This window comes from Agarivorans sp. MS3-6 (genome assembly GCF_054112545.1).
On the sequence record NZ_CM134202.1, the window covers coordinates 1 to 55,200 of the forward strand.

At 42.7% G+C, this 55,200-nt stretch carries 64 protein-coding genes and 2 tRNA genes (1 of these 66 only partly in view); 30 read left to right on the plus strand and 36 right to left on the minus strand.

Annotated elements, in window-relative coordinates:
* Positions 1-521 precede the first annotated feature (521 nt).
* Genes ACVFI8_RS00005 through ACVFI8_RS00025 form a run of 5 tightly spaced genes read right to left on the minus strand, consistent with a single transcriptional unit; the run spans position 522 to position 2,658 of the window.
* A complete protein-coding gene (locus ACVFI8_RS00005; RefSeq protein ID WP_457872667.1) occupies positions 522-734 on the minus strand; it encodes a hypothetical protein in 213 nt (70 codons plus the stop codon).
* A gap of 9 nt (positions 735-743) precedes the next feature.
* Positions 744-992 (minus strand): hypothetical protein, encoded by a 249-nt coding sequence (locus ACVFI8_RS00010; protein ID WP_457872668.1) that lies wholly within the window; start codon positions 990-992, stop codon positions 744-746.
* The gene (locus ACVFI8_RS00015) at positions 989-1,201 is read right to left on the minus strand and encodes a hypothetical protein (protein WP_457872670.1); all 213 of its coding nucleotides are present in this window, start codon (positions 1,199-1,201) and stop codon (positions 989-991) included. Before ACVFI8_RS00015 ends, ACVFI8_RS00010 begins: the two co-directional genes overlap by 4 nt.
* A complete protein-coding gene (locus ACVFI8_RS00020) occupies positions 1,198-1,536 on the minus strand; it encodes a single-stranded DNA-binding protein (protein WP_457872672.1) in 339 nt (112 codons plus the stop codon). Before ACVFI8_RS00020 ends, ACVFI8_RS00015 begins: the two co-directional genes overlap by 4 nt.
* 9 nt (positions 1,537-1,545) lie before the next feature.
* Positions 1,546-2,658, minus strand: a complete 1,113-nt coding sequence (locus ACVFI8_RS00025; protein WP_457872673.1) for a phage/plasmid replication protein, II/X family — start codon at positions 2,656-2,658, stop codon at positions 1,546-1,548.
* Positions 2,659-2,770: 112 nt separating this feature from the next.
* On the opposite strand from ACVFI8_RS00025, the gene ACVFI8_RS00030 reads away from it, so the two are divergent.
* A complete protein-coding gene (locus ACVFI8_RS00030; RefSeq protein WP_457872674.1) occupies positions 2,771-3,262 on the plus strand; it encodes a helix-turn-helix domain-containing protein in 492 nt (163 codons plus the stop codon).
* Between the two features lie 99 nt (positions 3,263-3,361).
* A complete protein-coding gene (locus ACVFI8_RS00035; RefSeq protein WP_457872676.1) occupies positions 3,362-4,126 on the plus strand; it encodes a hypothetical protein in 765 nt (254 codons plus the stop codon).
* A gap of 645 nt (positions 4,127-4,771) precedes the next feature.
* On the opposite strand, the gene ACVFI8_RS00040 is transcribed toward ACVFI8_RS00035, so the two are convergent.
* The 5 genes from ACVFI8_RS00040 to ACVFI8_RS00060 are packed head-to-tail and all read right to left on the minus strand — an operon-like array spanning position 4,772 to position 6,908.
* Positions 4,772-4,984: a hypothetical protein gene (locus ACVFI8_RS00040; RefSeq protein WP_457872667.1), complete on the minus strand. Its 213-nt coding sequence runs from the start codon at positions 4,982-4,984 to the stop codon at positions 4,772-4,774.
* Positions 4,985-4,993: 9 nt separating this feature from the next.
* Entirely contained in the window at positions 4,994-5,242 is a 249-nt protein-coding gene (locus ACVFI8_RS00045) for a hypothetical protein (protein ID WP_457872668.1), read from the minus strand.
* Complete coding sequence (locus ACVFI8_RS00050) at positions 5,239-5,451, minus strand: hypothetical protein (protein WP_457872670.1); 213 nt, start codon at positions 5,449-5,451, stop codon at positions 5,239-5,241. The genes ACVFI8_RS00045 and ACVFI8_RS00050 overlap by 4 nt, the downstream gene beginning before the upstream one ends.
* The gene (locus ACVFI8_RS00055) at positions 5,448-5,786 is read right to left on the minus strand and encodes a single-stranded DNA-binding protein (protein ID WP_457872672.1); all 339 of its coding nucleotides are present in this window, start codon (positions 5,784-5,786) and stop codon (positions 5,448-5,450) included. The genes ACVFI8_RS00050 and ACVFI8_RS00055 overlap by 4 nt, the downstream gene beginning before the upstream one ends.
* Before the next feature lie 9 nt (positions 5,787-5,795).
* On the minus strand, positions 5,796-6,908 hold the full coding sequence (locus ACVFI8_RS00060) for a phage/plasmid replication protein, II/X family (protein WP_457872673.1): 1,113 nt from the start codon (positions 6,906-6,908) through the stop codon (positions 5,796-5,798).
* A gap of 112 nt (positions 6,909-7,020) precedes the next feature.
* Here ACVFI8_RS00060 and ACVFI8_RS00065 point away from each other — a divergent pair, with 112 nt between their 5' ends.
* Together ACVFI8_RS00065 and ACVFI8_RS00070 are read left to right on the plus strand one after the other, a co-directional pair.
* Positions 7,021-7,512 carry a helix-turn-helix domain-containing protein gene (locus ACVFI8_RS00065; protein ID WP_457872674.1) on the plus strand — a complete coding sequence of 164 codons (492 nt, stop codon included), beginning with the start codon at positions 7,021-7,023 and terminating at the stop codon, positions 7,510-7,512.
* A 99-nt stretch (positions 7,513-7,611) separates the two neighbouring features.
* On the plus strand, positions 7,612-8,376 hold the full coding sequence (locus ACVFI8_RS00070) for a hypothetical protein (RefSeq protein WP_457872676.1): 765 nt from the start codon (positions 7,612-7,614) through the stop codon (positions 8,374-8,376).
* Positions 8,377-8,568: 192 nt separating this feature from the next.
* Here ACVFI8_RS00070 and ACVFI8_RS00075 read toward each other — a convergent pair whose 3' ends face one another.
* A complete protein-coding gene (locus tag ACVFI8_RS00075; protein WP_457872677.1) occupies positions 8,569-9,858 on the minus strand; it encodes a tyrosine-type recombinase/integrase in 1,290 nt (429 codons plus the stop codon).
* A gap of 221 nt (positions 9,859-10,079) precedes the next feature.
* On the opposite strand from ACVFI8_RS00075, the gene ACVFI8_RS00080 reads away from it, so the two are divergent.
* Positions 10,080-10,436: a YibL family ribosome-associated protein gene (locus tag ACVFI8_RS00080; protein ID WP_248715460.1), complete on the plus strand. Its 357-nt coding sequence runs from the start codon at positions 10,080-10,082 to the stop codon at positions 10,434-10,436.
* Positions 10,437-10,484: 48 nt separating this feature from the next.
* Here ACVFI8_RS00080 and ACVFI8_RS00085 read toward each other — a convergent pair whose 3' ends face one another.
* The 4 genes from ACVFI8_RS00085 to ACVFI8_RS00100 form a co-directional block, all read right to left on the minus strand.
* Positions 10,485-12,104: an FG-GAP repeat domain-containing protein gene (locus ACVFI8_RS00085; protein ID WP_457872679.1), complete on the minus strand. Its 1,620-nt coding sequence runs from the start codon at positions 12,102-12,104 to the stop codon at positions 10,485-10,487.
* A gap of 63 nt (positions 12,105-12,167) precedes the next feature.
* Positions 12,168-12,719: a lipid-binding SYLF domain-containing protein gene (locus ACVFI8_RS00090; RefSeq protein WP_248715458.1), complete on the minus strand. Its 552-nt coding sequence runs from the start codon at positions 12,717-12,719 to the stop codon at positions 12,168-12,170.
* A gap of 10 nt (positions 12,720-12,729) precedes the next feature.
* Complete coding sequence (locus ACVFI8_RS00095; protein ID WP_248715457.1) at positions 12,730-14,331, minus strand: ATP-binding response regulator; 1,602 nt, start codon at positions 14,329-14,331, stop codon at positions 12,730-12,732.
* Positions 14,332-14,362: 31 nt separating this feature from the next.
* The gene (locus ACVFI8_RS00100) at positions 14,363-15,394 is read right to left on the minus strand and encodes an HD-GYP domain-containing protein (RefSeq protein WP_248715456.1); all 1,032 of its coding nucleotides are present in this window, start codon (positions 15,392-15,394) and stop codon (positions 14,363-14,365) included.
* Positions 15,395-15,884: 490 nt separating this feature from the next.
* On the opposite strand from ACVFI8_RS00100, the gene ccoN reads away from it, so the two are divergent.
* The 11 genes from ccoN (at position 15,885) to ttcA (ending at position 25,714) form a co-directional block, all read left to right on the plus strand.
* Positions 15,885-17,309: a cytochrome-c oxidase, cbb3-type subunit I gene (gene ccoN / locus ACVFI8_RS00105; RefSeq protein WP_248715455.1), complete on the plus strand. Its 1,425-nt coding sequence runs from the start codon at positions 15,885-15,887 to the stop codon at positions 17,307-17,309.
* Between the two features lie 10 nt (positions 17,310-17,319).
* Positions 17,320-17,922 carry a cytochrome-c oxidase, cbb3-type subunit II gene (gene ccoO, locus ACVFI8_RS00110; protein WP_248715454.1) on the plus strand — a complete coding sequence of 201 codons (603 nt, stop codon included), beginning with the start codon at positions 17,320-17,322 and terminating at the stop codon, positions 17,920-17,922.
* Between the two features lie 10 nt (positions 17,923-17,932).
* The gene (locus ACVFI8_RS00115; RefSeq protein WP_248715453.1) at positions 17,933-18,115 is read left to right on the plus strand and encodes a cbb3-type cytochrome oxidase subunit 3; all 183 of its coding nucleotides are present in this window, start codon (positions 17,933-17,935) and stop codon (positions 18,113-18,115) included.
* Entirely contained in the window at positions 18,112-19,080 is a 969-nt protein-coding gene (gene ccoP, locus ACVFI8_RS00120; RefSeq protein WP_457872680.1) for a cytochrome-c oxidase, cbb3-type subunit III, read from the plus strand. Before ACVFI8_RS00115 ends, ccoP begins: the two co-directional genes overlap by 4 nt.
* An 85-nt stretch (positions 19,081-19,165) precedes the next feature.
* Positions 19,166-19,648, plus strand: a complete 483-nt coding sequence (locus ACVFI8_RS00125; RefSeq protein WP_248715451.1) for a FixH family protein — start codon at positions 19,166-19,168, stop codon at positions 19,646-19,648.
* Positions 19,638-22,025 (plus strand): heavy metal translocating P-type ATPase, encoded by a 2,388-nt coding sequence (locus ACVFI8_RS00130; RefSeq protein ID WP_457872681.1) that lies wholly within the window; start codon positions 19,638-19,640, stop codon positions 22,023-22,025. The genes ACVFI8_RS00125 and ACVFI8_RS00130 overlap by 11 nt, the downstream gene beginning before the upstream one ends.
* Positions 22,022-22,204 carry a cbb3-type cytochrome oxidase assembly protein CcoS gene (gene ccoS, locus ACVFI8_RS00135; protein ID WP_457872682.1) on the plus strand — a complete coding sequence of 61 codons (183 nt, stop codon included), beginning with the start codon at positions 22,022-22,024 and terminating at the stop codon, positions 22,202-22,204. Before ACVFI8_RS00130 ends, ccoS begins: the two co-directional genes overlap by 4 nt.
* On the plus strand, positions 22,191-22,853 hold the full coding sequence (locus ACVFI8_RS00140) for a sulfite exporter TauE/SafE family protein (protein ID WP_248715448.1): 663 nt from the start codon (positions 22,191-22,193) through the stop codon (positions 22,851-22,853). The genes ccoS and ACVFI8_RS00140 overlap by 14 nt, the downstream gene beginning before the upstream one ends.
* Positions 22,854-22,921: 68 nt before the next feature.
* Entirely contained in the window at positions 22,922-23,668 is a 747-nt protein-coding gene (locus ACVFI8_RS00145; RefSeq protein WP_248715447.1) for an FNR family transcription factor, read from the plus strand.
* A gap of 135 nt (positions 23,669-23,803) precedes the next feature.
* Positions 23,804-24,736: a universal stress protein UspE gene (gene uspE, locus ACVFI8_RS00150; protein ID WP_457872683.1), complete on the plus strand. Its 933-nt coding sequence runs from the start codon at positions 23,804-23,806 to the stop codon at positions 24,734-24,736.
* A gap of 81 nt (positions 24,737-24,817) precedes the next feature.
* Positions 24,818-25,714: a tRNA 2-thiocytidine(32) synthetase TtcA gene (ttcA, locus tag ACVFI8_RS00155; protein WP_457872684.1), complete on the plus strand. Its 897-nt coding sequence runs from the start codon at positions 24,818-24,820 to the stop codon at positions 25,712-25,714.
* A gap of 2 nt (positions 25,715-25,716) precedes the next feature.
* On the opposite strand, the gene ACVFI8_RS00160 is transcribed toward ttcA, so the two are convergent.
* Both ACVFI8_RS00160 and cobB read right to left on the minus strand, forming a co-directional pair.
* A complete protein-coding gene (locus ACVFI8_RS00160) occupies positions 25,717-26,481 on the minus strand; it encodes a glucosaminidase domain-containing protein (RefSeq protein WP_457872685.1) in 765 nt (254 codons plus the stop codon).
* A complete protein-coding gene (gene cobB / locus ACVFI8_RS00165) occupies positions 26,478-27,206 on the minus strand; it encodes a Sir2 family NAD+-dependent deacetylase (protein WP_248715443.1) in 729 nt (242 codons plus the stop codon). Before cobB ends, ACVFI8_RS00160 begins: the two co-directional genes overlap by 4 nt.
* 507 nt (positions 27,207-27,713) lie before the next feature.
* Here cobB and ACVFI8_RS00170 point away from each other — a divergent pair.
* The 4 genes from ACVFI8_RS00170 (at position 27,714) to ACVFI8_RS00185 (ending at position 31,871) form a co-directional block, all read left to right on the plus strand.
* A complete protein-coding gene (locus ACVFI8_RS00170) occupies positions 27,714-28,739 on the plus strand; it encodes an amino acid ABC transporter substrate-binding protein (protein WP_457872686.1) in 1,026 nt (341 codons plus the stop codon).
* A 72-nt stretch (positions 28,740-28,811) separates the two neighbouring features.
* Positions 28,812-30,008: an amino acid ABC transporter permease gene (locus tag ACVFI8_RS00175; protein ID WP_457872687.1), complete on the plus strand. Its 1,197-nt coding sequence runs from the start codon at positions 28,812-28,814 to the stop codon at positions 30,006-30,008.
* A gap of 1 nt (position 30,009) precedes the next feature.
* Complete coding sequence (locus tag ACVFI8_RS00180) at positions 30,010-31,101, plus strand: amino acid ABC transporter permease (protein WP_248715440.1); 1,092 nt, start codon at positions 30,010-30,012, stop codon at positions 31,099-31,101.
* 14 nt (positions 31,102-31,115) lie between these two features.
* Complete coding sequence (locus ACVFI8_RS00185) at positions 31,116-31,871, plus strand: amino acid ABC transporter ATP-binding protein (protein WP_455905858.1); 756 nt, start codon at positions 31,116-31,118, stop codon at positions 31,869-31,871.
* A 60-nt stretch (positions 31,872-31,931) separates the two neighbouring features.
* On the opposite strand, the gene ihfA is transcribed toward ACVFI8_RS00185, so the two are convergent.
* From ihfA to thrS, 7 genes are all read right to left on the minus strand, one after another.
* Complete coding sequence (ihfA, locus tag ACVFI8_RS00190; protein ID WP_016401503.1) at positions 31,932-32,225, minus strand: integration host factor subunit alpha; 294 nt, start codon at positions 32,223-32,225, stop codon at positions 31,932-31,934.
* 2 nt (positions 32,226-32,227) lie between these two features.
* Positions 32,228-34,615 carry a phenylalanine--tRNA ligase subunit beta gene (gene pheT, locus ACVFI8_RS00195; RefSeq protein WP_457872688.1) on the minus strand — a complete coding sequence of 796 codons (2,388 nt, stop codon included), beginning with the start codon at positions 34,613-34,615 and terminating at the stop codon, positions 32,228-32,230.
* Between the two features lie 12 nt (positions 34,616-34,627).
* Positions 34,628-35,608, minus strand: coding sequence for a phenylalanine--tRNA ligase subunit alpha (gene pheS / locus ACVFI8_RS00200; RefSeq protein WP_248715438.1), 981 nt, complete (start codon positions 35,606-35,608; stop codon positions 34,628-34,630).
* A 177-nt stretch (positions 35,609-35,785) separates the two neighbouring features.
* Positions 35,786-36,139, minus strand: coding sequence for a 50S ribosomal protein L20 (rplT, locus tag ACVFI8_RS00205; RefSeq protein ID WP_016401506.1), 354 nt, complete (start codon positions 36,137-36,139; stop codon positions 35,786-35,788).
* Positions 36,140-36,157: 18 nt separating this feature from the next.
* Positions 36,158-36,355: a 50S ribosomal protein L35 gene (rpmI, locus tag ACVFI8_RS00210; RefSeq protein ID WP_248715437.1), complete on the minus strand. Its 198-nt coding sequence runs from the start codon at positions 36,353-36,355 to the stop codon at positions 36,158-36,160.
* A gap of 100 nt (positions 36,356-36,455) precedes the next feature.
* On the minus strand, positions 36,456-36,998 hold the full coding sequence (gene infC / locus ACVFI8_RS00215; RefSeq protein WP_248715624.1) for a translation initiation factor IF-3: 543 nt from the start codon (positions 36,996-36,998) through the stop codon (positions 36,456-36,458).
* A gap of 3 nt (positions 36,999-37,001) precedes the next feature.
* Positions 37,002-38,927 (minus strand): threonine--tRNA ligase, encoded by a 1,926-nt coding sequence (gene thrS / locus ACVFI8_RS00220; protein WP_457872689.1) that lies wholly within the window; start codon positions 38,925-38,927, stop codon positions 37,002-37,004.
* A gap of 206 nt (positions 38,928-39,133) precedes the next feature.
* On the opposite strand from thrS, the gene ACVFI8_RS00225 reads away from it, so the two are divergent.
* Positions 39,134-39,337, plus strand: coding sequence for a CPXCG motif-containing cysteine-rich protein (locus ACVFI8_RS00225; protein ID WP_248715435.1), 204 nt, complete (start codon positions 39,134-39,136; stop codon positions 39,335-39,337).
* Here the strand turns inward: ACVFI8_RS00225 and ACVFI8_RS00230 are convergent.
* On the minus strand, positions 39,334-39,954 hold the full coding sequence (locus ACVFI8_RS00230; RefSeq protein WP_457872690.1) for a riboflavin synthase subunit alpha: 621 nt from the start codon (positions 39,952-39,954) through the stop codon (positions 39,334-39,336). The genes ACVFI8_RS00225 and ACVFI8_RS00230 overlap by 4 nt on opposite strands.
* On the opposite strand from ACVFI8_RS00230, the gene ACVFI8_RS00235 reads away from it, so the two are divergent.
* The 4 genes from ACVFI8_RS00235 to ACVFI8_RS00250 all read left to right on the plus strand — a co-directional run bounded on the left by ACVFI8_RS00235 (position 39,953) and on the right by ACVFI8_RS00250 (position 42,676).
* The gene (locus ACVFI8_RS00235; RefSeq protein ID WP_457872691.1) at positions 39,953-41,350 is read left to right on the plus strand and encodes an MATE family efflux transporter; all 1,398 of its coding nucleotides are present in this window, start codon (positions 39,953-39,955) and stop codon (positions 41,348-41,350) included. The two genes, ACVFI8_RS00230 and ACVFI8_RS00235, sit on opposite strands and share 2 nt — an antisense overlap.
* Positions 41,347-42,345, plus strand: coding sequence for a DUF3080 family protein (locus ACVFI8_RS00240; protein ID WP_457872693.1), 999 nt, complete (start codon positions 41,347-41,349; stop codon positions 42,343-42,345). Before ACVFI8_RS00235 ends, ACVFI8_RS00240 begins: the two co-directional genes overlap by 4 nt.
* Before the next feature lie 163 nt (positions 42,346-42,508).
* A tRNA-Val gene (locus ACVFI8_RS00245) sits at positions 42,509-42,585 on the plus strand.
* 14 nt (positions 42,586-42,599) lie between these two features.
* Positions 42,600-42,676, plus strand: a tRNA-Val gene (locus tag ACVFI8_RS00250).
* A 386-nt stretch (positions 42,677-43,062) separates the two neighbouring features.
* Here the strand turns inward: ACVFI8_RS00250 and ACVFI8_RS00255 are convergent.
* From ACVFI8_RS00255 to ACVFI8_RS00285, 7 genes are all read right to left on the minus strand, one after another.
* Complete coding sequence (locus tag ACVFI8_RS00255) at positions 43,063-43,764, minus strand: hypothetical protein (RefSeq protein WP_457872694.1); 702 nt, start codon at positions 43,762-43,764, stop codon at positions 43,063-43,065.
* Complete coding sequence (locus ACVFI8_RS00260; RefSeq protein WP_457872695.1) at positions 43,757-44,191, minus strand: hypothetical protein; 435 nt, start codon at positions 44,189-44,191, stop codon at positions 43,757-43,759. Before ACVFI8_RS00260 ends, ACVFI8_RS00255 begins: the two co-directional genes overlap by 8 nt.
* A 3-nt stretch (positions 44,192-44,194) precedes the next feature.
* On the minus strand, positions 44,195-45,052 hold the full coding sequence (locus ACVFI8_RS00265) for a hypothetical protein (RefSeq protein ID WP_457872696.1): 858 nt from the start codon (positions 45,050-45,052) through the stop codon (positions 44,195-44,197).
* 227 nt (positions 45,053-45,279) lie between these two features.
* Complete coding sequence (locus tag ACVFI8_RS00270) at positions 45,280-45,771, minus strand: hypothetical protein (RefSeq protein ID WP_248715428.1); 492 nt, start codon at positions 45,769-45,771, stop codon at positions 45,280-45,282.
* 72 nt (positions 45,772-45,843) lie between these two features.
* Positions 45,844-46,131, minus strand: a complete 288-nt coding sequence (locus tag ACVFI8_RS00275) for a hypothetical protein (protein ID WP_248715427.1) — start codon at positions 46,129-46,131, stop codon at positions 45,844-45,846.
* Between the two features lie 41 nt (positions 46,132-46,172).
* Positions 46,173-46,469, minus strand: a complete 297-nt coding sequence (locus ACVFI8_RS00280; RefSeq protein ID WP_457872697.1) for a Dabb family protein — start codon at positions 46,467-46,469, stop codon at positions 46,173-46,175.
* Between the two features lie 175 nt (positions 46,470-46,644).
* A complete protein-coding gene (locus tag ACVFI8_RS00285) occupies positions 46,645-47,385 on the minus strand; it encodes a siderophore-interacting protein (protein WP_457872698.1) in 741 nt (246 codons plus the stop codon).
* A 101-nt stretch (positions 47,386-47,486) separates the two neighbouring features.
* Between ACVFI8_RS00285 and ACVFI8_RS00290 the strand changes: the two genes are divergently transcribed.
* Positions 47,487-47,927: a MarR family winged helix-turn-helix transcriptional regulator gene (locus ACVFI8_RS00290; RefSeq protein ID WP_457872699.1), complete on the plus strand. Its 441-nt coding sequence runs from the start codon at positions 47,487-47,489 to the stop codon at positions 47,925-47,927.
* 94 nt (positions 47,928-48,021) lie between these two features.
* Positions 48,022-48,354, plus strand: coding sequence for a PBPRA1643 family SWIM/SEC-C metal-binding motif protein (locus tag ACVFI8_RS00295; protein ID WP_457872700.1), 333 nt, complete (start codon positions 48,022-48,024; stop codon positions 48,352-48,354).
* 31 nt (positions 48,355-48,385) lie between these two features.
* On the opposite strand, the gene ACVFI8_RS00300 is transcribed toward ACVFI8_RS00295, so the two are convergent.
* Positions 48,386-48,916 carry a YaeQ family protein gene (locus tag ACVFI8_RS00300; RefSeq protein WP_248715422.1) on the minus strand — a complete coding sequence of 177 codons (531 nt, stop codon included), beginning with the start codon at positions 48,914-48,916 and terminating at the stop codon, positions 48,386-48,388.
* Positions 48,917-49,047: 131 nt separating this feature from the next.
* Complete coding sequence (locus ACVFI8_RS00305; protein WP_248715421.1) at positions 49,048-50,586, minus strand: DUF3369 domain-containing protein; 1,539 nt, start codon at positions 50,584-50,586, stop codon at positions 49,048-49,050.
* A gap of 177 nt (positions 50,587-50,763) precedes the next feature.
* On the opposite strand from ACVFI8_RS00305, the gene ACVFI8_RS00310 reads away from it, so the two are divergent.
* Complete coding sequence (locus ACVFI8_RS00310) at positions 50,764-51,984, plus strand: GGDEF domain-containing protein (RefSeq protein WP_248715420.1); 1,221 nt, start codon at positions 50,764-50,766, stop codon at positions 51,982-51,984.
* Between the two features lie 68 nt (positions 51,985-52,052).
* On the opposite strand, the gene ACVFI8_RS00315 is transcribed toward ACVFI8_RS00310, so the two are convergent.
* The gene (locus ACVFI8_RS00315; protein WP_248715419.1) at positions 52,053-53,243 is read right to left on the minus strand and encodes an amino acid aminotransferase; all 1,191 of its coding nucleotides are present in this window, start codon (positions 53,241-53,243) and stop codon (positions 52,053-52,055) included.
* A gap of 217 nt (positions 53,244-53,460) precedes the next feature.
* Between ACVFI8_RS00315 and ACVFI8_RS00320 the strand changes: the two genes are divergently transcribed.
* Entirely contained in the window at positions 53,461-54,237 is a 777-nt protein-coding gene (locus ACVFI8_RS00320) for a YdcF family protein (RefSeq protein ID WP_248715418.1), read from the plus strand.
* Positions 54,238-54,352: 115 nt separating this feature from the next.
* Positions 54,353-55,105, plus strand: a complete 753-nt coding sequence (gene tpiA / locus ACVFI8_RS00325; protein WP_248715417.1) for a triose-phosphate isomerase — start codon at positions 54,353-54,355, stop codon at positions 55,103-55,105.
* A 47-nt stretch (positions 55,106-55,152) separates the two neighbouring features.
* Here the strand turns inward: tpiA and uvrB are convergent, their stop codons facing one another.
* Positions 55,153-55,200 carry the final stretch of an excinuclease ABC subunit UvrB gene (gene uvrB / locus ACVFI8_RS00330; RefSeq protein WP_457872703.1) on the minus strand. It continues 1,944 nt past the right edge of the window, so the window shows 48 of its 1,992 coding nt (coding positions 1,945-1,992); its start codon lies beyond the right edge, outside the window; the stop codon is at positions 55,153-55,155.

Sequence of the window (55,200 nt, forward strand, 5' to 3'; positions counted from 1 at the left end):
ATGCGCCTTATGGGCTTAACGTTGAATTGTGAGGCGGTTTGGTGGCTCTTGTATGCCGATAATTAGGAATATCGGCAACGGCATTTAAGAGCGTTTAGCAGGAAGGCATTCGTGTGTTTATTGGGCTTGGTGTTTTGACTGACCGCGCGCCATTTGAATTCAGTTTACAATTATCATTGGGTTGGCGCTTGGTGTTTCGCTTCAACACTTCTTAATAGTCGCGGACACGTTGAGTAAATGCCGTTGGTTGATTTTAAGATCAATGAGCAAACGCTTTATGGCTTCGCCATTGTGGTTATTGGTATGTCGCATCATCCATTCCTCTTTCATTCGCTCGCGGCTGAAACGCCGCTCACTCATTCAGCCGCATAGGATTCTTTGTGCGTAAAAAAGACCTGGCGTTAACCAAGTCTTTGCAATCATTTTTGCTTAGCCGGTGCGCCTGGCTAAAGTCGGTTTGCTATCATTTTGTGGCGGTATGTTATTTCACATTATTCACTTAGCTTCCTGTTCGCCCAAGCTCACACGTCAGCCGCGTGAAAATGTTTATCAAGTTCAGATAGTTTTTTATCAAGGGTTCTATAAGTTTTACGGTAAGACTTTTCAGTTTTCTCATGTGGTTCAGCTTGTAAGTAAGCATCATCCAGTAAACCGAAAGCCTCATAAGTGCTAGGTAAATCAGTGGCGTTCTTGGCAATGTTACGAGCTGCTCGTGTAAATATTCCGTGATTCATAATCAGTCCTTAGTTTAACTTGGCCAGTGACAAGCTTGACTCAGCTGGATTGATTCCGTCAGCTTTCATCAATCCACAGATAGATTCAAACATATCTGAGTAATCTTCCTGAATGCGGCTATTCAGTATTTCGGCTAATTGCTTAACGTTATCTTCTTCACTGTCTGGAATTAAATCGACAAACTGTTGCAAGGCATGTAATGAGCCGCCGAGTTTATAAGCAAATTCGAACGCGTTTTTAGTTTGTCCGGTCATCATTTCTCCAAAGGATTTTCAGCAGTAAGTTTTCGAACTGGTTGCCCACAGTTTGGGCATTCCACATGCGCTAACATCGGTGATGTTTGTAAGTCATCATCAAACCACGGCTTGTAACACTTGGTGCATTGATGAGTTGGTTCATCTTCACGCAAGACCATGATAAAACCGCCTTTGTAGGCAATGGTTCGATTGGGTAAATTCCAAGTCATGATGCTTTCTCCAAGCGGCCAACCGCTGGTTTCAACTGCTCAAGATAAGGCGCAATGGCTTCAGATAACGGGATAATTTTTTGCTGATAACCCTTTTTAAGCTCTGGCGTTCCATAGTTTCCAAGCTGATAAGATGAACCATCCAAGGTATACAAACCCGCTTGAAGCATTTCAGTGGAATCTGAATGAGAGATTTTGGCTTCAACCATTGAGCGCCCACCTAATCTAAACAAGGCCGTTTGCTCATACACAGTGCGAGCTTGACGGTCTCCACTGGCAGGAATGGTTCGAACATCGATTGATACATCTTGTGGGGTGACTTCTATGATCAACATGGCTAGCTCCTATGCAGCTTTGAAAGGTAAAACGTTATGATTTGCGACTGGCATTTGATACCAGCTTGGAATAACTAAAGGCTGTAGTTCTATTACTTCTGAGCGCCTTAAGGTTGGACACATTCGACTCACATCAAACTGTTGGCCGATGTCGATACCGAGTGTTTTTAGACGGGCTTTATGCTCATAGAACTGACGTTCTTTAAGGATTTGTCGTAAATCTGTACCATGCTGCCACATAGTGAAATAGCTCATTGTCGCATTGGCTGCTTGGCGACTTTTTACCACGCCAGCATCTAAAAGTTGGTCTGCAATGGTTTTATGTTCATCATGATTTATTTGAATGGTTTGCATGGCGTTCTCGATTTCTAATAGGTGCTTATAAAAGTCTGCTTCGGTTACTTGGCCATAAAACTGCAAGTTATGGCGCTTCAATAATAATTGTCTTAAGCTATGCTCTTCACGAACCACGCCTTGTTGTTCGCAATAGTTGATTAGTTTTTCTATGTAGCTGAGTTGTTCATGTGTGACACCGTCTTTTTTACGGCGATCTTTTTTAAGGTGTTCTGTTAACTCAAAGGCTTTGCAATAGAGTTTGGTCATGTTCCATTTAGATGCTTCACCCCAGTTGCAAGTCATGCCGTTAGGGTAAAGTTTAGGTTTGCGCCCTCGCCCAATTTGCATGGATGACATGCCGCGGATAAACGATTGTTCTTTGCCCTTGCCTACTTGGTGGTTGCGCGTCCAGTCAATAGATGTGATTTCAGCCCCGTCACCCATTAGCTTTGCATGCTTACCGTCTGCACTTTGACGATGTTGTAAACGAGTATTTTTAGTAAAAGGGGGTAAATTTAAGCCTTTTAATACTGAGTTATAAACCGATACAGCGTCATCTAACTGAGTTAAGCCAAAAAGGTTATCTACCCGTTGCCAACGAGAAGGATTACCTTGCACCCTCACCCGCTGACCATCACAACGGACGGTTAACTTTGTACTGTAAGAACCTTCGAGAACTCTTTGATTTACGGAAGGTGGAAGCTTCTCGCCTGTTTCCAGTTCGACCCGCTCAATCACATGCTTACCCACCAGAGGAAGATTTCCCTCTGGGTGATCTTGTTGCATGAAAAGCTGGTCAATGAAGAACAATCCAAAACCCTGTCAATAGACATTTAAGGCTAAATATATTAGCTTTAAATGACCATGTAAACACCTAAGGCTAAAAACAGGGGTTAGAATGAACACAAAAGACCAATTCAGGCTAAAATCGATGGCTATAAGTGATGCTTTAAAAGATATTAGAAAGCGTAAAGGGCTAACTCAAGGGGAGCTAGCAAATCTTGCTGGAGTTGAATTAACTCAGATATCTCGTATTGAAAGAGGCGTATCAGAACCAAAGTTAGAGACAATTAAAAATTTAGCAATCGCGTTAAACTGCTCTACTGATGAACTGATTTTAGAAGATATTAAGGCGCAACCGAACTACATTAATCGCGCTGTAGAAAAGATTTCTAAGCTAACCCCTTTAAGACAGTTTGTCATTCTAGATATGATTAATAGCTATATTAGAGGGCACGAAGTTGAAGAGCCCCCATTCGACCTAAGAGAAGAAATTCAACAGGAAAGCTGGGAACACAGCTTCTATGTGGACCAACTCTTAAGCGATCATGAAATCGTAGAGGAATTAGACAAAGAAATTCATAATGAAAGACAAGGTCTTAAAGTGTAAATATGCGGATGTCCGCAGTTAGTTGGGGTGTAACAGGAACCCCAACCTCTTTTCGGCAAAAAAACTCATCCCATTTATAAAAATCACGAAGGTATAAGAATGAGACATGCTTACTATATTTTGGGATCACTCCTGATTATATGCATTCCTACTGTTCCATTCCTAATCAAGTTTCACGGGCAAAATATAAGTGATGACCCGTCCGACTGGGCGGCTTTTGCATCCTATATAGCAGGAACAATTGGAACAACTTTCGCAATGATTTCAGCTTTTTTCTTATTACAAACATTAAGATCTCAAAAAGAAGCAGTAGAAAGTCAAAAGCAAGCAGTGATAAATCAAACGTTACAAGCTAAAAAACAACTATATGAAGAGCGATTAAAACCTATTGGCGATAGCATAAATGAAATGTTAAATAGCCGAACAAGGATATATAGCAATAAAACGTTAAGAGAAAGAACTAACGAAATAGGGCTTAACTTTCCAAAAGAAGGTCGCGGTATGCTATTGGATGGAGAGGAAGATATAGCAATTGGATACCTAAAAATATTAGCAAATTATTTTGTAATGGTAGGCACCTACCACAAGCTGTTAGATAGAGAAGAAATACAATTTGATATAAACTACAGGACTACCGATTTCATATGGCCAGCTGCTGCTTTCTTAGCACTAATTGGGTACCCCAAAATAGAAGAACAACTAAGTACAGAGCAATTAAGTGCTTTAGATAATGCAGGTTTCTTCATTGTTGCTGATAAACTTATTGATAAACATCAGTCTCAAAATCGAGACAAAAGTGCAGTATCACCTTTACTGCACTTCGCTTCGCGAAGACCCTCAAAGAGACAAAACCGTAAAAATTAATGGGCAAGCATAATGGAGATTATGCAAAATTTAATGACGGGTTGCCTTTGGGCACCCTCCCGCTTTGCGGGTTCCTCCCACGGCCAAGCCACCCTATTAAGTTCTACATAATCTAAACCACATTATGCGCCTTATGGGCTTAACGTTGAATTGTGAGGCGGTTTGGTGGCTCTTGTATGCCGATAATTAGGAATATCGGCAACGGCATTTAAGAGCGTTTAGCAGGAAGGCATTCGTGTGTTTATTGGGCTTGGTGTTTTGACTGACCGCGCGCCATTTGAATTCAGTTTACAATTATCATTGGGTTGGCGCTTGGTGTTTCGCTTCAACACTTCTTAATAGTCGCGGACACGTTGAGTAAATGCCGTTGGTTGATTTTAAGATCAATGAGCAAACGCTTTATGGCTTCGCCATTGTGGTTATTGGTATGTCGCATCATCCATTCCTCTTTCATTCGCTCGCGGCTGAAACGCCGCTCACTCATTCAGCCGCATAGGATTCTTTGTGCGTAAAAAAGACCTGGCGTTAACCAAGTCTTTGCAATCATTTTTGCTTAGCCGGTGCGCCTGGCTAAAGTCGGTTTGCTATCATTTTGTGGCGGTATGTTATTTCACATTATTCACTTAGCTTCCTGTTCGCCCAAGCTCACACGTCAGCCGCGTGAAAATGTTTATCAAGTTCAGATAGTTTTTTATCAAGGGTTCTATAAGTTTTACGGTAAGACTTTTCAGTTTTCTCATGTGGTTCAGCTTGTAAGTAAGCATCATCCAGTAAACCGAAAGCCTCATAAGTGCTAGGTAAATCAGTGGCGTTCTTGGCAATGTTACGAGCTGCTCGTGTAAATATTCCGTGATTCATAATCAGTCCTTAGTTTAACTTGGCCAGTGACAAGCTTGACTCAGCTGGATTGATTCCGTCAGCTTTCATCAATCCACAGATAGATTCAAACATATCTGAGTAATCTTCCTGAATGCGGCTATTCAGTATTTCGGCTAATTGCTTAACGTTATCTTCTTCACTGTCTGGAATTAAATCGACAAACTGTTGCAAGGCATGTAATGAGCCGCCGAGTTTATAAGCAAATTCGAACGCGTTTTTAGTTTGTCCGGTCATCATTTCTCCAAAGGATTTTCAGCAGTAAGTTTTCGAACTGGTTGCCCACAGTTTGGGCATTCCACATGCGCTAACATCGGTGATGTTTGTAAGTCATCATCAAACCACGGCTTGTAACACTTGGTGCATTGATGAGTTGGTTCATCTTCACGCAAGACCATGATAAAACCGCCTTTGTAGGCAATGGTTCGATTGGGTAAATTCCAAGTCATGATGCTTTCTCCAAGCGGCCAACCGCTGGTTTCAACTGCTCAAGATAAGGCGCAATGGCTTCAGATAACGGGATAATTTTTTGCTGATAACCCTTTTTAAGCTCTGGCGTTCCATAGTTTCCAAGCTGATAAGATGAACCATCCAAGGTATACAAACCCGCTTGAAGCATTTCAGTGGAATCTGAATGAGAGATTTTGGCTTCAACCATTGAGCGCCCACCTAATCTAAACAAGGCCGTTTGCTCATACACAGTGCGAGCTTGACGGTCTCCACTGGCAGGAATGGTTCGAACATCGATTGATACATCTTGTGGGGTGACTTCTATGATCAACATGGCTAGCTCCTATGCAGCTTTGAAAGGTAAAACGTTATGATTTGCGACTGGCATTTGATACCAGCTTGGAATAACTAAAGGCTGTAGTTCTATTACTTCTGAGCGCCTTAAGGTTGGACACATTCGACTCACATCAAACTGTTGGCCGATGTCGATACCGAGTGTTTTTAGACGGGCTTTATGCTCATAGAACTGACGTTCTTTAAGGATTTGTCGTAAATCTGTACCATGCTGCCACATAGTGAAATAGCTCATTGTCGCATTGGCTGCTTGGCGACTTTTTACCACGCCAGCATCTAAAAGTTGGTCTGCAATGGTTTTATGTTCATCATGATTTATTTGAATGGTTTGCATGGCGTTCTCGATTTCTAATAGGTGCTTATAAAAGTCTGCTTCGGTTACTTGGCCATAAAACTGCAAGTTATGGCGCTTCAATAATAATTGTCTTAAGCTATGCTCTTCACGAACCACGCCTTGTTGTTCGCAATAGTTGATTAGTTTTTCTATGTAGCTGAGTTGTTCATGTGTGACACCGTCTTTTTTACGGCGATCTTTTTTAAGGTGTTCTGTTAACTCAAAGGCTTTGCAATAGAGTTTGGTCATGTTCCATTTAGATGCTTCACCCCAGTTGCAAGTCATGCCGTTAGGGTAAAGTTTAGGTTTGCGCCCTCGCCCAATTTGCATGGATGACATGCCGCGGATAAACGATTGTTCTTTGCCCTTGCCTACTTGGTGGTTGCGCGTCCAGTCAATAGATGTGATTTCAGCCCCGTCACCCATTAGCTTTGCATGCTTACCGTCTGCACTTTGACGATGTTGTAAACGAGTATTTTTAGTAAAAGGGGGTAAATTTAAGCCTTTTAATACTGAGTTATAAACCGATACAGCGTCATCTAACTGAGTTAAGCCAAAAAGGTTATCTACCCGTTGCCAACGAGAAGGATTACCTTGCACCCTCACCCGCTGACCATCACAACGGACGGTTAACTTTGTACTGTAAGAACCTTCGAGAACTCTTTGATTTACGGAAGGTGGAAGCTTCTCGCCTGTTTCCAGTTCGACCCGCTCAATCACATGCTTACCCACCAGAGGAAGATTTCCCTCTGGGTGATCTTGTTGCATGAAAAGCTGGTCAATGAAGAACAATCCAAAACCCTGTCAATAGACATTTAAGGCTAAATATATTAGCTTTAAATGACCATGTAAACACCTAAGGCTAAAAACAGGGGTTAGAATGAACACAAAAGACCAATTCAGGCTAAAATCGATGGCTATAAGTGATGCTTTAAAAGATATTAGAAAGCGTAAAGGGCTAACTCAAGGGGAGCTAGCAAATCTTGCTGGAGTTGAATTAACTCAGATATCTCGTATTGAAAGAGGCGTATCAGAACCAAAGTTAGAGACAATTAAAAATTTAGCAATCGCGTTAAACTGCTCTACTGATGAACTGATTTTAGAAGATATTAAGGCGCAACCGAACTACATTAATCGCGCTGTAGAAAAGATTTCTAAGCTAACCCCTTTAAGACAGTTTGTCATTCTAGATATGATTAATAGCTATATTAGAGGGCACGAAGTTGAAGAGCCCCCATTCGACCTAAGAGAAGAAATTCAACAGGAAAGCTGGGAACACAGCTTCTATGTGGACCAACTCTTAAGCGATCATGAAATCGTAGAGGAATTAGACAAAGAAATTCATAATGAAAGACAAGGTCTTAAAGTGTAAATATGCGGATGTCCGCAGTTAGTTGGGGTGTAACAGGAACCCCAACCTCTTTTCGGCAAAAAAACTCATCCCATTTATAAAAATCACGAAGGTATAAGAATGAGACATGCTTACTATATTTTGGGATCACTCCTGATTATATGCATTCCTACTGTTCCATTCCTAATCAAGTTTCACGGGCAAAATATAAGTGATGACCCGTCCGACTGGGCGGCTTTTGCATCCTATATAGCAGGAACAATTGGAACAACTTTCGCAATGATTTCAGCTTTTTTCTTATTACAAACATTAAGATCTCAAAAAGAAGCAGTAGAAAGTCAAAAGCAAGCAGTGATAAATCAAACGTTACAAGCTAAAAAACAACTATATGAAGAGCGATTAAAACCTATTGGCGATAGCATAAATGAAATGTTAAATAGCCGAACAAGGATATATAGCAATAAAACGTTAAGAGAAAGAACTAACGAAATAGGGCTTAACTTTCCAAAAGAAGGTCGCGGTATGCTATTGGATGGAGAGGAAGATATAGCAATTGGATACCTAAAAATATTAGCAAATTATTTTGTAATGGTAGGCACCTACCACAAGCTGTTAGATAGAGAAGAAATACAATTTGATATAAACTACAGGACTACCGATTTCATATGGCCAGCTGCTGCTTTCTTAGCACTAATTGGGTACCCCAAAATAGAAGAACAACTAAGTACAGAGCAATTAAGTGCTTTAGATAATGCAGGTTTCTTCATTGTTGCTGATAAACTTATTGATAAACATCAGTCTCAAAATCGAGACAAAAGTGCAGTATCACCTTTACTGCACTTCGCTTCGCGAAGACCCTCAAAGAGACAAAACCGTAAAAATTAATGGGCAAGCATAATGGAGATTATGCAAAATTTAATGACGGGTTGCCTTTGGGCACCCTCCCGCTTTGCGGGTTCCTCCCACGGCCAAGCCACCCTATTAAGTTCTACATAATCTAAACCACATTATGCGCCATATGGGTGGCTTTTTAGCAATCTAGGTAATTTTGCCTGTAATGCCGCGTAGAATTCACTTTTAGCCTAAATGGTCTAAGGGCTTATTTTCAGCCGATTGATGACGCTCAACTCTGCTTGTATGCAAATACTGAGATGTGGTGTCGATACTGTCGTGGCCGGCATCGGCTTGTACATGCGATAAAGGTCGGCCCACTAAATTTATGTCGTGTGAAATACCTGTGTGCCTAATGCTATGTGGTGTGAGCTGACGCATTTCATTGGCGTCTTGTTCAAAGCCGTCTTTCTCAGCCAACTTTGCTGCTTGCTCAATCACTGTGTAGATGTGTTCTCTTAATTGCCTAATACCTAAGTTGGCATTAAGTAAACCTGCTTCTCGGCCACGGCCAGCAGCTCGGTGTCTTATAAACAGCGGCGTATTTTCATTCGGCGCTGGTAATGGCGTTAAGTTTAAACATTGTCTATAACGCTGTAACGCTGTTAGTAATTGTTTAGATACTGCAACGGTTCGCTTTTTCCCGCCTTTACTGCGTGGTATATGAAAACCCCAAACCGATGTTTTAGCGTCACGTTTAAATTGGCCCATAATCGGTGAAAAACCAGGCCTAGCTGCCACTTCAGATATGCGTAAGTAGCAACTGTACATTAAGCTTACCAAAAATAAGATCCGCTCATTTTCTACAGGGCTTTGTTTGGCCAGCAGTTGTGCAGCACTCATTACATAAGACCACTGCAAATCACTAAACGACTTTATATCTTCGTGGTCTTCGCCGCTGATCGTGTGTTGGCTACCTGTTTTGAATCGGCCATTTTTCATTAGCATCATGGCTGGGTTACGTTCCGTATATTCTTCATTGATTAGATATGAATAGAACGATGACAATATTGCTAACTTGGTTTTTAAGGCTTTATCGCTGATCCGGTAAGCTTGCTCAATACCGTCTATTTTCTTGCCTAAAAATGGACGCCATAATGGATTGGGTACTCGCGTCTCCAGCTGCTTATTGTTTATAAATTGGGCCACATTGCGATAAGCAATCAAGGGTTTAGGCGGATTACAGCAATAATCAATATACCTTGTCAGCACTCTGCGGTTGATATCACCTACAGAAATTTGTTCTTCTGCATAAGCCCAATGTAAAAATGTAGTGAGTTCACTACGATAGGTTTTGAAATTGTTTTCGCTAAACTTTTGCTCTAACAACCAATCTACGGCGAATTCGTAAACAAACCCGGCATCGTTAATCGTATTCACCGTGACACTGGCTAGAAACTGATTAACCACTGCATTGCCATCTTCTAAATGTTGCAAGGAATCGAAAAGTGGTAAGGCTGGTGGCAGTTCTAACATCAGTTAAGCTCTTTAAAATCAATGAGGTAATCCAACGATTATACACTTAAATGCAATTGCCGATAAATAGCATTATCGGCAATTGGTGCTGTTTTTCGCCGCCGTTTAAACTTTAAAAACTTTGTGAAATTTGCTTGGCAAGAACTGTTATAATTAGCCTTTAGCCAAGTACACAGGCTCCCTTTTAGTCAATTGCACAACTTGGTGTGATAGGAAACTCGATGAATTTAAAGAACGAAATCCAAGAAGTTAGTAACAAACTGGAAACCGCTAAGCGCAAGTTGAACGCCGCCCACGACCGTGGCGATAAGTTAATGATTCAACAGTTTACTAAATCCATTGAAATACTGACCAAAAAACAAAAAAGTATTAAACATCAGCACTCAAAACAATTGAGTCAAAAAGGCGGAGACGTTAAATCCCTTCCCTTTAATCGCGTACTCACTAAACAAGAACAAGCCGACATGGGCAAGCTTAAAAAATCTGTTAAAGGTTTAGTGGTTGTACACCCAATGACGGCTTTGGGTAGAGAAATGAACGTTAAAGAAGTAACTGGTTTCGCTCCCAAAGAATTCTAAGCCTTTAGGGCAACGCTACTACAGCAAATAGCCTTGCCCTACTCCTTTCTAGTCTGCCACTAAGTTTGCTGGTACAAAACCAATATAACTTTGCCCATCTAACATTAGGCTATAACTTTGGTTACTCGATAAATTTGGGTAACGTTGCTCTACTCCGTTCGGATAACTTATTACGACATCTGCCTTGCTTATCTTACCTAAGGACACGGCTATCGGTAATCCATCATGTCGCGCAGTTTGTTGAGCGACTAATTGGCCGCCACTAAATACTGTTACCACTGCATCTACCGCATAAGGGTTTGGGCTTTTATAACGAGGATAAAGGTATAAGGTATTCTGTTTATTTGTTGAGCCATTGAGAAATACTTGAACACTTTTTGAGTCCGGCCCACCTACAATAAGGTCTTGGCGAAGGTCGTTATTGAGATCAGCTATAAATATCGGGTTTGAATCCCAGCCTTTAAAGTTAAGTACCTTAGTAAAAGCACCTTTCCCGTTATTCTCAAGCACCATTCCGTATTTTTTCCTGGGGTTAGAATAGACAATGTCTAGATCTTGGTCATTGTCAAAATCGACCGCGAAAATGCGCACCAAATAAGGTGCCCCAGCGTTAAGTGCTTTTTTTAAAATAGAGTTTTGTGCTTTAAATTTTCCATCGTTATTAAGAAAAACATCCCCCTCGCCTTTACCAACGGCGATTATGTCTTGCTGGCCATCTGCGTTGAGATCACCAATAAAAATGGGTGTTGCATGTTGGGGTAGATGTAACATTTCATTTGCCAAGCTATAATTTTGCTGCTGATTAGCCAAAAAATACCAGCCAAGGTGGTCACCGCCATACCCGCCGAAACCACTTACCACTACGTCTGCTAAGCCGTCATTATTAAGGTCAAGTGGGTTTACCGAAACTTGTAACTCAGGGGTGCGGTTGATGAAAAATTGTTGGCTTTGTGCCCTAAAAAACCTATTTTTTTTGTTTTTTGCTTTAAAGTCTTTTTCTATTTGCTGGTAAGGTTTTGCGAGCAATGGACTAACATCCGAGTTAAAGCTTTTATCTCGTTGAAATTGACCATCACTTGGCTGATAAATGAACGCCCCCTTCACACCCGCATCTAGATCTAAGTATCCATCATTATTTAGGTCGCTAACCGCTTTAGGATAAGACACTGGCGAAAACGAATCATCGCTTCTACCACTAACAAAATGACTTTCTTTATTTAAAAGGTAAGGTACTTTCTTTTCGTCAGAAAACGCTGCAATATCGAGCCAGCCATCGCCATCAAAATCAAAAAACCAAGGTTTATCGTCAGCGCCGGGAAGAAAGGTTTTACTACTGAGAGCGTCAAAGCGAAGCTGGCCTTTAGGAATAAGCTGATTGACTAAGATTTTACCACCTGGCGTACCGTGATGAGACAAATATAGGTCTACATCCCCGTCGTTATCAAAATCGAAACCACCTACCCCCCATGGCCACCAACCGTGAGACCCAAACTTACCTCCCTGTTGTTTTAGCTCAGTATCATGCCACTGCTCTACGATACTGTTGGTGTTAGTATCTACTTTAATAAATGTTAGGCTATGAACACTTAAGGTAAAACAGCTAGTAATTAGCATGCTTATAAGTTTGTAACCAGTAGCCGTTAAACTAGCGTTATTTTTCGTTTTCACCTTGCTACCCCATAAACAAAAAAGCCAGCTAGAAAGCCGGCTTTTATAAACGGTGATTACCGCTTAATTTAAGTCACCGTCTTGCCAGAATTTAGTACCTTTAATGGTAGCTTCTAAAGATAAACCAGATTCGGTTAATTGATAAATTTCAACATCGCCAATTGCGCCCTCTACCTCAGCAGAGCCGCCTTTATCTCCAGCTGTCGCCGAAGCATCCGCTTGTGCACCAAACAACCAGCCACTTTCTACAAATTTATCAAAGGCTTCACGAGTTTTGAAAAGCATCAGTGCTCTAAAATCTTTTACGCCCAAACCAAAACCTACACCGGCTTCACCCATTTTCATATACGTTGTTTTACCCGAAGCATTGTCTACTGCGATACCTGTACCACCGCCTGCGGATATAACAAATAGGTTTACCCCCACATTGCTAAATACCGCATAACCCACTGCTGAACTCATCTTATCGCTGATATTAGATTTTTCTTGTTTGAATTTTGCGATAGTCTCTTGAGCTGATTGATTATACTCGGCGCGCTCTTCAGCCACGTTTGCATAACTAAGGTTAGTTAGCAAAAATAGACTAGCGCAAAACCCGGTCACTAATTTGTTCATTATTTGGTCCTTATAACATAGAGTAAAAATCTACACTGTCGCCGTCTGCCGACGGAAGCGTTACGGTTATCGTTGTTGTATTTTCTTTGTCACTGGTTTGCATGCTTACTTCACCTTTTTGCGCTTGGGTTAATAAGCTTACTGAATAGGTGCCTAGGCCTGTGCCGCTATCTTTGCCAGAGGTGACGTATTTCTCCCAAAAGTTTTCTCGTATACTTTCAGGTACTGCTCCGACATTTTGCGTTGCTACTATTACCTTCCCTTCTGTCGCACTGACTGCCACTGATACACGGCTACGATTTGGAGCTGCTTCACAGGCATTTTTTAGCAAATTGAAGAATAAAGAATAACTCAGTGATTGGTCGCCCATTACGAGTACTTCGTTAGCGGGGTCTTCTTCCTCTGGCTCTAAATACATCATTAATTGTTTGCTGCTAAATGTATTTCGTACCACCGTTAGCATCTTTTTTAGCATTTGATGAGCTGAAAATGGTTTGGCTTTAAGCTCAAAACGACCTTGCTCAATTTTATATAGCTCGGTAGACAAGTTAATCATGTTTAACAACTGCATGGACAACTCATCAATCATGCCAAGGTTTTCAGCGCCTTTTTCTGATATTTTGCGATCATTTTTAAGCTGTTCAGCTAACGCAATTATGCCGGCGATAGGCCCTTTTAAATCGTGCCTAAGTAATTGGTCTACGCTATTTTTAAGCTGTTCTTTTTCAAGCAAGTTGTCAAAGTCTGACTGCAGGTGCTTATGCAAATTGACGTAACGCAGCAAATTGCGAACTCTAAGTTTGAGTAAATCTGGCTGAATCGGTTTGGTGATGTAATCAACAGCGCCACTAGAAAGCCCTTTGGTTTGATCGGTAATTTCGGTTAAAGCAGTAACAAATATGACTGGCAGGTGTTCAGAGCTAGGGTGCTGGCGGAGCTTTTCTAATACCTCAAAGCCATCCATTTCAGGCATCATCACATCTAATAACACTAAATCCGGAGGAGAGTCAGATTGACAAATCTCTATCGCTTTTCGGCCTTCTTTGGTGAGTAATACGCGATAGTCGTCGCGTAATAAGCCACCCAGTAAGGTGAGGTTATCTGCGGTATCGTCCACGACTAAAATCGTGTTTTTACGGGTTTTATCAGGTTTAGTAATAGGCTCTGCGATATCTTGAATGACAGGTTCTTCGATAGCGACTGGTTCTGTTGGTTTATTGCGATTTCTAACATCACCCTTGGCCGCTTGTTGTAGCCTTTTTTGTAATAAAGCCGTAGTAAAAGGCTTAATGATTAAATCTGAGACACCTTCGCTAATCGCTTCGGATACTCTATCTCGTTCGGCTTCAGCGGTAATCATGATAAATGGAATGTGTCGCCAAGACTCTGACTCGCGAACTTTCTTCAAAAATTGGATGCCACTTAATACCGGCATATTCCAGTCAGATAAAATTAAGTCGACATGACGCTTTTTTAATACGTTTAGCGCTTGAGCGCCATTTTCAGCCTGAATCACGTTACCAACACCAAAACGGCGTAGTTGTTCATAAGTGATTTTTCTTATTGGAGCCATGTCGTCGACGACAAGTACCGTGAATTTACCTAGTTGCATTTTTTTTACGATTCCTTCGCTTATGTATTGGTTAATTAAAGGACTCTTTAAATTTATCTTTTACTTCCAGTATTTCAGGCAACGCGGCAACAAATAACGGCACTAATTTTGGGTCGAAATGACTACCAGCTTCGCTTTCTAAAAGAGCAATGGCCTTTTCGACTGTCCAAGCGTTTTTATAAGGGCGCTCTGAGGTTAAAGCATCAAACACGTCTGCAATGGCAACAATTCGACCTACAATGGGTATGTCTTCGCCCGCCAAACCATTAGGGTAGCCGCTCCCATTCCACTTTTCATGGTGAGTTAACGCCACAACTCGGGCTAAATCTAGTAATTCGGAGCTGTCGCCTTCACCAAGAATTTCGCCACCGATAACTGAATGGCTTTGCATAATGTCCCATTCTTCTGCGTCTAACTTTCCGGGTTTTTGCAATACTCTATCGGGGATGCCAATTTTTCCTATGTCATGCATAGGCGCGGCATTCATCAGTATGTCGGCATCGGCTTCACTCATACCAGCAGCCAAGGCTAATATTTTTGAGTAGTAACTCATGCGAATAACGTGCATACCCGTTTCGTTATCTTTGTATTCAGCGGCTCGCCCTAGCCGTTGAATAATTTGTAAACGGGTGGTGTTTATTACCTCTGTTTGTTGCTTAACCTTTATGTCTAATTCTCTATTTTGGTTATATAAGGCCAAGTGGGTTTTTACTCTGACTTTAACTACCGGCGGACTGACAGGCTTTGTAATGTAATCGACGGCACCGAGTTCAAGGCCCCTAATCTCATCGGCGGGACTAATTTTCGCGGTAACAAAGATAACCGGTATGTGGCGGGTTGTTAGATCTTCTTTTAATCGCTTACATACTTCATATCCATCTATACCCGGCATCATAATATCTAATAGGATAAGGTCTGGCTTGTTGACTTTGGCGGCGATTTTTAAAGCCATGTCTCCGTTTCTCGCCACTTGTAGCTTGTAGTTATCCCGTAAAATGCCTGCCAGTACGTCAATATTCTCAGGTGTATCGTCAACAATAAGAATTGTGGCTCTATTTTCCATTTGACATCTTTTCCTTGATCCACGATTAGCCCTAATACCAATTAAAACTATAGTCACTAAATCAACAATTTAGAAACAAAGATACGTTTTTTTTGGCACTATCTTTATAAAAACTTGCTTGGTGTGAATAACATGTAAGCCCCATGAATAGGCCTTCATATCAAAATTTTTGGCTGAAACTCTACATTCACGGTTACAAATGAAACGTAGCGGTTACGCAGATGTAAATTTTCCAGCCATAATTGATCTAGATCAATGCGGTTTATGGATTGGAAACAATTTGTTAATTAATTAGCGGGGATATGCAAATAACCCGTTTTTCAATCTGTTATTTAACGAATCGATCAAGTATGATCGCGGCGTTAGCATTGTCAAAACCGACAATAAAAGTTGAATTAACTTTGATAGCGTTAACATTCGTTTCATGTTGTTAATGCAACTGCATTTAACTCGCTTTAACCAATAATAATAGCAACGGAAGCATCTATTTATGAACCAAGCAGCTAGCGCAGAGACTGATTACAACTACACAGTTGTACGCCAGTTCACTGTAATGACCATTGTTTGGGGTATAGTAGGAATGAGTGTTGGGGTGTTAATTGCTGCGCAATTAATCTGGCCAGCGCTTAACTTCGATACTCCTTGGCTAACATATAGCCGATTACGCCCCCTTCATACTAACGCCGTGATTTTTGCATTTGGCACAAGTGCATTAATGGCCTGTTCTTTTTATGTAGTACAGCGTACCTGTCAAACCCGATTATTTGGTGGCCCCTTAGCCTCCTTTGTATTCTGGGGTTGGAATTTGATTATCGTCTCAGCAGCGATAACATTGCCTATGGGTTTCACTACTTCTAAAGAGTACGCAGAACTAGAATGGCCAATTGGGATTGCAATCGCAATTGTATGGGTGGCTTATGGAATAGTTTTCTTTGGCACCTTAGTCAAAAGAAAAACGTCGCATATTTATGTTGCTAACTGGTTCTTTGGTGCATTCATTATCACCGTTGCTGTATTACACATCGTGAACAATGCAGCCATTCCACTAACGATGACTAAGTCTTACTCAATCTATGCTGGTGCAGTTGATGCGATGGTACAGTGGTGGTACGGCCATAACGCCGTAGGCTTTTTACTTACTGCTGGCTTCTTGGGTATGATGTACTACTTCGTACCAAAGCAAGCGGGTCGCCCGGTATACAGTTACCGTTTGTCGATTGTGCATTTTTGGGCATTAGTCTCTATTTATATTTGGGCTGGTCCTCACCACCTTCATTACACTGCCCTGCCTGACTGGGCTCAGTCTTTAGGCATGGTGATGTCGCTCATTTTGTTCGCTCCTTCTTGGGGTGGCATGATTAACGGAATTATGACGTTGTCTGGTGCATGGCATAAATTGCGCTACGACCCCATTTTGCGTTTCTTAATTGTTTCATTGTCGTTCTACGGTATGTCTACCTTTGAAGGCCCAATGATGGCGATTAAAACAGTAAATGCTCTGTCTCACTACACCGACTGGACTGTTGGCCATGTGCACTCTGGCGCGTTAGGTTGGGTTGCAATGGTGTCTATTGGCAGTATCTACCACTTGATCCCTGTGTTGTTTGGCCAAGGCCGTATGTACAGCACTAAGCTTATTAACACTCACTTCTGGCTTGCAACAATTGGTGTTGTTTTATACATCGTTGCCATGTGGATTTCAGGTGTTATGCAAGGTTTGATGTGGCGCGCGGTGAACGAAGACGGCACACTGACTTATTCGTTTGTTGAGTCTTTACAAGCTTCTTACCCATTCTACTTCGTTCGCTTTATCGGTGGCGTATTCTTCCTAACTGGCATGTTTGTTATGGCGTACAACGCTTATAAAACAATCGCTGCCGAGAAAGGTTCTTTAAAAGCCATTGAGCAGGTATAGGAGGCATAACATGAAACATGAATTAATCGAAAAAAATGTTGGCTTACTCGCCATCTTCATCGTTATAGCAATTAGCTTTGGTGGTTTGGTTCAAATCACCCCGCTAATCTTCCAACCTGAAACCACTGAACCGGTAGACGGTTTAGTGCCTTACACTGCATTACAGATGGAAGGCCGCGATATCTATATTCGTGAAGGTTGTAGTAACTGTCATAGCCAAATGATTCGACCATTCCGTGCTGAGACTGAGCGTTATGGCCATTACTCTGTTGCGGGTGAAAGTGTTTGGGAACATCCATTCTTATGGGGGTCTAAGCGTACCGGACCTGACTTGGCCCGCGTTGGCCAACGTTATTCAGATGAGTGGCACCGTGTTCACCTGATAAACCCTCGAGATGTTGTACCTGAATCTAACATGCCTGGCTTCCCTTGGTTAAGTGAGAATCTCGTTGATGGTTCACTTACTGGCAAAAAGTTAGCGTTATTCAAAAACCACTTCGGCGTACCTTACACCGATGCTGACGTTGAAGGTGCTGCTGCAGCTGTTGAAGGTAAAACTGAAATGGATGCACTTATTGCTTATCTACAAGTGTTAGGTACAGCACTGAAATAAGGAGTTAGTTATGGACTTTGGTACATTCAGTGGCCTATACACTGCATTCTTGATGGCAATATTTATCGGCATTTTTGCTTGGGCCTACAGTAAGAACCGCAAAAAGGATTTCGATGAGGCTGCTAACTTGGTATTTGCCGACGAGCCTAAAGCTAGCCCTACAAAGGACTTTGAAGGAGCACAGAAAAAATGACTACATTTTGGAGCGTGTGGATCACTGTTATAACGCTAGGAAGCATTGCTGGTTGCTTTTGGTTATTACGAGTATGCACAAAAAACAACACCGGCGTTAAAGAAGGTGAATCGATGGGCCACAGCTTTGATGGAATCGAGGAATTAAATAATCCTCTTCCTAAGTGGTGGTCTTATATGTTCGTGATGACAATTGTGTTCTCGCTAATCTACTTGGCCGCTTACCCAGGTTTAGGTAACTGGAAAGGCTTCCTTGGCTGGAAAAGTGCTGAGCAAGACATCAAAACTATCGCCGAAGGTGAAGCGCGCCTTGCCGCTAAAGACCCTGCCCTCGCAAGTCAATATGACCGCGAACGTGCAGCGGCTGACGCTAGATTTGGTGAGGTGTTTAACCAAGTTGCTTATAACGAAGCGGGCGAGTATCGCACTGTAGAAGAGCTATCTGAAGACCCCGCTGCCATCAAGATTGGCCAGCGTCTTTACTTGCAGAACTGTTCACAGTGCCATGGCTCATCAGCGCGCGGCGGTAAAGGTTTCCCTAACCTGACCGACAACGATTGGTTGTACGGCGGCACCGGTGAAGCCATTAAGGCAAGTTTAATGCACGGACGTCAAGGTCAAATGCCGGCTTGGGAAGCAGTGTTAGGCGACGATGGTATTAAAGAAGTTACCCAATACGTACTGAGTTTATCTGGCCGAAAAGTAAATGATGTTGATGCAGCCATTGGTAAAACTAAGTTTGCCGTATGTGCAGCTTGTCATGGCGCAGATGGCAAAGGCAATCAAGCTGTTGGCGCACCTGACCTAACTAATGGTATTTGGTTGTACGGCGGTTCACGACGTGCAATTGAAGACACGCTACGTTATGGTCGCAATGGTGTAATGCCTGCTTGGAAAGATATTTTAGGTGAAGATAAGATCCAATTAATTTCAGCCTATGTATATCAGCTTTCTAAGACAAAATAGTCTTAAAAATATATGAAAAGCGACGCCTATGCGTCGCTTTTTTTTGTTATATTGAAGCCTCTTTTTCTATCGGAATTAAGTTGTTATGGAACAAGCTTGGTATAAACAATTTTGGCCTTGGTTTTTGATCGCTTTACCTATGGCCGCCGTAGTAGCGAGCCTATTCACTTTCTATATCGCGGCTACAACTAACAACGACATGGTGGTTGAGTCTTATTACAAAAAGGGTAAGGCCATCAATGCTGATTTATCCCTCGTTGAAACCGCTAAAAGCTTAGGTATAACCGCTTCTTTAGCCCAATCTGAACAGGGTTTAGTGCTATCCATGGCGCTACCCAAGGGAGCGGAAAACCAACCTTTAAAAATAGAATTAGCGCATAAGACACTCGCCAAAAATGACCGAAGTTATGTAGTGACCGCCGATGCAAAGGGACTGTATCGTTTTGGTGATGACCTAAACGAAAATGGTCGCTGGTTTATTCGTATTAGTCCAATGGATGGAAGCTGGCGTTTACAAGAAGATTTACAACTACCGTTATACAACGTTGAAGAGATAGATGGTAAGTAACCGTACAGTTTGTTTTCATTGTAATGAACAGATCCCCAGTGGCTTTGTTTTAGACGTTACTATTTTGGGGCAAGCTCAGGCCATGTGTTGTCAAGGCTGTGCTGCCGTGGCAAAAACCATTATCGATAGTGGCTTAGATGATTATTATAAGCACAGAACCGCAGCCGCACCCAGCGCCCAAGACTTGGTGCCAGACGAACTACTCAAAATGCTTGAGTACGATGATGACAACGTACAATTAGAGTTTGTTGCCCAATCAGAAGGCAACAAAGAAGTGCTTCTTTCAATAGAAGGCATTAGTTGCGCGGCTTGTGCTTGGCTCATTGAAAAACAATTAAGTCATATAGGCGGAGTAAACAAGATTCACGTGAACTCTACCACCCAACGCGCCACACTCAACTGGAACGATCAGCAAACTAAACTTAGCCAGTTGTTAAGCGAAGTGCAAAAGCTAGGTTATAAAGCCACCCCTTTTCAAACAGACAAACAAGAAGAGCTAGATAGAAAGCTATACCGAAGCCATCTTCTTAAGCTGGGAGTTGCTGGCCTAGCGACAATGCAAGTGATGATGTTTGCTATTGCCCTATATGGCGATCTGTTTGATGAAATGGAAGTCATCTATCGCGATTACTTTCGTTGGGTTAGTTTGATTATGGCTACCCCTGTTTTACTGTTTTCTGCCCAGCCATTCTATTTTGGTGCCTACCGTAGCTTAAAAGCTAAAACCTTAAATATGGATGTGCCGGTATCTATCGCCCTGCTAGGTGCCTATTCGGCTTCGTTATATGCCACAGTAAAAGGAACCGGTGAAGTCTACTTCGAATCGGTTTCCATGTTCACCTTTCTACTGTTACTTGGCCGTTTATTGGAGTTAAGAGCGAGGCGCAAAGCCAGTGAAACCAGCTCTAATATGCTGAAGCTGGTACCTAAATTAGCGCAACGCCTTGAAGAAGACGGCCGCCAAACAAAAATCGCAGCGAGTCAGCTAAAAGAAGGCGACGTGATTGTTATTTTGCCAGGAGAAACTGCGCCAGCCGACGGCCAAGTATGTTTTGGTGAAAGCGACTTTGATGAGTCTTCTCTCACCGGAGAATCTCTGCCGGTAAAAAAACTATTCGCCGACACCGTATTTGCTGGCACCATCAATCATGAACAAACCATTCATTTGTCTGTACAGGCTGTGTCACAGAATACCTTTATAGCCAATATTCTCCGCCTCCAAGAACAAGCGCAAAGTGAAAAACCCAAAATAGCGACTATTGCCGACCACATTGCCCGTTACTTTGTGTTTGGTTTATTGCTAATAGCAGCGCTCACTTATGGCTTTTGGCACTACTATTCTCCAGAAGACGCTTTTTGGATCACCCTGGCGGTATTGGTTGCTACCTGCCCTTGCGCCTTGTCGTTAGCGACACCCGCAGCCCTCACTGCAGCCACCCATAATTTGTCAAAAAATGGCTTATTGGTTAAACGTGGGCACGTCTTAGAAAGCTTAGCCAAATTATCAGCCGTTATTTCGGACAAAACGGGTACGCTTACTGAAGGTAAGCTACAGATAAATAGCGTAACCACCATGGGCAATGATAGCGAACAACAAATATTGAACTTTGCTGCTGCATTAGAGCGTCAAAGCTCACATCCTATCGCCCAAGCATTTGCCAAATTCCGACTTAATAATGCCAGTGAAATTAAACACCATACTGGTTTAGGGTTAGAAGGCCGTATCAATGGCAACCATTTTTTATTAGGAAAGGCTTCTTTCTGCCAACAAGCCGCCGTTGAACAACCCGGTATGCTTGAATTGGTCATGCTGAAAAATGAGCAGTTGGTGGCACGTATATATCTATCTGACACGCTTAAATCCGATGCCAAACAATTCGCTGATGGACTAGCACAACGCAACATAAGCCTGTCGATGCTTACTGGAGACGATTCAGCTCAAGTGCCCTTCATTGCCGAACAATTAAATATTACTGAAGTAATCAGCGGCGCACTGCCGCAAGATAAACTCGCCGCGTTAAAACGTAAAGTACAAGGCACCCCCCATATCGTGATGTTGGGTGACGGTGTAAACGACGGACCTGTTTTAGCGGCAGCCCCCTTATCGATAGCCATGGGCTTAGGCACCGATATAGCCAAATCTAGCGCCGATGCAGTATTGCTCGGCAGTAAACTTTCCACCTTGTTAGCAGCGATAGATTTAGCCAAGCTTACCCGTAAAATTATCGCCCAAAACTTGGCGTGGGCATTAGGGTATAATGCCCTTATTCTACCTTTAGCCGTTGCCGGCATCGTTACCCCATATATGGCTGCAATCGGTATGTCTTTGTCTTCACTTGCGGTATTAACCAACTCACTAAGGTTAAACAAACAATGAGTATTATTTTTGTGTTGATCCCGATAGCCCTCGTTTTTGTCAGTATCGGCATTGGTATCTTTTTTTGGGCCGTAAAAAGTGAACAGTTCGAAGATTTAGATCGCCAAGGCGTGAATATCTTATTTGACGACAAGGACAATCTTAAAAAAGAAAAACAGACCGGCGATGATCAACCCTGATTTAATTACCGCCTTTATTACAGGCTTACTAGGTGCTACCCACTGCATTGCTATGTGTGGCGGCATAGCCTGTATATTAGGCAGCCGAGTAGAAAATAATAGCTCAAAGCTGTTAGTTAGCATTGGCTTTAACTTAGGGCGCATTGTTAGCTATGCACTGGCTGGTGCATTTGTCGCAGGCTCCTTTCAAGCCATTAGCCAACTACACGGCTCTTTTAAACCGCTAAGCATACTGCAATGGATTGCAGCACTAATGTTAATTTTGTTAGGTATTCATCTAACGCGTTGGTTTGCCGTTTTGTCTCCAGTAGAACACTTAGGTAAAGGTATTTGGAGTAAGGTACAACCACACGCCAGTAAAGTGCTTTCAATAAAACACCCATTAGCGAGTATTCCTTTAGGCATGCTTTGGGGATGGCTTCCTTGTGGTTTGGTCTACTCCAACCTTACTCTCGCTGCCAGCCAAGCAAATTGGCTTAGTGGCGGCGCCGTCATGTTCAGTTTTGGGCTAGGTACATTTAGCATAATGTTATTGACTGTTTTGTTCGGACACAAACTTACCCAGCTATTAAGCAATCGACCGCTACAGATTATTTCGGGACTCAGCGTAATTAGTTTAGGCATCTATCAAGTTGTTACAATGTTGTAGCAAAAACTCTAGAAAATTTCTGACATAAAGAGTAGAATTGCCTCGAACTCCTATAGCATAGTTTGAGTATGAGCATTAACCTAAAAGCTAGTCAAAGAATCCAAACCGGTGGCTGTGAAATCCACTGTCAAGATTGTAGTATCGCACAACTGTGTATTCCGTTTTCGTTAAACGAAACTGAGTTAGATAAGCTTGATAGCATTATTGAGCGCAAGAAACCTATCCAGAAAGGTGAAGAAATATTTGCTGCCGGTGACAAGCTAAAAAGCTTGTACGCGATTCGTTCTGGTACCATAAAATCATACACCATTACTGAGCAAGGCGATGAACAAATTACTGGCTTTCACTTGGCTGGCGATTTAGTGGGTTTTGATGCAATTAACAATCAAATACACCCAAGTTTCGCTCAAGCGCTTGAAACTTCAATGGTTTGCGAAATTCCTTTCGACACCATGGACGAGTTATCGGCCACTATGCCTAAGTTGCGCAGACAAATGATGCGCTTGATGAGTAACGAAATTGTCGCTGACCAAGAAATGATTTTGTTATTAAGTAAGAAAAATGCCGAAGAACGTTTAGCCGCCTTCATTTATGGCTTATCACAACGTTTTTCCGAGCGAGGTTTCTCACCTCGTGAGTTTAGGTTAACCATGACACGTGGTGACATTGGTAATTATCTCGGTTTAACCGTAGAAACTATCTCACGTTTATTAGGTCGCTTTCAAAAAGCCGACATGATTGCGGTTAAAGGTAAGTACATTTCTATTACTGATCGCGAAAGCCTTCGTGTTCTAGCTGGCGCCAAAGCTAGCTAAGTATCTAATTACACTGACCTGATTTGTATCAATCGAAGATATAAAACTAGGTCAGTGTTAACTGTGTCGAGTTTATTCCCTCAAAATTGAGCTAAAGTTAAGTGGCTATTCCAGACAAATTCTAGGAGCTGCTTTATGATTAAGTATCGCAATATTTTAGTGGTGATAGACCCCCTTCACGACACCCAGGCGGCTTTGTCTCGCGCTGTTTTTTTGGCTCAGAAAGAAGACAACGCGAAAATCAAAGCGCTACTTACTATTTATGACTTTTCTTATGAAATGACATCGATGTTGTCAGGTGAAGAACGAGAAGCTATGCGCTCAGGCGTTATAGAAGAGCGCAGTGTATGGCTACGAGATGTTATTACTGATGTTGACCATCACGGCATAGAAATCGAGTGTAAGGTGATTTGGAACAATCGCCTGTATGAAAGTGTCATAGAAGAGGTACTTGATTTTGGTCATGACCTTGTTGTTAAGGCCACTCACCCTCACCCTACTTTACAATCTATCATTTTTACCCCTAATGACTGGCATATTCTACGCAAGTGTCCCACTCCCGTATTAATGGTTAAAGAGCACGATTGGCCAACTGAGGGGAAAATAGTAGCGGCTATTCACGCTGGCGCTGAAGACGAAGAGCATCATAAGTTAAATGTAAGAATCGCTGAAGAAGCTAAGGACCTTTGCCAGCTATTAGGTGCAACGCCCCACGTGGTAACTGCGTACCCTGCTGCGCCTGTTAACATTGCTATAGAGTTACCCGACTTTGACCCGCTTAAGTACAATAAAAACGTGATGGAATTTCATAAACAAGCCTTAGACAAGTTTGTATCAGAACACTTTGAATCACCGGTCACTAGCCATCTAGAAGAAGGCTTACCCGATGACGTTATTCCAGAAATCGCCAATGATATTGATGCTGAAATTGTAATATTAGGCACCTCTGGTCGAAGTGGCTTTAGTGCTGCTTTAATCGGCAACACCGCTGAGCACGTGATTGACCAACTCGATTGCGACCTCTTAGCTTTAAAACCACAAAACTTTGTGAGTCCATTTCAAAAGTAGCCAAGCACAGTTAAGCTTTAATTAGTTGCTTCGAGTTAGCGGGGATATATAATAGCCCCGCTTTTTTATTGGGAACTCGATATGTCTGTCACTGCTAAACAACAATACAACCACAACAAACTGCAAAAAAGAATACGCCGTCATGTAGGTCAAGCCATTGCAGATTACAACATGATTGAGGACGGCGACCGAATCATGGTGTGTTTGTCAGGTGGCAAAGACAGTTATGCCATGCTAGATATTTTGCTAAACCTTAAAGCGCACGCCCCAATAAAGTTTGATTTAATAGCGGTTAACTTAGATCAAAAACAACCCGGATTCCCGGAAAACATTTTGCCAGAGTACCTAGCTGGTTTAGGCATTGAATATAAAATTGTCGAAGAAGACACCTATTCGATCGTAAAAGATAAGATCCCTGAGGGTAAAACCACCTGTTCTTTGTGCTCGCGCTTACGTCGCGGTATTTTATACCGTACGGCAACCGAATTAGGCGCTACCAAAATCGCCCTTGGACACCACCGCGACGATATTTTGGAAACCTTATTTCTAAACATGTTCCATGGCGGAAAGCTTAAAACGATGCCTGCTAAGTTAGTCAGTGACGATGGCAAACATGTCGTTATTCGTCCTATGGCATATTGCAAAGAAAGCGATATGGAAAAATACGCCGAGCTGAAGCAGTTTCCAATTATTCCATGTAACTTATGTGGCTCGCAGGAAAACCTGCAACGCCAAGCCATTAAGAAAATGTTGAATGATTGGGAAAAACGCTTCCCTGGTCGAGTTGAGTCTATGTTTAGTGCGGTACAAAATGTAGTACCGTCACATCTACTTGACCATCAGTTATTCGACTTTAAGTCTATAGATCGCGACAGCGGTATTATTAATGGTGGTGATATTGGCTTTGATGCACCTGAACTTGAAGAACAACCGACACAACAAACGTCGGCAGGCATTGTGCAAATAGTTGAGCTTTAGCGTTAAGAGGCCGAAACACTTATAGTGGTCGGCCAAAGCGAACTATTTACTCGCATCATTTGTTGCAGCTCTTCCACATACGCTTGGCCTCTTTCTGAATAGCTAGTGAGGTGACTGGCTAGTTTTATAGCATCTAATTGACCTGTTTTTCTGGCCAATTGGCGGCTAATTTGAAAGTCTCGGTAAGCGGGGTGACTATTTAGATTTTGCATATAAGCGTTTACCGACTGATAAACATTATCAAACTTACGAACTTCATGATGAGCGCCATCTATTCTGCTCAAAGGGACTAAGCCACAGCCTTTTTGGTAACACCATTGACCAAACAAATTGTTTCCTTCTCGAGCAAAACGAGATGTTCCCCAGGCCGACTCATTCGCCGCTTGCGCTAACACAAGCGCCGGGGGAATAACATCAATCCGCGCTTCGAGTTGCTTAAGCTTTTCAGTGTCATCTAATTTAGCTTCAACTCTGTATTGAGCAGCTAAGCCATTAAGTTGCTCAATCTGTTTATCGGAGAGCTTGCCTTTGGTCGATTGAGTTTTGATGGCGAACAATTGGGATCGTTGATCGAGTATTTGTTGATTACTGGCTTCTATGAGTGGCAAGATAAAATCGGTAAACAGCTGCTTTTTTTGTTTTACGTCAGCGACTTCATTCAGTGCCGGTAAAGGTATTGCCGTTAACGCTTCATCGGGTTGTGACGGCGCTTGTTCACAAGCCAAAAGAAGGCTGGCTAACCAGCCCGATATTAATAGTTTTTTCAAGTAGTCGCTCTTATTGCTGAAGTCAGTTCGTGTATGAAATTAGGCACGATTTCACTTGCTGGGCCATAGTATCGTTCGGCAAACTCGCTTTGCATCTCTGATGGCTCTAAATTTAGCTCAATAGTACGCGCATCATGACTGGCCGCTTCGTGAACAAATCCGCCAGCTGGGAAAACATGACCAGACGTGCCAATAGCGATAAATATATCACAGTGGTTTAGTTGATGGTAAATCTTATCAAGCCCTATCGGCATCTCTCCAAACCAAACAACATGAGGCCTTAAACGTGCAGGGAACTGGCAACAGGTACATAAAATGTCGCCGCCAAGCTCGCCTTTCCATTCGGTTGTTTGGTTTGACACCGGGCAGCGCGCCTTAAGTAACTCGCCATGCATGTGTAATACGTTCTTACTGCCGGCTCGTTCATGCAGATTATCAATGTTTTGAGTAATCAACAGCAATTCGATATCGTCATGTTGCTCTAGTTCAGCTAAGGCGTAATGCGCAGCGTTTGGCGCAACATGACTACTTTGTAGCTGTTCGCGGCGTAAATTATAAAACTGATCAACAAAATCAGGGGCGCGTTGATAAGCCTCTGGCGTGGCTACGTCTTCTACGCGGTGTTTTTCCCATAAGCCATCCGAATCGCGAAAAGTTTTGATTCCAGATTCAGCAGAAACACCTGCCCCTGTTAAAACCACCACATTTTTTTTTGTATTCATCATCTATTGACCTACGTGTCGAATAAGCAACTGCAAATATATTATATCGCCGAGCAATGCCCCATCAGACTTAAGTTGTAATGTGACCTCGATACACATAAGAATACTAACCATTAACATAGTAGCAAGTGTTTTTCTCGAAGCATTTATAAATATTTAGTTACTTCTACCATGATTATCATTAAATCCATTCTATTTGCGATACATCTCGCTTTTACAATATTTAATTTAACTATATCAGTAGATTAAGGGAAGCTATGCTAATCTTGATCTAACGCAATAAAAAATGGAATTTTTGGCAGCACAAAATGGTTGCTACTATATTCAATTATATTGAATAATTTTGCGAAGCTGGTGAGTTATTCGGCATTCCTATATGTTTACGGTGTTACAATAATGTTGACACCAAATATTCGAATGTTTATGTTGTATCTGGCTCTGGTTATAACTCGTGTAAACACAACGGTTAAACAAACCACAACATATGACAAACTGTACAGGGAAGAAAACATGTTAAAAAACACGCATATTAAAGCTGCAGTAGCTGCTGTAGCCCTTGCATTTGCTGCCAGCGCTAACGCGGCTGATGGCACTTTAGAAGACGTAAAAAGTAAAGGTTTCTTACAATGTGGTGTTAGTACTGGCCTACCAGGTTTCTCAAACCCAGATGCCGACGGTAATTGGCAAGGCCTAGATGTAGACGTATGTCGCGCAGTAGCCGCAGCGGTACTTGGCGATGCGTCAAAAGTTAAATACACGCCACTAACTGCTAAAGAACGTTTTACCGCACTTCAGTCTGGCGAAATCGACATTCTTTCTCGTAACACTACTTGGACGCTAACTCGTGATAGCTCACTCGGTTTAAACTTCGCCGGTGTTAACTACTACGACGGTCAAGGCTTCATGGTGAGTAAAGAGCTAGGCGTGTCTACAGCTAAAGAACTAGATGGCGCAGCTGTTTGTATTCAATCTGGTACAACTACCGAGTTAAACTTAGCGGATTACTTCCGTGAGCACGGCATGAAGTACACGCCTGTAGTATTTGATACTTCAGACCAAACAGTAAAAGGCTTCGAAGCGGGTCGTTGTGACGTACTCACTTCAGACCAATCACAACTGTACGCGCTACGCATTAAATTAGCTAAGCCAGACAGCGCGATGGTATTACCAGAAATCATCTCTAAAGAACCTTTAGGTCCAGTGGTTCGTCAAGGTGATGACCAATGGTTAAACGTTGTTAAATGGGCTCTATTTGCCATGATCAACGCTGAAGAATATGGTCTAACGTCTGCGAACGCTGACGACATGCTTAAATCAACTAACCCTAATATTCGCCGTATCCTTGGTCTAGAAGGACCAAAAGGTAAAGGTTTGGGTCTAGATGACAAATGGGGCTACAACATCGTTAAGCAAGTAGGTAGCTACGGTGAGTCATTTGAGAAAAACGTGGGTACTTCTTCTCCGTTAGGTATCGCACGTGGTGTGAATGCTTTATGGAAAGACGGTGGTTTCCAATACGCTCCACCAATTCGTTAATACCATTATCAACATATAGAGCAGGCTAGCCCTGCTCTCTTTTCGTTTAACTCCCACACTAGGTTGATTTATATGGCTGCTCATCCTTCTTCAAAGGATAACTCAGCAAACAATCTACGTAAGATCTGGTTTGATCCCAACGTAAGAGCGCTAGTTTTCCAAATTCTCGTTGTTATTGGTGTAATAGGTTTCTTTTACTACATCATCAGTAACGCTCTTTTCAATCTTGAGCAACGTGGCATTACCACCGGGTTCGGTTTTTTAAACCAAACTGCAGGCTTTGGTATCATTCAAACTTTGGTTGAATATGATGAAAGTCACACCTTTGGCGACACCTTTATAGTTGGTTTGCTAAATACGCTTCTTATTTCTGCTCTTGGTATCTTTTTCGCCACCATTTTGGGTTTCATAATGGGGGTTGCCCGTTTATCTTCAAACTGGTTAATATCAAAAGTTGCAACTGTTTATATTGAAACGCTACGTAATATTCCTTTATTACTACAGATTTTCTTTTGGTACTTCGCGGTATTACGCGCCTTACCAAGCCCTAAGCAAAGCTTAAATATAGGCGAAGCTGTATTTTTAAACGTTCGCGGTTTGTATATGCCGAGTCCCGTTTTTGAAGCCGGCTCAACGCCGTTTGTCGTTAGTATACTATTGACAATAGTGGGTTGTATCGTGATGGCTGTTTGGGCGAATAAACGCCAAATGCGCACCGGCCAGCCGTTCCCAACTTTCTTCGCATCATTGGGTTTAATTATTGTTGTTCCTGCTATCGTGTTTTTCGCTAGCGGATCACCGATTGGTTTAGATTACCCAGCACTGAAAGGCTTTAACTTCCGCGGTGGCATGGTAGTTATCCCCGAACTCGCGGCTTTGTTAGTGGCGTTAAGTTTCTATACGGCGGCGTTTATTGCTGAGATTGTACGCTCGGGTATTCTGGCTGTAAGCAAAGGCCAAAGCGAAGCAGCAGAATCACTAGGTCTAAGCAAAACCCAAGCGCTAAAGTTGGTGGTTATCCCACAAGCGATGAGGGTGATTATTCCACCGCTCACCAGTCAGTACCTAAATTTAGCGAAAAACTCTTCATTAGCGACTGCGATTGGTTACCCAGATTTGGTATCCGTATTTATGGGGACAACCCTAAACCAAACCGGGCAAGCGATTGAAGTTATTGCGTTGACCATGGCGGTTTACCTCACCATTAGTCTTACTACATCGATACTAATGAACTTATACAACAAGAAAATGGCTTTAGTGGAGCGTTAATATGTCAGTACATGAATTTAAACCTGACCAAACGCCGCCAGATCTCAGTGTAGGTCTTGTAGGTTGGTTCAAAAAAAACCTGTTCTCTAATTGGCAAAACACCCTATTTACTTTTTTGATTTTGTACATCATTGTTCCGCCGCTGATTGCATCCGTTCAATGGCTATTCTTGAACGCCGATTGGATTGGTACCAGCAGAGATGCATGTACCAGTGATGGCGCGTGTTGGGTGTTTGTTGCAGACCGATTCTCGCAACTTATCTATGGTTTTTACCCTTCTGCCGAACGCTGGCGGGTAAATGTTGTATTCGTAACGTTCTTACTGCTTATTGCAGGCCTAATTTACGAGCGCACTCCTCATAAACCAAAGTTGGCTATCTTCACTTTGCTTATCTACCCAATTATTGTGTTTTTCTTACTATTAGGTGATTCATTCGGTCTTCCTAAAGTTGAAACACATCAATGGGGTGGCTTAATGCTTACCTTAGTATTGGCCATTGTAGGCATTGTTGCTGCACTACCAATTGGTATCTTACTCGCCCTTGGTCGCCGCTCTCACATGCCTATTGTGCGTAGCTTCTGTACCATTTACATTGAGTTTTGGCGAGCAGTACCATTAATCACCGTGTTATTTATGGCTTCGGTAATGCTACCGCTGTTTGTTGGATCAGAAATCGACTTCAACAAGTTAGCAAGGGCAATGATTGGCATTATTATGTTCCAGTCAGCCTATATGGCAGAAGTGATACGGGGCGGCTTGCAAGCCATTCCTAAAGGCCAATATGAAGCAGGCGAAGCATTAAGTCTTAGTTATTGGCAATCTATGGGCTTAATCATTCTTCCTCAGGCATTAAAAATCACCATTCCTTCGATTGTGAATACCTTTATTGCCCTGTTTAAAGATACCAGTTTGGTTTTGGTCATTGGCCTATTCGATTTGTTAGCCATTGGACAATCGGCACTCGCCGACCCCGCATGGCTCGGCTTTTCAACAGAAATGTACGTATTTATCGCTTTTGTATTTTGGGTGTTCTGTTTCGGTATGTCTCGGTATTCGATCTACCTTGAGAAGAAACTACACACAGGACATTAATAAGGAATTTTAATATGACAGCTCAAAACAGCCCTGAAGTAGTGATTCAACTAAAAGGGATGAATAAATGGTACGGTGAGTTTCACGTACTAAAAGATTTAGATCTCACTGTAACCAAAGGTGAAAAGATTGTTATTTGTGGCCCTTCAGGGTCCGGAAAATCAACAATGATTCGCTGTATTAACCGCTTAGAAGAACACCAAAAAGGTGACATCATCGTAAACGGTACCGAGTTACTCAGTGATCTTAAAAGCATTGAAACGGTAAGAAGTGATGTAGGTATGTGTTTCCAGCACTTTAACCTGTTTCCTCACCTAACGGTTTTACAAAACTGCTGTTTAGCCCCTATTTGGGTTAAAAAACTCCCTCAAGCGGAAGCAGAAGCCACCGCGATGAAGTACTTAGAGCGGGTAAAGATCCCAGAACAAGCAGACAAGTATCCAGGGCAATTATCGGGCGGCCAACAGCAGCGTGTGGCGATAGCACGCAGCTTATGTATGAACCCTTCAATTATGTTGTTTGACGAGCCAACCTCAGCACTAGACCCAGAAATGGTAAGAGAAGTGCTAGATGTTATGGTTGAATTAGCCGACGAAGGTATGACCATGCTTTGTGTTACTCATGAAATGGGTTTTGCAAAACAAGTCGCGGACCGTGTGATCTTTATGGATAGAGGCGAAATCATCGAAGAAAATGTACCTGTCGAGTTTTTCGAAAACCCTCAATCTGATCGTACAAAGCTGTTCTTAAGCCAAATTTTGAACCACTAACATTAAACAGCAGATATAAAAAAGGAAGCCAATTGGCTTCCTTTTTTTATTACATTAATACTATTTTGGTTCGGCGTTCTCTACCCTACTCTTGAGCTTTTGCCCAGGACGGAAGGTGACTACTCGACGCGCAGAGATGGGGATGTCTTCACCCGTTTTTGGATTACGACCAGGGCGTTGATTTTTCTCCCTTAGGTCAAAATTCCCAAAACCTGAAATTTTGACTTGTTCCCCACTTTCCAAAGCAACCCGAATTTCTTCAAAAAAAGCTTCTACCACTTCTTTAGACTCACGTTTACTGAAGCCTAAATTTTCAAACAAATTTTCTGCCAGGTCAGCTTTAGTTAATGCCATAACTAGTCCCTCAAGGATGCGTCAAACTCTGAACGTAACACCTCTACAATGTTATCAACTGTAGCGGCAATCTCTTTTTCTTCAAGGGTTCGGCTTTGTTCTTGCAGCGTTAAGCTAATCGCAATGCTTTGCATATCGTCTGCAATGCCTTTCCCTTTGTATACATCGAATAAGTTTACGCCAACTAATTGATTTCCGCCAACTTTCTTAATGCAATTTATTAAATCAGCTGCATTTACCTGCTGAGACACTAATAATGCTAGGTCTCGGCGGTTAGCAGGAAACTTAGAAACGGGTTTAGCATCCGGTAATGTGCGTTGGGTAATGGCGTTTAATTTTAACTCGAACACAAACACTTTACCGCTCAAGCCAAAGGCTTTTAGGTGTTGAGGATGCAAGGCTCCCACAAAACCAATTGATTGACCGTTTAGTAAGATTTCTGCAGCTTGACCGGGGTGCAAAGCTGGGTTGCTTGCAGCAACAAAACTAAACTGTTGGTCATGCGCAGTAAGTTGTAACAACGCCTCTACATCACCCTTCACATCAAAGAAGTCTACTTCACGTTCAGCAGAGTTCCAGGCTTCTTGATTAGCATTACCGCTAATCACACCGGCTAACATAGCCGTTTGCTCCACACCATTTTCTGCACTTGCATCCGGTACAAAACGTAAACCAGATTCAAATACCCGTACACGTGGCTGCTGGCGTTTTTGGTTATATGAAACCGTATCGAGTAAACCGGTCCATAAACTTAAACGCATGGCTGACATCTCGATAGAAATAGGATGTGGCAATACCATCGCTTCTGCGTTGGGGTGTAACAGCTGTTGGCGTTTAGGGTCTACAAAGCTATAAGTAATCGCTTCTTGGTAGCCTTTAGCGCAAAGTAACTGTCGGAACTTAGTAGCTGGCAACTCAACTTCTTTGTGTTGGCTCATCACTAATGATGCGGTTGGCGAAACATTAGGAATGTTGTTGTAACCATAGATACGAGCAACTTCTTCGATTAAGTCTTCTTCGATGGCCATATCAAAACGATAACTTGGCGCAACCGCCTGCCAACCGTCATCCGTTTCGCTCACTTGCATACCTAAACGCGTTAAGATATCGGTAACTTGTTCTTGAGTGAACGAGTAGCCAACGACCTTTTCTAAACGAGCATGACGAAGCTTGATGCTTGATGCTGCAGGTAGTTTGCTTTGGTCGCCAGCTTCAACAACCGAGCCGACTTCACCACCACAAATCTCTACTAACAATTGAGTAGCGCGTTCAATGGCTTGGCTTTGCAATTGATAATCTACGCCACGCTCATAGCGGTGTGAAGAGTCGGTATGCAAACCGTATTGACGAGCACGGCCGGTAATCGCCAATTTGCTGAAAAAGGCACACTCTAAAAAGATGTCTTGGCTATCTTGGTTAACACCGGTGTGTTGGCCACCAAAAATACCCGCCATAGCAATCGGACCGCTTTGGTCACAAATAGCTAAGGTGTTAGCTTTAAGCTCAACTTCGTTACCATCAAGGAGTACTAACTTTTCGCCGTCTTTGGCTAAACGCACGTCAATAGAGCCAGTTAACTTGGCTAAATCAAAAGCATGCATCGGTTGACCTTGTTCGATAAGAACGTAGTTAGTCACATCGACCACAGGATCAATAGAGCGAATACCACTGCGGCGTAAGCGTTCTTGCATCCACAATGGTGTAGCGGCATTAACGTTTACCCCTTTAATAACCCGCCCTAAATAACGAGGACATTGTTCGGTGGCTTCAACATTTACGCTAAAGGTATCCTCAATGGTAACCGCGGCGTTTTGCCATTGCGGCTCAGCTACGTCCATTTGATTTAATACGCCCACTTCACGCGCTAAGCCGCGAAGGCTTAAACAATCGGCACGGTTAGGCGTTAGATCTACTTCAATGCTCACGTCATCTAACTGCAGATAATCTCGTAAGTCAGTACCAATCGGCGCATCGCTAGGAAGCTCCATGATACCGTCAGACTCATCGCTAATACCTAACTCGCTGTAGGCACATAACATACCGTGGGACGGTTGGCCGCGAAGTTTGGCTTTCTTAATTTTAAAGTCACCAGGCAACACCGCACCGACAGTGGCTACGGCTACTTTTAAACCTTGTTTACAGTTAGGGGCACCACAAACAATGTCTAACAGCTCATCGCCACCTACGTTGATTTTGGTGACGCGAAGTTTATCTGCATCTGGGTGCTGGGCGCATTCTACAACCTCGCCAATGACTACGCCATTGAAGCTATCAGCTACCGCGTCTACACCATCAACCTCTAGGCCAGCCATGGTAATTTGCTCAGCTAACTCGTCGCGTGAAATGCTTGGGTTAACCCACTCTCTTAGCCAGGATTCACTAAATTTCATGTTAATTAACCCTTAATTAAATTGTTTTAGGAAACGTAAATCGTTTTCGAAGAATGAACGTAAATCGTTTACGCCGTAACGCAACATAGTTAAACGCTCTACACCCATACCAAAAGCGAAACCGGTGTATTCTTCAGGGTCAATATTTACCGCGCGCAGTACATTGGGGTGAACCATGCCACAACCCAATACTTCCAACCAACCGTTCTTACCAAGTACATCAACTTCTGCTGACGTCTCGGTAAAGGGGAAATATGAAGGGCGGAAACGTACCTGCAGGTCATCTTCAAAGAAGTTTTGCAGAAAGTCATACAACACGCCTTTCAGTTCGGTAAAGTTAACGTTTTTATCAACCATTAAGCCCTCGACCTGGTGAAACATCGGGGTATGGGTTTGGTCGTAGTCATTACGATAAACACGGCCTGGAGAGATAATTCTAATCGGTGGCTTCTCGTTTTCCATGGTACGAATTTGTACCCCAGATGTTTGAGTGCGTAACACCAAGTTAGGATTAAAATAAAAGGTATCGTGGTCGGCGCGAGCGGGATGATGCTCAGGAATATTTAGCGCATCAAAGTTATGGAAACCATCTTCAATTTCTGGCCCAGACTTCACTTGGAAACCTAATTCACCAAAAAATGTTTGAATTCGTTCAATAGTTCGAGTTACTGGGTGTAAGCCCCCTAACTCGTCGCCACGACCAGGTAAAGTTACATCAACAGTTTCTGCCGCTAACTTAGCGTTTAATTCTTGTTGTACTAGTAATTCACGTTTTTCATTTAACGCGTCTTGGATAACTTGTTTGGCTTGGTTAATGAGTTGCCCAGCTTGAGGACGTTCTTCTGGCGATAATTTGCCAAGTCCTTGTAGCTGTTTAGTCATTAATCCTTTTTTACCTAAGTATTCCACGCGAACGGCATCAAGTTCGTTGATTGCTGAAGCCGCATTAATGTGAGTCTTAGCCTGATTGATTAGCGCATCAAGATCTAGCATGATTTCCTCATATTCCGCCAAGGGAAAGGCTGATTTTTTTGTTTTAAATAAGACCGGAAATAGTACTTTAATGAACTGCTTATAGCTAGACTTGTTCCCGGAAAAAGGCAACTTGTAATGGTATTTTTTGCAATAAAAAAGGGAGCCGAAGCTCCCTTTTACAAACTTTGATAAAACTTATAAAGCAGCTTTTGCTTTTTCTACCAATACTGTAAATGCTGCTTTATCAAAAACAGCAATATCAGCTAGGATCTTACGATCGATTTCGATAGATGCTTTTTTAAGTCCGTCAATGAAACGGCTGTAAGACAAACCATTTTGACGTGAAGCAGCATTAATACGTGCAATCCATAATTGACGGAATTGACGTTTACGCTGACGACGGTCACGGTAAGCGTATTGACCCGCTTTGATTACCGCTTGAAAGGCTACGCGATAAACACGTGAACGTGCTCCGTAATAACCTTTGGCTTGTTTTAAGACTTTCTTATGACGTGCACGTGCTTGTACACCGCGTTTAACTCTGGCCATTCTTAATTTCCTCTAAACTTATGCGTACGGTAACATGCGAGCAATTGATGCAATATCAGATGCAGCAATCATTCCCTTCGGACGAAGGTGACGTTTTACCTTAGTACGGCGCTTAGTCAGGATGTGACGAAGACCAGCTTGTTTGTATTTAAAACCACCAGAAGCAGTTTTTCTAAAGCGCTTCGCAGCACCTTTGTTTGATTTCATTTTTGGCATTTACATGCACTCCGCATTGCGAGATTAACAACATATAACTAAAGGCGAACAAAAACAGCTTACTGGTTAAAGTAAGCTGCTCGTTACTTGGATGCCTCAGTTACTTCTTTTTAGGGCCTAACACCATCACAGCTTGGCGACCTTCCATTTTTGGAAAAGCTTCCACAACTGCTATTTCTGCTAAATCGCCTTTAATGCGGTTTAGTAGATCAAAGCCTAAGCTTTGGTGTGCCATTTCACGACCACGGAACCGCAGCGTTACTTTAGCTTTGTTACCCTCTTCTAGAAAACGAACCAGGTTGCGTAGTTTTACCTGATAGTCGCCTTCGTCAGTTCCAGGTCGGAATTTAATTTCCTTAACCTGAATCTGTTTTTGCTTCTTCTTCTGTTCTTTTACAGATTTACTCTTTTCGTAAATGAACTTACCGTAGTCCATGACCCGACAAACAGGTGGTTCAGCATTGGGACTAATTTCAACTAAATCAACGCCAGATTCGCCAGCTATGTTTAGCGCTTCATTCAAACTAACAATGCCAATGGCTTCGCCATCTAAGCCTGTAAGGCGTACTTCTTGCGCTTGAATTTCTTCATTTATCTTATGTGCTCTTGCAGCTTGTTGCTGACCACGTCTTCCGGTTTTTATAATTTATACCTCAATACAATTATTGTCACGATTGGCAATCTCTTGCTTAACTTGCTCGACAAAGTCGTCTACGGCAAATTTTCCAAGATCGTCACCCTTACGAGTTCTAACCGCAACCTCATTACTGTCGACTTCTTTATCGCCGACGACGAGTAAGTAAGGAATACGCTTTAGAGTATGTTCGCGGATTTTAAAGCCTATCTTCTCATTTCTCAAGTCCGCAATGGCTCTAATACCCTGTTTATTTAATTTTTTTACAACTTTATGGGCAAAATCAGCTTGTTTGTCAGTAATATTCATTACCACGACTTGTCTTGGTGCTAACCAAGTTGGGAAAAAGCCTGAGTACTCTTCGGTTAAAATACCGATGAAGCGCTCTAAAGAACCCAAAATTGCGCGGTGAATCATTACTGGCACATGGCGTTCGTTGTCTTCACCAACAAATGAAGCGGCTAAACGACCCGGCATAGAGAAATCTAGCTGTACTGTACCACATTGCCATGCGCGATCGAGACAATCGTGTAAAGTAAACTCAATTTTCGGTCCATAAAAGGCACCTTCACCTGGCAAGTAGGAGAATTCAATACCTTTAGAGCTTAACGCGTCTGCCAATGCTTTCTCAGATTTATCCCAAGTTTCATCGTCACCTACTCGCTGTTCGGGGCGAGTTGACAATTTCACTTCTATTTCTTCAAAGCCAAAAGTTTTGTAGGTTTCATACACCATATCGATACATGAGGCGACTTCGTCTTGAATCTGGTTATCGGTACAGAAAATGTGTGCATCATCTTGAGTGAAGCCACGTACCCGCATTAAGCCGTGTAAAGAGCCCGATGGCTCGTTACGGTGACAAGAACCAAACTCGGCCATACGTAACGGTAAGTCACGGTAAGACTTCAAACCTTGGTTAAAGATCTGAATGTGGCCCGGACAGTTCATCGGTTTAACCGCATATTCGCGATTTTCAGATTGAGTGGTAAACATCGCGTCTGAGTATTTATCCCAGTGTCCTGATTTTTCCCACAGACTACGGTCCATGATTTGTGGCGCTTTAACTTCTTGGTATTCGTACTTAGTTAACTGCTCACGCACGTAGCTTTCTAACTGACGGAAGATTGTCCAACCAGAATCATGCCAGAACACCATACCTGGTGCTTCTTCTTGCATGTGGTAAAGGTCTAATTGCTTACCAATTTTGCGGTGGTCGCGCTTAGCGGCTTCTTCAAGGCGTTTTAAATAAGCAGCTAGTTGCTTTTTATCTGCCCAAGCGGTGCCATATACCCGTTGTAACATTTTGTTTTTGTTGTCGCCGCGCCAGTAGGCACCCGCCACTTTCATCAGTTTAAAGTGATGACAAAACTTCATGTTAGGTACGTGTGGGCCACGACACATGTCGATGTATTCTTCGTGGTGATACAAACCAGGCGTTGCACTTGGGTCAATGCCTTCTATGATTTCTAGTTTGTAAGGTTCTTGGCGCTCTTCAAATACCGCTTTAGCTTCTGCTAGAGGAACGGTTTTCTTAATCACGTCGTAATTGGTTTTAGCCAATGCCTTCATCTTCTTCTCAAGATTATCGATGTCTTCTTGAGTTAATGAATGGTCTAAATCGATATCGTAATAAAAGCCGTTATCAATGGTAGGTCCGATAGCCATTTTTGTGTCAGGCCACATTTGCTTAATTGCATGGCCTAATAAGTGTGCACAAGAGTGACGAATGATTTCTAAACCATCTTCGTCTTTCGCGGTAATAATGGCGACTTGTGCGTCCTCAGAAATGATTTCGCATGCATCAACACGTTGGCCGTTTACACGACCAGCAATACAAGCTTTTGCTAAGCCTGGGCCGATATCTGCGGCGATATCCATTGTTGATACAGGGTTTTCGAATTGACGTTGGCTACCGTCAGGAAGAGTAATAACTGGCATATTTATCCTTACACATACAGTGGTGATGCCTACTAAACATCACATGTTTCAGTCGATAAAGCAGTGCAATTTACTGCACTAAAAAGAGGGGCATATTAAAGGTCTGAACAGATAACTTCAATAGCTTAAGTTTTTTTGGCGCTAACACTCGTGGTAGCGAGCAAATTGAACCATAATTAATGGGTGGACATATTGGAGTAGTTGTTATGAAAAGTTATGTCGAAAAAATGATCTCATGCCCTAGCTGTGGTCACCACACACCATTAATTATTGACGCGAGTAATGGCGACCAAGACTATTACGAAGATTGCCGCGTTTGCTGCAACCCTATTCATTGCCGTTTAAAGGTAGACGAAGCCAACGACAAAGTGTCAGCCTTTGTCGATGCCGACGACGAGCAGTATTTTTAGCTTAACCAGCGTTTAAGATCACCCGTTTTTGCCAAGTTTTTAATGGTATCAATGGCGGTTTGAGTCGCACTGTCTATCTCTATATTGACAAGGTCGTTGACTTGTTTGTCACCCAAGGTAGTGACTCTGAGGGTTTCTGGGATGATATGTAACCAAAATCCAGATTCACTAAGCTCGCCCACCGTTAAACTCGCTCCATCTACACAAATAAAACCTTTATAAACCACATATTCTAGCCACTGACTTGGCAACGATAGATGGATCGCCAAATTATTTTCACTGGCGCACAATTCAACGATTGTTGCAGTGCAATGAATATGCCCTGAGACTAGATGACCGCCAATCTCATCACCCACCTTAGCCGCGCGTTCAATATTTACAAAATCACCTTCATTAATCAGGTCTAAGTTTGTTAAACTCAAGGTCTCTTGTATCAAGTCGAATTGAACACCTTGCTCGCTAATGTCTACCGCGGTTAAACACGTCCCGTTTATCGCAACACTAGCACCTATGTTTAAGCCTTCGGTATCCGTTAAATAAACCCAGAGCTGCATTAAGCCTGGTGCCCTTTTGACTTTGATAACTTTACTTTTACTTTGAACTATTCCGGTGAACATGAAGTCTTTTTTCCTGGGTTTTAAACAACGTTTTTCAAAAGAATGCTTTGCCATACTGAGATTGGCAGGCCCGATTGTAGTGGCACAACTTACCATTACCGGCATGAGTTTTGTCGATACCATAATGGCGGGTTCGGTTAGCCCAACCGATTTAGCCGCAGTGGCCGTAGCGGCTAGTTTTTTTAACCCAATAATCTTGTTACTTCAAGGTATTTTGATGGCAGTAACACCTTTGGTGGCGTTTCAAATAGGTGCGCGCCAAGCCCACAAGGGTGGCATTATCTTCCGCCAAGCGTTGATCATATCCCTGGTTTTAGCCGCCTTAGCGTGGGTGATCTTATGGTTTGCACCTAACGTTTTTAATCTAATGGATGTTGAACCGCAACTGGTGGGATTAACCAAACAATACTTGTATTTTGTTAGTTTTGGCTTGCCCGCCTTTGCGTTGTACCAGGTACTGCGCGGGGTCAACGAGGCCTGTTCGAACATTAAAGCCATCATGATCATTGGGATCATCGGCTTAGCGATAAATATACCGGTTAACTATATTTTCATTAATGGTTTATTCGGCTTACCCAAACTAGGCGGTGCCGGTTGTGGCGTAGCCACTGCCATGGTGAACTGGTTTATGGCGATTGCCATGTTAGTGTATGCGCTAAGAAGCAATACCCTTAAACCGCTAAACTTGTTTGAAAGGCACAACGGTATCGACTGGTCGATTGTATCGCGCATTTTTAAATTGGGTTTGCCGATTGGTGGCGCAATATTTTTCGAAGTCACCTTGTTTTCGATGATAGCACTATTGCTGTCACCCTTGGGCGCAGACATTGTAGCTGCGCACCAAATCGCCCTAAACTTTACCTCGATGGTATTTATGTTGCCCTTGAGTATTGGGATAGCACTCACTATTCGAGTAGGTAACTACATGGGAGAGAAATCACATGATAAAGCGCAAATTAGTGCCTATAGTGGCTTGATATTGTCGATCATCGCCACCTTGTTTATCGCAAGTGCCACCATTTTGTTCCGTCACAACATTATTGCTTGGTATACCGAAAATGCCACTGTAGCCGCCATTGCCGCGCCGTTGTTTTTGCTCGCGGCCACCTATCAGCTGTCTGATTCTTTGCAGGTGTGTTGTGCCGGTGCTTTACGTGGTTACCAAGACACTCGGTTTATTCTAATTGTTACCTTGATTAGTTTTTGGCCTATTGGCTTAGGGGTTGGGTCGCTGCTTACGTTTACAGACACTCTCACAGCTGAACCCATGGGGGTTCAAGGCTTTTGGATTGCTATTGTATTAGCTTTAAGCGCCTGTGCAGTTGGTTTATTTTGGCGCTTAGTATGGGCAAGCAATAACCCAGATAAGCTGCATTTAATTAATAAGCAAGCATGAAGCTGCCGAACCTTACTAGTCTGCTAGTTGCCGGTTTAACGCTGGCTGCTAGCATTTACGTTGTCATCAATTGGTCTACTCCTCGCAGTGATAAGCTGTTTAACACCTACGTTGCGCGGCTTAACCGCGTACTTGCCATAAATATTACCCCGCCCTCCCGTTCAGATGCCCTAGTAAACTTTGCTTGGCGAGATTACCAATTAGCTGAGCCAGCGGTAAGCTTATCGCTCATCGACACCATGGGCTTACGCCAATGTGGCTTAGACCAGCTGGTATTTGAGAAAAATTCCAGCTTAGGTAAACATGCCAGTGCCGATAGGCAACTGCTTTGGCATAACCAAATAATCCTAAGCTTGCAGCACTGCTTGCAAAACCAAGCAATCAGCCCCGCATTAACACACAGCCTAAACGCGATTCTCAGTGCAAAAACCCAAGCCATACATACCTACTGGAACAACTATTTGGTTAACGAGCCAAGCTTGCGCCATTTATGGACCACGCCACATACGCTTAACGCACACCCGGTGGGGGCTTACCGAAGCATGGCGGGTTACTTAAGCAGTTTACAAAACATCCACCAGCAATTTGTAAATCAACAAGCGCTTGATAGTGCTATGTTGCTGGCTATAAGCCAACAATTGGCTAAAGGACCTAGCATATTGGCGCTCCTACAAGAGCTGCATAACGCCACGTTGTGGCTAAACACGGTAAGCAAAGCCTTAAAACAGCGAGCGTTTAGTTGCCGCAACAATCAACAAACCTTTGCTATTTTGTCTAATGTTTTACACAAGGTGTATATACCCAGCGTGCAGGAGTATTTAGCCCAGTTAGACCAAAGTTCCAATGTGCTCATTCTTCAATTAGCGCCCTTACTTGATGGGCAAACGGTGCAAACTTTGCTTGAGCAAACTAAACATGCACACCACGCCTTTCAGCAAGCGAACAAAGACCATGTGAAACAATGGCAGCGAATATTAAACAGCTGCCAAGGCTAAACTCATTACCTAACAGCAATATCGAAAAAAACGCGCTTTTGGCAGACTGGCTATGCCACCGCTGATTAATCATTGAGCATACAGTTCGAATATGAGAGAACAGCGATTGACGCCAGCAAACACATACAGTATCTTTCACGCCGTAGGTTTATTCCTCGATAATACAACCGTAGCTCAGTTGGTTAGAGCACCACCTTGACATGGTGGGGGTCGGTGGTTCGAATCCACTCGGTTGTACCAAAATTTAAAACAATATTCGCGTAGCTCAGTTGGTTAGAGCACTACCTTGACATGGTAGGGGTCGGTGGTTCAAATCCACTCGCGAATACCAAATTTTTCAACAAAGCCCGCTACTTAGCGGGTTTTGTTGTTTTTAGGGTTTGATAAACATCGGCTTTATGCCTCTGTTGTTGCCTCGTTATCTCAAAACACGGGCCGTGTCGTTATTTCGACCGACATTAAAAAAACACATTATTTTATTAATTTTTGTTACCGTTCGGTGACCATCAATTTGCGACCACGGTTTATTTTACTCTCTTTTAGCTTATGGTATTCGTTTGGCTGATTAGTGCGCTGCTTTATCTTAGGCTTATATTATTTTTAAGCACCCTTTCTCAAACATTTAGCCTTTTATTCTAATCAATAGCTTAGCTAGGCTAACCCTCTCTGGCACTTGATCAGTCAAACCGAACCAAGCTTGTAGGCGATGTTTTGAGCCTAGCGGTTTACCCGCTGATAACACTTAGCTAAACGTTGCTTTAATTGGTTTAGCATAGTGGTTTCGATTTCTTGCTCAATCTGATCGTTGTAGTTGTATACCAACAGGCTGTCGATTTGTTCTATTAGTGGGAGTATTAAGTGACCATTGTCATTATCCCAGTACCATTGATCGGCATTTTGCAATAAGCCGATTGAATGCTGCCGCTCACTAAGTTGTTGAGCCAGCTTAAGTTGGCAACGGGTGTGGTAAGAGGCGCTGTTCTCTAGTTGCTCGGCCACATTTAACAACCAAGTCGCTGGCTGCTGTTGAAACATCTTAAAACAAGCATCCCAGAGGTCTTTGCTGTCTATAGCGGCTAATAAACACTGTAATGAAAAGGGCTGAGTGTTTTCTTTGTTTTCTAACATTTGTACTTGCACATGGCCAGCACCATCACTGTGATAAATAGCGTGTAAAAACTGATACTGCTTTAGCAGCGATACAGGATTGTTTATGTCACTGTCATCGCTAAAAGGCGAGCGTATCGCTAGGCGATGTGCTTGCTTTAGTTGATCAACTAGCTGATCAATGCGTTGAAATAAGGGCGAACTTTGGTCAGTGCCAGCAAAACATATCTCGGCCTTAAGTGTGGGTAATAGCGTTATCAACGCCGCCATTTTTTCATCAATGCTAACTAACTGAGGTGCTTGATTACTCATACATTCTTACCCTTAAGGTATATTCAGCAAAGGGATGGGCTGAGACCGCTATGCCGATCCAGGTGCGCTGCTGATCCACCACCACAGCATTGGTGCTAAATTGGTGCCCATTGTCGCTTGTTGAGTTTAGCGTTTGGTGCAGATAGCCCTCGCCAGTTAGCGAGTAACTTGCTTCGCCGTCTTTTGATTCGATGCTTACTACAAATTGATCACCTTGGAAGCCGAGAATGAAATAGTGGTTTTCGTGTTCGCCTCCCACTATATCCGTACGCTCAAAAGGCTGGTTTGCTTGGTCAATGTTAAGGTAGTAGTAATCGCGGCTTAACCCTTCAATATGGCGAATCAATTGATGGCTAGCAGCCCTCACAGGGTTAGCTAGAATACTAACCAGTGCCACCAGCAAAACATTAATAACGGTGAATTTCATCACTTAACTCCCAAACAGTACATATTCGCTGTGTGTTTCAAAAAAAAGTAGAGGGCGTTCATTTTCGAGCTGCAGCTGCAGGGCATCCACAATCCACGCATCTATTGGCGGTAAGTAATCAGGCTTAATTGTCAGCTTTTGACCGTTTAACCAAATGCCTACATTGGGATCACTGCGATGTTTTAAGATATGGTCCAGTGCCACTGTTGTTTGCCGATGGGTTTCATCCTTTACGATGACATCGCTTATGGCTGTGTGACTATGCTCAGCTAAGGCTGGAATAAACACATCAAGCATCAGCTGCTTTAGCGTATTGGGCTGTATCTGATGCCAATCTAGTTGTTCGCTATCTCGAAGATGGTGGCAAAAAAGCAGTACAAAAGCGACCAAGGGCTTCTTAGCTAAGGCGGTGTTCAACAAGGCACTATTTGACACCGAGTTTGGCGTAAAGGTTTTATCAACGATATAGAAATAAGGCTTACCCGCTTCGCCGTATAAAGGGCGATAATCGAGCGTTTGGCTCTGAGCACTGGCCAAATTTAGTAAGATATTTTCACACAATTCGGGATTATCTTTTACTTGCTGCAAAGGTGAAAACCACCGTTTTCTGGCGTCAGGTTGTTCATCAATACCAAATAGTTGGTCGCTACTACCAAACAGATCGTCGGTGTCGCTTAAGGTAGGCAGAGACACACCGAAAGCCTGCAAGCTTGCTTCCTCTTCGCCGTTTATTAGCCATTTTAGCAAATGGCTTATCTCGGCCAGTTTTGAAGAATGCGGCGCAAGACCATGCAGCTCTGTTTTAATATCCTTGAGAAGATATTCTGCTTCTTTGAGAAGGCCTTGCTGGCTTGCTGTCAATGTAACTGCTCCCTGCGGGTGAAACATCCTTACACAATGCTTGAGGAACATTGATGCCTCAATGGCTTATCATAAGAGGAGTTAACCAGCACTGCATTGACTTGAGCACATAGGCAGTAGGATTTTAACTAAGAGCATAACTGCAGGCGGCGTGGGTTGATACCTTAATCAAACAGCCTAGTACGAACTATGTGTTACAAAACCCTTTTAGGTTGAACAGACAAGGATTACTCGGCCCTAGCGTCAGCCCCATGCTCTGACAACTGAGCACCAAACCAGCGGTGGATAGCAGTTATCAGTGTAAGGTCAGTGGTTTTAAACTCAATGTTAGCGCCTTCAGGGGTAGCAGTGTACAAAACCCTTAGTTCGCTGGCTCGCTGTTGCAAGGTTTTCAGCCCGGGCATGGTATCGCCATGTAAGCTTGCAGGTGCTGAGTAGTCTCCCTGACTAAACAGCTTGGCTTGATGTGTTAGATGCCGCTGGATTAACGACACTTGATCACTAGCGCTAGCATCTTTTGCAATAACACTCATGACACCGCCTTGTTCTGTCATCGTAAAGACATGGGTAGTTTCAGACATGGCAAAGGGCATTACATGATGTGACATTTCATGAATATGTTGCTGGGTAGTTTCGGCAAATACTGAAGGTGATGCTAAGGCTACCAGTAGGCACAGCCATTTAGAAACCTTGGCAATAGGCGATATTGTTATTCTCATGGTCAGCCCTTAGATTGTCGTTCAATTAAAAAAGTACTCGCCATAGCTAATACTCATGGCGTTTATTGGGTCTTAGCTTTTTCTATTGCCGTTTTTTCTCGCTATTTTTGTTCTAAAAAAGCGAAGCGCAGACGCCCCCAATTCATACAGTAACACCAATACCCATAGCCCTGTGATTAGCAGCACAAATACGGTGAAATGTGATAGCAGGTTGCCCGTTTTACCTTGGTACTTGGGGTTGGGACTATTGAGCATGTCCTCACCAAATAAGCCTGAACAACATGGCTTACAGTAATTTTTAGTTTTAACCACATAAAGCTGATTACTGGCTACTTGGTTATCGCAGCAAAAACACTTCATTTAACTCTCTCTAGCTATGGGTGACACAGGCTCATCAATACTTACAAACTGTAATCGAACACAATTATATCTGCTAATAGCGGCCTAAATAGGTCTTTTAGTATCTCATGTTCAGGGTGAGGCAAATAGCGCTGTCGTGCATCTTCGTCCGCAAAGCTCATCAACACCGCATGGGTATAGCCTTGGTTTTTTTGTTCGGGGCTGTTGTTAAGCCCCCACTCTACGGAAACAACGCCTTCTATCTTGTCTGGCATTGATTCAAATAGCCGTTTGAGTTCTTCTATTTGTGATTCATTGGCTGAGGGCTTTAACTGTATAAGTAGTATGTGTCTAATCATTGTCATCCCAGCGCTAGGCTGTTAATTAAGTGTTGGCTAATAGAGGGTGTATAGTATTTTAATGTCCAACCAGCCGCCTTACGAGCAGGTCTTAAGCAACGCCGAGGCCTGCAGTGTTCACCTCTGAACCATTCACATTGTATCAGCTGTTAGCGAGTAGCGTTGCTTAATAATTTTATAGCGGATTCGCTTTCTTATGGGCGCCAAAGCGGTCAGCATCGAGGCCTCGTTTCCAATAACCCACCGCCGAGACGTTTAGCCTATTGAAACCGATGTCTTGTTGAAGCTTTGGCCTAAGCGCACGGATGATGGTCGCTTCTAAGCCTAAAAATACTTGGGTATCCTTTGCCATGGTTTGCGCTGTTTGTAACACAATCTGCTCTAAGCTTAGCTTGTTTTCATCTTCAATAAACCATTGTGTATTTAAGGCGTCGTCATAATCCATGTCGATGATATCGTTACGGCTGGGTACGGATATGATGGCTTTTACACTGGCGTCGGGCTTAAACCTTGGTATGTAGCCGTTGATGGCATTAACAGATGTAAGATCACCGACTAACAAATAACTGTGGTGGCTATAGTTGGTCAATTTTAAAGGGCCAGGACCTGCGATAGTAACGTGGTCACCCACTGTTGCGCTTTTCGCCCAGTTGGTGGCTGGTCCCTTATGGCGATTAATTACAAAATCTAACGCAAGCTCTAGGGTATTGGGATTAAACGCGCGAATAGTATACGAACGCATAGTTTTTTCAGATTTGCCCGGTTCTTGAAAAACCACTTTTACATAGGACCCTTCAAGGCCTACTGGAAAGTCAGATAAACTGTCACCAGAAAGAACAAAGCGGCGTAAATGAGGTGACAACTCGATGATCGAAGATATCTTTGTTAAACGCATAACGGGCTTTTTCGGCTTCACTGAGTCACTCCTATTGATCTTGAATAACGACACTTATGTTGATAAAGTCTACTATAATTCAACATGGTTGATATTGTCAACCAACAAGCATTGGTAAATTTATGGAACAAGATGATATTTCAGACATTGTTTTTGGTGTTGTGCATTCATACCGCTTAGCAATGCGCGCTACTCTAAAAGCCAGTGAACTTGGCTTAAATTCGATGCATGTTAGGTGTTTATCTTTCATCGAACGCAACCAACGTTGTACAGCCAACGACATCGTTCAGTTTCTTGCTAGAGATAAAGCACAAGTAGCCCGTTTAATTAAAGAGATGATAGATAAAGAGTGGTTAACTAAGAGCGCAAACCCAGAGGACCGACGAAGTCAGTTTCTCGCACTGACCACCGACGGAATTAAACTGGCCAGCCTTATCCGCGATACACAACTAGACATTCACAATACGATGCTAGAAAACCTTTCCGCCGAACAGGTAAAAGCCTTTAAAACAGTCGCTGGCACCATGGCCGCTAACCTGCGCTCATACGGTAAAGATATTTGAGCTTAGTTAAGGCTTAGCGCCGTGATAATCGGGTTTATTTATGTGAAAAATTGCTGTATAAGCATGCGCTGTATTTCGTTTAATGAGGATCCGCATGTCTAAGTTTTTTTATAAAGGCCGTATTGAGAAAAAGCCTAAGCATGAGAGTTTCGGTTTTAACACTAAACGTGCTGTGAAACCTGGTTCAGCTGAACGGCCTCTGAAATTAACTGTAACCTCAGAGCAACGTAAACAAGAATTAGCATCGGTGGCGGCTGAGCATCAGCTAGTGGTTAACATTACCGTAGATGACACTGCTGAAGAAAATATTCAAGAGTTAGACGTCGTCATTAGCAAGCCAATCACGGCCACCTTTGACAAAAAACCGAACCGTAATGACCCCTGTAGTTGCGGTAGCGGTAAAAAATATAAAAAGTGTTGCGCATAGTATAAGGAAGCGAAAGCTTCCCTTCTTATTTCTACTTTAAGCTACGCCAATGCATCTCAACTTCATTGTCGCCTAAGGTCACATAGGCTGACTCTTCGGTAATGGTGACTGATAAGTCCATAGTTCGCGTCACAAACGACGCTAAGGTGCTAATTTCTTGCCAGTCAAATTGCCAAACCTGAACATCTAACTGACTAATTTTGTTCGCTGTTTGCTGCCACCAAGTATCTGATTTGGCATTAAAGGTATATACCTTGGCTACTTTAGCCGACCGAGTCGCTTTTTTTATCCGCTCTGGAGTAGGCTCACCAACATCTATCCACAACTGGGTTTCGTTTGCCAAAGATTTAAGCCAGATATCGGGCTCTTCTATTTCACTAAGGCCTTTGGTAAATTCTAGATCTTGCTCGGCACTCAGGCAAAATGCCATGGTTCTGGCCATCATTCGCTCTAGGGTTTCAGAGGGGTGCTGGGCAATGGTTAAGCTTAAAGTGTCGTAGTAATTGCGATTGAGATCAGACAAAGAAATACGTAACTTATAGATGGTTGGTTTTAGCGCCACAAAAATGCCTTAAAAAAGAGTAAGCCCCGCACTTTACAATTTGGCGGGGAATAATGGCACAGAGCATGCGCTTTTTTTTATTGAAACTCAATACGACACTTCGCTAAGTGGCGTATTTTATCTAAGCATAATTAATCAGGGTAAGTGTCTCTAATTGCGAGAAATTCATCAAAATCGTTAACCAGCAAGTCAACCAAACTAGGATCGAAATGTTTGCCCTTTTGCTCAATGATAAATTCTTTAATTTGTTGGTTTGACCATGGCTCTTTGTAAGATCGCTTAGAGCCTAGTGCATCAAATACATCAGTAATAGCCATGATACGTCCCACTAGAGGGATATCTTCTCCAGCTAGTTGCCTTGGGTAGCCTGAACCGTCCCATTTTTCATGGTGACATAAGGATATTTCGGCCCCTAAACGCGCGATAATTTTGTTAGAGTCAGCCAACAAGTCATAACCTATTTGCGCATGGGTTTTCATTACTTCCCACTCTTCTGCGTCTAACTTGCCAGGTTTATGTAGTATTGATTCGGGGATCGCTATTTTACCTAAATCGTGTAAAGGCGCTGCGTGCTTGAAGACTTCAACAAACTCAGCATCAAAACCCAGTTTTTGGGCCATCAACTCACAAATTAAAGAAACCCGCTTAACATGCGATCCCGTTTCTTTGCTACGTTGTTCAATGGCATCGCCAATAATAAATATCAGCTCTTTTTGAGTATCTTGAATTTCTTCTTTGATGGTCAAATTTTCAAAGGTTAACGCGATGTTGGTAGCAAAAACTTCTAACAAGCCTTTCTCAATATCATCCAGTGGTTTTTCATGTTGAACATACAACAAACTGACGCTGCGATTATCGGTCGGGTAAAAACCGACATAACAGCTTTCGGTAACCAATGTTTTTCGTTCGTCTAATGCTCTCTTGAGTAAAGACTTAACGTTTTCTGGAATTTTACTTTGGTCAAAATTGTATTCGTTGTGTTCGTTGGTGACAAAATCACCGGTTGCGGCCAACACATTAAAAGACTGATGATGAAGTACGTCTTCGGTCAAAGTGGTGATATACATCGCTGATGTTTCTAACTGAAATAGCTCAACCAGTTGTTTAAGTACCGCTGAGCCGAAGTGATAAAGGGTTTTACTCTTGAGTACTAAAGAGGTTGATTCAATCACCTGCAACAAACCGGAGCGATGGCGTTCGATGAATTGAATATCGCGAAAAGAACGAATCGCGGAATAGGTAATGGTTTTTAACTTGGTCGCGGTAAGCTCTGTTTTACTTTTGTAGTCATTAATATCATAGTCTTTGATAACCGACTCTTCGGGCGCCTGCCCGGGCTGACCAGTACGCAAAATTAAGCGAGTGGCATGATTTTCTTTAGTTTCTCTGATCCATTTAACCAACTCTAGTCCGGCGTGATCAGTTTCCATCACCACATCAACCAAAGCTATTGCTATGTCGTTATGCTCGTCAAAAATCTTTTGTGCTTCTTCGGCACTATAAGCGGATAAAAATTCTAACTTGTAACCATCAATTTCTACGTCAGATAGAACCAAACGTGTGACCGAGTGAATCTCTGCCTCGTCATCAATCACCAATAGCTTCCACGTTCCCTTAGAAGTTTCTTCTACTGGCTCTGCGAAATCATCGATGAAAAGAAAGTCGCTCATGCCCTGCTCCATATGTTTTTAGATACATTAAACCTAGATCAGCAACTGCATAATATCAAAGACTATTATCCACTAACTTTCAAAAATTTAGAGTTAACGCCCGCTATTGGGTAGTAAATCATTTAAAAGTAGCCGGGATTTAGCTAAAATCAACTGAAACTCAATAACTTGAAACTTATGGAAAGTCGCTTAACAAGCTATAACATACTGCCTTCTTTAGTTATCTTAGCAATGGCTGCCGGTATGTTAATGTGGTATTCCAGCTTATCCTCGAATACCCGAGATATTATTTATTGGCTGCCCTATGGCTTAGCGGCTATTACAGCGATACTCGCTTTACAGTTTAACCGTCGTCAATTAGTGGTTGTGGTTTTTGTTAACGCTTTCAGTTATTGGCTAATTTTTAGTTACCTACAACAACCGCTCGATGTAGCGCAAGCCCGAGTTGCCTACGCACTGGTGTGTGTATTTATTCCCATTAATTTGGTGGCTAACCAATTTATAAGAGAAAACGGCAGCAGGACTCGCAGAGCATGGATTTGCTATTGTATCTTGCTAATACAGGTGATCGCGATTGCAATTACCGTAGATTTTTTAAGCGATTCTATAGTTGCTCACATTGACAATTGGTTTACGCCCAGGCCCATCGATGGCTTTGTCATAAGCTTAAATGCCTTGGGCTTGTTAACGCTTTGCTCGGTATTGGCCTTTGTTCGTTTTATTAATCAACCAACCAGTATTTCTATCGGCTTATTCTTTAGCTTTGTTGCTAGCACCTTTCCGATAATCTTTTTAGATAGAGAAGCTATTTCGTCAGTTTTTTTTACCGCCTCTTTACTGATTATGTTATTTAGCGGATTTAGTGCCTCTCACGAATTGGCCTATCGTGATGAGCTAACCGGCTTATTAGGCAGGCGCATGTTATTTGAAAAACTAGCAGGCTTGTCCAAAAACTATACCTTGGCCATGGTAGATATAGACCACTTCAAGAAGTTTAACGACACCTATGGACACGATGTCGGCGACGACGTGTTAGCGATGGTGGCGGCTAAGTTAGACCAAATTGAAGGCGGTGGACAAGTGTTTCGCTACGGCGGTGAAGAATTCACGGTACTTTTTAAGGGTAAGAAGCTGAATCACGCTATTGCCTTTTTAGATGACACTCGAGAGATTATCTCGGAAACCCCCTTTGTCATACGAGACAAAAACAGCCGCGAAAAAAGTGATAAGTCTCGTCGTGATAACGAGGCTAAGCCTAAAGAGACGGTACAAATCACCGTGAGCATTGGGGTTGCTGAGAAATCCAGCCAACATTACGATGCCCAAGAAGTCATTAAAGACGCCGATAACGCCTTATACAAAGCCAAGAATAAGGGCAGAAATGTGGTGGTTGGTTAATGTAAATTAATCAGGGCATAAAAAAAGGGTTAAGCCTTAAAGCGCTTAACCCTTTTTGTTGATAGACATTAAACGACTGCAGCAATCGCCGTACACAGTGCTTGCATGTTGTTTTTAGTCATACCCGCTACGCTAATACGGCCAGAACCAACAATATAAACCCCATGTTGTTCTTTTAAGATAGTGACTTGCTCTTTGCTTAATCCAGAGAACGAGAACATGCCATTTTGGCGTTGAATGAAGCTGTAATCACCTGTGGCCCCTTTCTCGGCTAGAGTGGCAACAAATAAATCGCGCATTTCTTTAATACGAACACGCATTTCTGCCACTTCTGCATGCCACTGAGCTTTTAGCTCTGGGTTTTGCAAAATGGTCGTTACCACCGCAGCACCATGTGAAGGCGGGTTAGAGTAATTAGCACGAATGCCTGCTTTAACTTGACTGAATGCAACGGCACCCTGCTCTTTGTCTTCAGCAACTAAAGTGAATGCGCCAACACGTTCGTTATACAAACCGAAGTTTTTAGAGAACGAACTTGCGACTAACAGCTCTTTAATTTCTTTAGCAAAAATACGTAGGCCTGCTGCGTCTTCTTCTACGCCTTTAGCGAAACCTTGGTAGGCAAAGTCAAACAGTGGCAGAATTTTCTTAGTCGCTGACAATGCGGCTAATTGTTGCCATTGTTCAACCGTGGGATCAATGCCAGTAGGGTTGTGACAACACCCGTGGAACAACACTAAATCGCCTTCTGATACTTGCTCTAAAGAGCTAAGCATGGCGTCAAAATCTAAATCTTTGGTTTCAGCGTTGTAATAGTCATAAGCTTTAACTTCTAAGCCAAGCGCTTTGAAAATATTGCCGTGGTTAGCCCACGTTGGATTGCTTACCCAAACAGTACGAATACCTAAATGGTTGTAGGCAAATTCTGCAGCATTATGTAATGCGCCTGTACCACCAGGAGATTGAGCCGTAAATCCGCGTTGGCTATTAACTATTTCACTGTCTTCGCCAAACAATAACTTTTGAACTTCGGTGCCGTAAGCGGGATTACCTTCAATACTAAGGTAAGACTTGGTGGCTTCGTTTTCTAAAAGGTATTTTTCTGCAATTTTAACGGTGTCTAACACTGGCGTTTGGCCAGCTTCGTTTTTGTAGATACCTACACCGAGATTGATTTTGCTGGGACTTGGGTCAGCTTTAAAAGCTTCAGTTAATCCTAAGATAGGATCCGCTGGGGCTGCGGTTACGCGCTCAAACATATTTTCCTCACTGCTAGTTACTTACCTGTATTCTGCGAAAGATTACCCTAAGTTATTATGGCTGTCTTTAGGTGGACAAAAAAATATCGGGTAAATGTTGATTTAACGCATTAATTTGGATTAAGCAGCTATTTTTGTTAATTTTAAACCACAATTATGACACCATGTCATCGCTTACTATAAAAGTGTCTGTAGCGTTAACAAGAGACCCAGCTATATGGATTTAAGTTTAGGTTTTATCGTAAAAAAATGGTTAGGCTCTTTGTTGATGCCACTTAATATCGCCCTATTTTTTTTACTGCTATCTTTTTACTTTGGCTTAACCAAGCGCCCCTACCGAGCGGCAGCCACATTACTCCCGGCGCTGTTGATTTTAATTGTCACGAGTAACCCTTGGTGGGTAAACCAACAATTATTAACCAACGAGCGACAAGTAGACGTGCCTAGCAATGTTGTCGATAGCTTCGATTTTGTCGTGGTGTTAGGTGGCGGCCATATTAGTGACCCTTTATTATCCCCCACTGAGCAGTTAAGCCGCTCTTCACTGGCTAGGATTTTGAAAGGCATCGAACTTAGTCTAGTTAACCCACAAAGTCGCTTAATTGTTTCAGGGTATGGCGGTAGCGATCCTAATAGCAACGCTGAGTTAATGGAAAAGGTAGCAACACAAGCTAATATTCCCCCAGCCAATATAATTACTATTCCTAAAGCCAGAGATACCGAACAAGAAGCGGCGGTCATTTCTACCTACATAGGACAACGCCCCACGGCGTTAGTCACCAGTGCTACTCATATGCAGCGCGCTTTACAGCATTTTCAAAAATACTCTAGCAACATTAGCCCCGTTCCTACCGATTATTTAGGAAAAGAAGTTCAAGCAGAACAAAGACTTTACGAATATTTGCCTGATGCACGCTTTATGTACCGCTATGATGCACTGTGGCATGAGAAGTTAGGTGTGTGGTGGCAAAAAATTCGTGCTTATTTTTCTTAATCGTTTGTTTTAGATCAGCAATTTTCAGTTTTAGCTAAGTAATTTTCGCTAAACACTACGTTTTTGTAATTTATTCACTATAATCGAGCCAATTTATTTAAAGGAGAGAAACGCAATGAGAACACCTCTAGTAATGGGTAACTGGAAACTAAACGGTACTAAAGATTCGGTTACTGCATTAGTAAATGGTTTAATCGAGCCAGCTAAAGCTGCTACCAACGTGCAAGCAGCAATTTGCCCACCAGTAGTATTCTTGGGTCAAGTTGAAGCTTTAGTCGGTGATGCTCCAATCGCTTACGGTGCACAAGATGCAAGTGTTAACACTTCTGGTGCATTCACTGGTGAAAACTCTCCAGTTATGTTGAAAGAATTTGGTTGTACTTACAGCCTTGTAGGCCACAGTGAGCGTCGTCAGTACCACAACGAAACTGATGCGGTTGTTGCAGCAAAATTTAAAGCGATTCAAGAAAACCAATTAGTACCTGTACTATGTATTGGTGAAACTGACGAAGAAAACGAAGCCGGTAAAACTGAAGTTGTTGTTGAAACTCAACTTAAAGCGGTTATCGACCTTTGTGGTATCGATGCGTTAGCAAATGCAGTTATCGCATACGAGCCTGTTTGGGCTATCGGTACTGGTAAATCAGCGACTTCTGAGCAAGCTCAAGCTATTCACGCTCACATTCGTGGTTGGTTGGCTGCACAAAGTGCTACCGTTGCTGAAAAAGTACAAATCTTATACGGCGGCAGCGTTAAAGCAGCCACAGCTAAAGAATTGTTCTCTCAAGCAGACATCGACGGCGCTCTTGTTGGCGGCGCATCGCTAATGGCTGAAGAGTTTGGCGCAATTATTACTGCTGCAAACTAATTTAGTTATTACATTGAAAAAGCCGCTGTTATTACAGCGGCTTTTTTTTAGCTTAATTTTACTAATTGTTGCTGCATTTCGGCTATTTCATCCCG

Excerpts from the sequence above, each read along its gene's own strand:
- ACVFI8_RS00240 (WP_457872693.1), top strand. The coding sequence starts at position 41,347 with ATGAAGCTGCCGAACCTTACTAGTCTGCTAGTTGCCGGTTTAACGCTG.
- thrS (WP_457872689.1), bottom strand. The coding sequence starts at position 38,927 with ATGCCAGTTATTACTCTTCCTGACGGTAGCCAACGTCAATTCGAAAAC.
- ACVFI8_RS00035 (WP_457872676.1), top strand. The coding sequence starts at position 3,362 with ATGAGACATGCTTACTATATTTTGGGATCACTCCTGATTATATGCATT.
- ACVFI8_RS00315 (WP_248715419.1), bottom strand. The coding sequence starts at position 53,243 with ATGTTTGAGCGCGTAACCGCAGCCCCAGCGGATCCTATCTTAGGATTA.
- ACVFI8_RS00180 (WP_248715440.1), top strand. The coding sequence starts at position 30,010 with ATGTCAGTACATGAATTTAAACCTGACCAAACGCCGCCAGATCTCAGT.
- ccoO (WP_248715454.1), top strand. The coding sequence starts at position 17,320 with ATGAAACATGAATTAATCGAAAAAAATGTTGGCTTACTCGCCATCTTC.
- ACVFI8_RS00040 (WP_457872667.1), bottom strand. The coding sequence starts at position 4,984 with ATGAATCACGGAATATTTACACGAGCAGCTCGTAACATTGCCAAGAAC.
- ACVFI8_RS00145 (WP_248715447.1), top strand. The coding sequence starts at position 22,922 with ATGAGCATTAACCTAAAAGCTAGTCAAAGAATCCAAACCGGTGGCTGT.
- ACVFI8_RS00310 (WP_248715420.1), top strand. The coding sequence starts at position 50,764 with ATGGAAAGTCGCTTAACAAGCTATAACATACTGCCTTCTTTAGTTATC.
- ACVFI8_RS00275 (WP_248715427.1), bottom strand. The coding sequence starts at position 46,131 with ATGAAGTGTTTTTGCTGCGATAACCAAGTAGCCAGTAATCAGCTTTAT.
- ACVFI8_RS00045 (WP_457872668.1), bottom strand. The coding sequence starts at position 5,242 with ATGATGACCGGACAAACTAAAAACGCGTTCGAATTTGCTTATAAACTC.
- ACVFI8_RS00255 (WP_457872694.1), bottom strand. The coding sequence starts at position 43,764 with ATGAGTAATCAAGCACCTCAGTTAGTTAGCATTGATGAAAAAATGGCG.
- ACVFI8_RS00235 (WP_457872691.1), top strand. The coding sequence starts at position 39,953 with ATGAAGTCTTTTTTCCTGGGTTTTAAACAACGTTTTTCAAAAGAATGC.
- ccoS (WP_457872682.1), top strand. The coding sequence starts at position 22,022 with ATGAGTATTATTTTTGTGTTGATCCCGATAGCCCTCGTTTTTGTCAGT.
- ACVFI8_RS00230 (WP_457872690.1), bottom strand. The coding sequence starts at position 39,954 with ATGTTCACCGGAATAGTTCAAAGTAAAAGTAAAGTTATCAAAGTCAAA.
- ACVFI8_RS00095 (WP_248715457.1), bottom strand. The coding sequence starts at position 14,331 with ATGCAACTAGGTAAATTCACGGTACTTGTCGTCGACGACATGGCTCCA.
- ttcA (WP_457872684.1), top strand. The coding sequence starts at position 24,818 with ATGTCTGTCACTGCTAAACAACAATACAACCACAACAAACTGCAAAAA.
- cobB (WP_248715443.1), bottom strand. The coding sequence starts at position 27,206 with ATGATGAATACAAAAAAAAATGTGGTGGTTTTAACAGGGGCAGGTGTT.
- ccoN (WP_248715455.1), top strand. The coding sequence starts at position 15,885 with ATGAACCAAGCAGCTAGCGCAGAGACTGATTACAACTACACAGTTGTA.
- ACVFI8_RS00130 (WP_457872681.1), top strand. The coding sequence starts at position 19,638 with ATGGTAAGTAACCGTACAGTTTGTTTTCATTGTAATGAACAGATCCCC.
- ACVFI8_RS00170 (WP_457872686.1), top strand. The coding sequence starts at position 27,714 with ATGTTAAAAAACACGCATATTAAAGCTGCAGTAGCTGCTGTAGCCCTT.
- ACVFI8_RS00005 (WP_457872667.1), bottom strand. The coding sequence starts at position 734 with ATGAATCACGGAATATTTACACGAGCAGCTCGTAACATTGCCAAGAAC.
- pheS (WP_248715438.1), bottom strand. The coding sequence starts at position 35,608 with ATGCTAGATCTTGATGCGCTAATCAATCAGGCTAAGACTCACATTAAT.
- ACVFI8_RS00270 (WP_248715428.1), bottom strand. The coding sequence starts at position 45,771 with ATGAGAATAACAATATCGCCTATTGCCAAGGTTTCTAAATGGCTGTGC.
- ACVFI8_RS00050 (WP_457872670.1), bottom strand. The coding sequence starts at position 5,451 with ATGACTTGGAATTTACCCAATCGAACCATTGCCTACAAAGGCGGTTTT.
- ACVFI8_RS00070 (WP_457872676.1), top strand. The coding sequence starts at position 7,612 with ATGAGACATGCTTACTATATTTTGGGATCACTCCTGATTATATGCATT.
- ACVFI8_RS00060 (WP_457872673.1), bottom strand. The coding sequence starts at position 6,908 with ATGCAACAAGATCACCCAGAGGGAAATCTTCCTCTGGTGGGTAAGCAT.
- rpmI (WP_248715437.1), bottom strand. The coding sequence starts at position 36,355 with ATGCCAAAAATGAAATCAAACAAAGGTGCTGCGAAGCGCTTTAGAAAA.
- ACVFI8_RS00030 (WP_457872674.1), top strand. The coding sequence starts at position 2,771 with ATGAACACAAAAGACCAATTCAGGCTAAAATCGATGGCTATAAGTGAT.
- ACVFI8_RS00140 (WP_248715448.1), top strand. The coding sequence starts at position 22,191 with ATGATCAACCCTGATTTAATTACCGCCTTTATTACAGGCTTACTAGGT.
- ACVFI8_RS00075 (WP_457872677.1), bottom strand. The coding sequence starts at position 9,858 with ATGTTAGAACTGCCACCAGCCTTACCACTTTTCGATTCCTTGCAACAT.
- ccoP (WP_457872680.1), top strand. The coding sequence starts at position 18,112 with ATGACTACATTTTGGAGCGTGTGGATCACTGTTATAACGCTAGGAAGC.
- ihfA (WP_016401503.1), bottom strand. The coding sequence starts at position 32,225 with ATGGCATTAACTAAAGCTGACCTGGCAGAAAATTTGTTTGAAAATTTA.
- ACVFI8_RS00020 (WP_457872672.1), bottom strand. The coding sequence starts at position 1,536 with ATGTTGATCATAGAAGTCACCCCACAAGATGTATCAATCGATGTTCGA.
- ACVFI8_RS00100 (WP_248715456.1), bottom strand. The coding sequence starts at position 15,394 with ATGGAAAATAGAGCCACAATTCTTATTGTTGACGATACACCTGAGAAT.
- ACVFI8_RS00080 (WP_248715460.1), top strand. The coding sequence starts at position 10,080 with ATGAATTTAAAGAACGAAATCCAAGAAGTTAGTAACAAACTGGAAACC.
- ACVFI8_RS00260 (WP_457872695.1), bottom strand. The coding sequence starts at position 44,191 with ATGAAATTCACCGTTATTAATGTTTTGCTGGTGGCACTGGTTAGTATT.
- ACVFI8_RS00025 (WP_457872673.1), bottom strand. The coding sequence starts at position 2,658 with ATGCAACAAGATCACCCAGAGGGAAATCTTCCTCTGGTGGGTAAGCAT.
- ACVFI8_RS00115 (WP_248715453.1), top strand. The coding sequence starts at position 17,933 with ATGGACTTTGGTACATTCAGTGGCCTATACACTGCATTCTTGATGGCA.
- ACVFI8_RS00305 (WP_248715421.1), bottom strand. The coding sequence starts at position 50,586 with ATGAGCGACTTTCTTTTCATCGATGATTTCGCAGAGCCAGTAGAAGAA.
- ACVFI8_RS00015 (WP_457872670.1), bottom strand. The coding sequence starts at position 1,201 with ATGACTTGGAATTTACCCAATCGAACCATTGCCTACAAAGGCGGTTTT.
- pheT (WP_457872688.1), bottom strand. The coding sequence starts at position 34,615 with ATGAAATTTAGTGAATCCTGGCTAAGAGAGTGGGTTAACCCAAGCATT.
- ACVFI8_RS00295 (WP_457872700.1), top strand. The coding sequence starts at position 48,022 with ATGTCTAAGTTTTTTTATAAAGGCCGTATTGAGAAAAAGCCTAAGCAT.
- rplT (WP_016401506.1), bottom strand. The coding sequence starts at position 36,139 with ATGGCCAGAGTTAAACGCGGTGTACAAGCACGTGCACGTCATAAGAAA.
- ACVFI8_RS00225 (WP_248715435.1), top strand. The coding sequence starts at position 39,134 with ATGAAAAGTTATGTCGAAAAAATGATCTCATGCCCTAGCTGTGGTCAC.
- ACVFI8_RS00090 (WP_248715458.1), bottom strand. The coding sequence starts at position 12,719 with ATGAACAAATTAGTGACCGGGTTTTGCGCTAGTCTATTTTTGCTAACT.
- ACVFI8_RS00290 (WP_457872699.1), top strand. The coding sequence starts at position 47,487 with ATGGAACAAGATGATATTTCAGACATTGTTTTTGGTGTTGTGCATTCA.
- ACVFI8_RS00065 (WP_457872674.1), top strand. The coding sequence starts at position 7,021 with ATGAACACAAAAGACCAATTCAGGCTAAAATCGATGGCTATAAGTGAT.
- uspE (WP_457872683.1), top strand. The coding sequence starts at position 23,804 with ATGATTAAGTATCGCAATATTTTAGTGGTGATAGACCCCCTTCACGAC.
- ACVFI8_RS00055 (WP_457872672.1), bottom strand. The coding sequence starts at position 5,786 with ATGTTGATCATAGAAGTCACCCCACAAGATGTATCAATCGATGTTCGA.
- ACVFI8_RS00280 (WP_457872697.1), bottom strand. The coding sequence starts at position 46,469 with ATGATTAGACACATACTACTTATACAGTTAAAGCCCTCAGCCAATGAA.
- tpiA (WP_248715417.1), top strand. The coding sequence starts at position 54,353 with ATGAGAACACCTCTAGTAATGGGTAACTGGAAACTAAACGGTACTAAA.
- ACVFI8_RS00320 (WP_248715418.1), top strand. The coding sequence starts at position 53,461 with ATGGATTTAAGTTTAGGTTTTATCGTAAAAAAATGGTTAGGCTCTTTG.
- ACVFI8_RS00010 (WP_457872668.1), bottom strand. The coding sequence starts at position 992 with ATGATGACCGGACAAACTAAAAACGCGTTCGAATTTGCTTATAAACTC.
- ACVFI8_RS00125 (WP_248715451.1), top strand. The coding sequence starts at position 19,166 with ATGGAACAAGCTTGGTATAAACAATTTTGGCCTTGGTTTTTGATCGCT.
- ACVFI8_RS00175 (WP_457872687.1), top strand. The coding sequence starts at position 28,812 with ATGGCTGCTCATCCTTCTTCAAAGGATAACTCAGCAAACAATCTACGT.
- ACVFI8_RS00185 (WP_455905858.1), top strand. The coding sequence starts at position 31,116 with ATGACAGCTCAAAACAGCCCTGAAGTAGTGATTCAACTAAAAGGGATG.